The organism is Exiguobacterium sp. s7 (assembly GCF_018618195.1).
In the GTDB taxonomy this organism is placed as follows: Bacteria; Bacillota; Bacilli; order Exiguobacteriales; family Exiguobacteriaceae; genus Exiguobacterium; species Exiguobacterium mexicanum_A.
Map to the genome: position 1 here is coordinate 288,357 of NZ_JACSLO010000002.1, position 55,175 is coordinate 343,531.

Annotated in this window: 65 protein-coding genes (2 of these 65 cut by a window edge); 56 read left to right on the plus strand and 9 right to left on the minus strand. The window is 54.3% G+C overall.

Features of this window, described 5'->3' with window-relative positions:
• From KNP79_RS03990 to KNP79_RS04025, 8 genes are all read left to right on the plus strand, one after another.
• On the plus strand, positions 1–298 hold the 3' portion of the coding sequence (locus tag KNP79_RS03990; RefSeq protein ID WP_215191355.1) for a 5-formyltetrahydrofolate cyclo-ligase. Its footprint begins 257 nt before the window's first position; the window shows 298 of its 555 coding nt (coding positions 258–555); the start codon falls outside the window, past its left edge; its stop codon occupies positions 296–298.
• Positions 277–1,047 (plus strand): DUF92 domain-containing protein, encoded by a 771-nt coding sequence (locus KNP79_RS03995; protein WP_215191357.1) that lies wholly within the window; start codon positions 277–279, stop codon positions 1,045–1,047. The genes KNP79_RS03990 and KNP79_RS03995 overlap by 22 nt, the downstream gene beginning before the upstream one ends.
• Before the next feature lie 169 nt (positions 1,048–1,216).
• Positions 1,217–2,173: an L-lactate dehydrogenase gene (locus tag KNP79_RS04000; protein ID WP_034778040.1), complete on the plus strand. Its 957-nt coding sequence runs from the start codon at positions 1,217–1,219 to the stop codon at positions 2,171–2,173.
• 151 nt (positions 2,174–2,324) lie between these two features.
• Positions 2,325–3,377 carry a rhomboid family intramembrane serine protease gene (locus tag KNP79_RS04005; RefSeq protein ID WP_214706171.1) on the plus strand — a complete coding sequence of 351 codons (1,053 nt, stop codon included), beginning with the start codon at positions 2,325–2,327 and terminating at the stop codon, positions 3,375–3,377.
• 15 nt (positions 3,378–3,392) lie between these two features.
• On the plus strand, positions 3,393–4,415 hold the full coding sequence (locus tag KNP79_RS04010; protein WP_214706170.1) for a M42 family metallopeptidase: 1,023 nt from the start codon (positions 3,393–3,395) through the stop codon (positions 4,413–4,415).
• Complete coding sequence (locus tag KNP79_RS04015) at positions 4,412–4,606, plus strand: YqgQ family protein (RefSeq protein ID WP_034778034.1); 195 nt, start codon at positions 4,412–4,414, stop codon at positions 4,604–4,606. The genes KNP79_RS04010 and KNP79_RS04015 overlap by 4 nt, the downstream gene beginning before the upstream one ends.
• Before the next feature lie 93 nt (positions 4,607–4,699).
• Positions 4,700–5,662 carry an ROK family glucokinase gene (locus KNP79_RS04020; protein WP_215191359.1) on the plus strand — a complete coding sequence of 321 codons (963 nt, stop codon included), beginning with the start codon at positions 4,700–4,702 and terminating at the stop codon, positions 5,660–5,662.
• Positions 5,663–5,904: 242 nt separating this feature from the next.
• On the plus strand, positions 5,905–7,821 hold the full coding sequence (locus tag KNP79_RS04025; RefSeq protein ID WP_214797256.1) for an LTA synthase family protein: 1,917 nt from the start codon (positions 5,905–5,907) through the stop codon (positions 7,819–7,821).
• A gap of 80 nt (positions 7,822–7,901) precedes the next feature.
• Here KNP79_RS04025 and KNP79_RS04030 read toward each other — a convergent pair whose 3' ends face one another.
• The gene (locus KNP79_RS04030) at positions 7,902–8,081 is read right to left on the minus strand and encodes a DUF2759 domain-containing protein (protein WP_029595254.1); all 180 of its coding nucleotides are present in this window, start codon (positions 8,079–8,081) and stop codon (positions 7,902–7,904) included.
• Between the two features lie 158 nt (positions 8,082–8,239).
• On the opposite strand from KNP79_RS04030, the gene KNP79_RS04035 reads away from it, so the two are divergent.
• Positions 8,240–8,860: an MBL fold metallo-hydrolase gene (locus KNP79_RS04035; protein ID WP_215191362.1), complete on the plus strand. Its 621-nt coding sequence runs from the start codon at positions 8,240–8,242 to the stop codon at positions 8,858–8,860.
• A gap of 38 nt (positions 8,861–8,898) precedes the next feature.
• Here the strand turns inward: KNP79_RS04035 and KNP79_RS04040 are convergent, their stop codons facing one another.
• The gene (locus KNP79_RS04040; RefSeq protein WP_021067727.1) at positions 8,899–9,162 is read right to left on the minus strand and encodes a DUF2626 domain-containing protein; all 264 of its coding nucleotides are present in this window, start codon (positions 9,160–9,162) and stop codon (positions 8,899–8,901) included.
• Positions 9,163–9,411: 249 nt separating this feature from the next.
• Here KNP79_RS04040 and KNP79_RS04045 point away from each other — a divergent pair, with 249 nt between their 5' ends.
• From KNP79_RS04045 to gcvPB, 13 genes are all read left to right on the plus strand, one after another.
• Positions 9,412–9,798 (plus strand): Spx/MgsR family RNA polymerase-binding regulatory protein, encoded by a 387-nt coding sequence (locus KNP79_RS04045; protein ID WP_052090134.1) that lies wholly within the window; start codon positions 9,412–9,414, stop codon positions 9,796–9,798.
• 58 nt (positions 9,799–9,856) lie between these two features.
• Positions 9,857–10,663, plus strand: coding sequence for an ATPase, T2SS/T4P/T4SS family (locus tag KNP79_RS04050; protein WP_215191363.1), 807 nt, complete (start codon positions 9,857–9,859; stop codon positions 10,661–10,663).
• Positions 10,645–11,622, plus strand: coding sequence for a type II secretion system F family protein (locus KNP79_RS04055; protein WP_215191365.1), 978 nt, complete (start codon positions 10,645–10,647; stop codon positions 11,620–11,622). Before KNP79_RS04050 ends, KNP79_RS04055 begins: the two co-directional genes overlap by 19 nt.
• Positions 11,623–11,639: 17 nt before the next feature.
• Positions 11,640–11,951 (plus strand): prepilin-type N-terminal cleavage/methylation domain-containing protein, encoded by a 312-nt coding sequence (locus tag KNP79_RS04060; RefSeq protein ID WP_034778021.1) that lies wholly within the window; start codon positions 11,640–11,642, stop codon positions 11,949–11,951.
• Positions 11,948–12,385 carry a prepilin-type N-terminal cleavage/methylation domain-containing protein gene (locus tag KNP79_RS04065; RefSeq protein ID WP_138859259.1) on the plus strand — a complete coding sequence of 146 codons (438 nt, stop codon included), beginning with the start codon at positions 11,948–11,950 and terminating at the stop codon, positions 12,383–12,385. Before KNP79_RS04060 ends, KNP79_RS04065 begins: the two co-directional genes overlap by 4 nt.
• On the plus strand, positions 12,351–12,608 hold the full coding sequence (locus KNP79_RS04070) for a hypothetical protein (RefSeq protein WP_251132866.1): 258 nt from the start codon (positions 12,351–12,353) through the stop codon (positions 12,606–12,608). Before KNP79_RS04065 ends, KNP79_RS04070 begins: the two co-directional genes overlap by 35 nt.
• Complete coding sequence (locus KNP79_RS04075; protein ID WP_215191367.1) at positions 12,544–13,026, plus strand: prepilin-type N-terminal cleavage/methylation domain-containing protein; 483 nt, start codon at positions 12,544–12,546, stop codon at positions 13,024–13,026. The genes KNP79_RS04070 and KNP79_RS04075 overlap by 65 nt, the downstream gene beginning before the upstream one ends.
• Positions 13,023–13,304, plus strand: coding sequence for a hypothetical protein (locus tag KNP79_RS04080; protein WP_152567741.1), 282 nt, complete (start codon positions 13,023–13,025; stop codon positions 13,302–13,304). Before KNP79_RS04075 ends, KNP79_RS04080 begins: the two co-directional genes overlap by 4 nt.
• Positions 13,297–13,782, plus strand: coding sequence for a shikimate kinase (locus KNP79_RS04085; protein WP_251132867.1), 486 nt, complete (start codon positions 13,297–13,299; stop codon positions 13,780–13,782). The genes KNP79_RS04080 and KNP79_RS04085 overlap by 8 nt, the downstream gene beginning before the upstream one ends.
• Positions 13,779–14,117 carry a hypothetical protein gene (locus KNP79_RS04090; protein ID WP_034778008.1) on the plus strand — a complete coding sequence of 113 codons (339 nt, stop codon included), beginning with the start codon at positions 13,779–13,781 and terminating at the stop codon, positions 14,115–14,117. The genes KNP79_RS04085 and KNP79_RS04090 overlap by 4 nt, the downstream gene beginning before the upstream one ends.
• A 147-nt stretch (positions 14,118–14,264) precedes the next feature.
• Positions 14,265–15,338: a glycine cleavage system aminomethyltransferase GcvT gene (gene gcvT / locus KNP79_RS04095; protein ID WP_215191369.1), complete on the plus strand. Its 1,074-nt coding sequence runs from the start codon at positions 14,265–14,267 to the stop codon at positions 15,336–15,338.
• A 25-nt stretch (positions 15,339–15,363) separates the two neighbouring features.
• Complete coding sequence (gene gcvPA / locus KNP79_RS04100) at positions 15,364–16,701, plus strand: aminomethyl-transferring glycine dehydrogenase subunit GcvPA (protein WP_215191437.1); 1,338 nt, start codon at positions 15,364–15,366, stop codon at positions 16,699–16,701.
• A complete protein-coding gene (gcvPB, locus tag KNP79_RS04105; RefSeq protein ID WP_214753118.1) occupies positions 16,701–18,176 on the plus strand; it encodes an aminomethyl-transferring glycine dehydrogenase subunit GcvPB in 1,476 nt (491 codons plus the stop codon). The genes gcvPA and gcvPB overlap by 1 nt, the downstream gene beginning before the upstream one ends.
• A gap of 90 nt (positions 18,177–18,266) precedes the next feature.
• Here gcvPB and KNP79_RS04110 read toward each other — a convergent pair whose 3' ends face one another.
• The gene (locus tag KNP79_RS04110; protein ID WP_034778003.1) at positions 18,267–18,647 is read right to left on the minus strand and encodes a rhodanese-like domain-containing protein; all 381 of its coding nucleotides are present in this window, start codon (positions 18,645–18,647) and stop codon (positions 18,267–18,269) included.
• A gap of 164 nt (positions 18,648–18,811) precedes the next feature.
• Here KNP79_RS04110 and mntR point away from each other — a divergent pair, with 164 nt between their 5' ends.
• Together mntR and hpt are read left to right on the plus strand one after the other, a co-directional pair.
• Entirely contained in the window at positions 18,812–19,240 is a 429-nt protein-coding gene (mntR, locus tag KNP79_RS04115; RefSeq protein ID WP_034778001.1) for a transcriptional regulator MntR, read from the plus strand.
• 179 nt (positions 19,241–19,419) lie between these two features.
• Positions 19,420–19,947: a hypoxanthine phosphoribosyltransferase gene (gene hpt / locus KNP79_RS04120; protein WP_034777998.1), complete on the plus strand. Its 528-nt coding sequence runs from the start codon at positions 19,420–19,422 to the stop codon at positions 19,945–19,947.
• Between the two features lie 55 nt (positions 19,948–20,002).
• Here hpt and KNP79_RS04125 read toward each other — a convergent pair whose 3' ends face one another.
• Both KNP79_RS04125 and KNP79_RS04130 read right to left on the minus strand, forming a co-directional pair.
• Positions 20,003–20,416 (minus strand): SA1362 family protein, encoded by a 414-nt coding sequence (locus tag KNP79_RS04125; protein ID WP_034777995.1) that lies wholly within the window; start codon positions 20,414–20,416, stop codon positions 20,003–20,005.
• Positions 20,417–20,432: 16 nt separating this feature from the next.
• Positions 20,433–21,377 carry a DUF1385 domain-containing protein gene (locus KNP79_RS04130; protein ID WP_214711441.1) on the minus strand — a complete coding sequence of 315 codons (945 nt, stop codon included), beginning with the start codon at positions 21,375–21,377 and terminating at the stop codon, positions 20,433–20,435.
• Positions 21,378–21,519: 142 nt separating this feature from the next.
• On the opposite strand from KNP79_RS04130, the gene aroQ reads away from it, so the two are divergent.
• From aroQ to spo0A, 15 genes are all read left to right on the plus strand, one after another.
• Positions 21,520–21,957: a type II 3-dehydroquinate dehydratase gene (aroQ, locus tag KNP79_RS04135; RefSeq protein ID WP_215191371.1), complete on the plus strand. Its 438-nt coding sequence runs from the start codon at positions 21,520–21,522 to the stop codon at positions 21,955–21,957.
• Entirely contained in the window at positions 21,953–23,020 is a 1,068-nt protein-coding gene (locus KNP79_RS04140) for a M24 family metallopeptidase (protein ID WP_371743416.1), read from the plus strand. The genes aroQ and KNP79_RS04140 overlap by 5 nt, the downstream gene beginning before the upstream one ends.
• 29 nt (positions 23,021–23,049) lie before the next feature.
• On the plus strand, positions 23,050–23,616 hold the full coding sequence (efp, locus tag KNP79_RS04145) for an elongation factor P (RefSeq protein ID WP_021067706.1): 567 nt from the start codon (positions 23,050–23,052) through the stop codon (positions 23,614–23,616).
• Between the two features lie 113 nt (positions 23,617–23,729).
• Positions 23,730–24,185: an acetyl-CoA carboxylase biotin carboxyl carrier protein gene (gene accB, locus KNP79_RS04150; RefSeq protein ID WP_214706139.1), complete on the plus strand. Its 456-nt coding sequence runs from the start codon at positions 23,730–23,732 to the stop codon at positions 24,183–24,185.
• Between the two features lie 7 nt (positions 24,186–24,192).
• Entirely contained in the window at positions 24,193–25,536 is a 1,344-nt protein-coding gene (gene accC / locus KNP79_RS04155) for an acetyl-CoA carboxylase biotin carboxylase subunit (RefSeq protein WP_034777987.1), read from the plus strand.
• A 112-nt stretch (positions 25,537–25,648) separates the two neighbouring features.
• Positions 25,649–26,032 carry a transcription antitermination factor NusB gene (gene nusB / locus KNP79_RS04160; RefSeq protein ID WP_034777985.1) on the plus strand — a complete coding sequence of 128 codons (384 nt, stop codon included), beginning with the start codon at positions 25,649–25,651 and terminating at the stop codon, positions 26,030–26,032.
• An 82-nt stretch (positions 26,033–26,114) separates the two neighbouring features.
• On the plus strand, positions 26,115–26,951 hold the full coding sequence (gene folD, locus KNP79_RS04165) for a bifunctional methylenetetrahydrofolate dehydrogenase/methenyltetrahydrofolate cyclohydrolase FolD (RefSeq protein ID WP_215191375.1): 837 nt from the start codon (positions 26,115–26,117) through the stop codon (positions 26,949–26,951).
• The gene (gene xseA / locus KNP79_RS04170; protein ID WP_215191376.1) at positions 26,944–28,293 is read left to right on the plus strand and encodes an exodeoxyribonuclease VII large subunit; all 1,350 of its coding nucleotides are present in this window, start codon (positions 26,944–26,946) and stop codon (positions 28,291–28,293) included. The genes folD and xseA overlap by 8 nt, the downstream gene beginning before the upstream one ends.
• Complete coding sequence (gene xseB / locus KNP79_RS04175; protein WP_034777980.1) at positions 28,262–28,492, plus strand: exodeoxyribonuclease VII small subunit; 231 nt, start codon at positions 28,262–28,264, stop codon at positions 28,490–28,492. Before xseA ends, xseB begins: the two co-directional genes overlap by 32 nt.
• Positions 28,489–29,367, plus strand: coding sequence for a polyprenyl synthetase family protein (locus KNP79_RS04180; RefSeq protein WP_214797251.1), 879 nt, complete (start codon positions 28,489–28,491; stop codon positions 29,365–29,367). Before xseB ends, KNP79_RS04180 begins: the two co-directional genes overlap by 4 nt.
• A gap of 123 nt (positions 29,368–29,490) precedes the next feature.
• Positions 29,491–31,383, plus strand: coding sequence for a 1-deoxy-D-xylulose-5-phosphate synthase (dxs, locus tag KNP79_RS04185; RefSeq protein ID WP_215191379.1), 1,893 nt, complete (start codon positions 29,491–29,493; stop codon positions 31,381–31,383).
• A gap of 6 nt (positions 31,384–31,389) precedes the next feature.
• Positions 31,390–32,211, plus strand: coding sequence for a TlyA family RNA methyltransferase (locus KNP79_RS04190; protein ID WP_034777976.1), 822 nt, complete (start codon positions 31,390–31,392; stop codon positions 32,209–32,211).
• Positions 32,212–32,350: 139 nt separating this feature from the next.
• Complete coding sequence (ahrC, locus tag KNP79_RS04195) at positions 32,351–32,800, plus strand: transcriptional regulator AhrC/ArgR (protein ID WP_021067696.1); 450 nt, start codon at positions 32,351–32,353, stop codon at positions 32,798–32,800.
• Positions 32,801–32,813: 13 nt separating this feature from the next.
• Positions 32,814–34,511: a DNA repair protein RecN gene (recN, locus tag KNP79_RS04200; RefSeq protein ID WP_214797248.1), complete on the plus strand. Its 1,698-nt coding sequence runs from the start codon at positions 32,814–32,816 to the stop codon at positions 34,509–34,511.
• Positions 34,512–35,243, plus strand: a complete 732-nt coding sequence (gene spo0A / locus KNP79_RS04205) for a sporulation transcription factor Spo0A (RefSeq protein WP_034777972.1) — start codon at positions 34,512–34,514, stop codon at positions 35,241–35,243.
• Between the two features lie 613 nt (positions 35,244–35,856).
• On the opposite strand, the gene KNP79_RS04210 is transcribed toward spo0A, so the two are convergent.
• Complete coding sequence (locus tag KNP79_RS04210) at positions 35,857–36,105, minus strand: DUF2627 family protein (protein WP_034777970.1); 249 nt, start codon at positions 36,103–36,105, stop codon at positions 35,857–35,859.
• Between the two features lie 130 nt (positions 36,106–36,235).
• Between KNP79_RS04210 and KNP79_RS04215 the strand changes: the two genes are divergently transcribed.
• The 8 genes from KNP79_RS04215 (at position 36,236) to KNP79_RS04250 (ending at position 45,855) form a co-directional block, all read left to right on the plus strand.
• The gene (locus tag KNP79_RS04215) at positions 36,236–37,873 is read left to right on the plus strand and encodes a sigma 54-interacting transcriptional regulator (RefSeq protein ID WP_215191381.1); all 1,638 of its coding nucleotides are present in this window, start codon (positions 36,236–36,238) and stop codon (positions 37,871–37,873) included.
• 122 nt (positions 37,874–37,995) lie between these two features.
• Positions 37,996–38,892 carry a phosphate butyryltransferase gene (gene yqiS / locus KNP79_RS04220; protein WP_138859278.1) on the plus strand — a complete coding sequence of 299 codons (897 nt, stop codon included), beginning with the start codon at positions 37,996–37,998 and terminating at the stop codon, positions 38,890–38,892.
• Between the two features lie 24 nt (positions 38,893–38,916).
• The gene (locus KNP79_RS04225; protein WP_215191383.1) at positions 38,917–40,038 is read left to right on the plus strand and encodes a Glu/Leu/Phe/Val family dehydrogenase; all 1,122 of its coding nucleotides are present in this window, start codon (positions 38,917–38,919) and stop codon (positions 40,036–40,038) included.
• A 1-nt stretch (position 40,039) separates the two neighbouring features.
• On the plus strand, positions 40,040–41,131 hold the full coding sequence (gene buk, locus KNP79_RS04230) for a butyrate kinase (RefSeq protein ID WP_215191385.1): 1,092 nt from the start codon (positions 40,040–40,042) through the stop codon (positions 41,129–41,131).
• Positions 41,115–42,524, plus strand: coding sequence for a dihydrolipoyl dehydrogenase (lpdA, locus tag KNP79_RS04235; RefSeq protein WP_214706114.1), 1,410 nt, complete (start codon positions 41,115–41,117; stop codon positions 42,522–42,524). Before buk ends, lpdA begins: the two co-directional genes overlap by 17 nt.
• Positions 42,525–42,545: 21 nt before the next feature.
• Positions 42,546–43,544, plus strand: a complete 999-nt coding sequence (locus tag KNP79_RS04240; RefSeq protein WP_034779950.1) for a thiamine pyrophosphate-dependent dehydrogenase E1 component subunit alpha — start codon at positions 42,546–42,548, stop codon at positions 43,542–43,544.
• A complete protein-coding gene (locus tag KNP79_RS04245) occupies positions 43,544–44,521 on the plus strand; it encodes an alpha-ketoacid dehydrogenase subunit beta (protein WP_034777955.1) in 978 nt (325 codons plus the stop codon). The genes KNP79_RS04240 and KNP79_RS04245 overlap by 1 nt, the downstream gene beginning before the upstream one ends.
• An 11-nt stretch (positions 44,522–44,532) precedes the next feature.
• Positions 44,533–45,855, plus strand: a complete 1,323-nt coding sequence (locus KNP79_RS04250) for a dihydrolipoamide acetyltransferase family protein (protein WP_215191387.1) — start codon at positions 44,533–44,535, stop codon at positions 45,853–45,855.
• Positions 45,856–45,938: 83 nt separating this feature from the next.
• On the opposite strand, the gene KNP79_RS04255 is transcribed toward KNP79_RS04250, so the two are convergent.
• A complete protein-coding gene (locus KNP79_RS04255) occupies positions 45,939–46,715 on the minus strand; it encodes a sporulation protein (RefSeq protein ID WP_214753139.1) in 777 nt (258 codons plus the stop codon).
• Positions 46,716–46,814: 99 nt separating this feature from the next.
• Between KNP79_RS04255 and KNP79_RS04260 the strand changes: the two genes are divergently transcribed.
• The 8 genes from KNP79_RS04260 (at position 46,815) to KNP79_RS04295 (ending at position 52,569) form a co-directional block, all read left to right on the plus strand.
• On the plus strand, positions 46,815–47,999 hold the full coding sequence (locus KNP79_RS04260) for a class I SAM-dependent methyltransferase (RefSeq protein WP_214753141.1): 1,185 nt from the start codon (positions 46,815–46,817) through the stop codon (positions 47,997–47,999).
• Positions 48,000–48,033: 34 nt separating this feature from the next.
• Positions 48,034–48,462, plus strand: coding sequence for a BrxA/BrxB family bacilliredoxin (locus KNP79_RS04265; protein ID WP_034777946.1), 429 nt, complete (start codon positions 48,034–48,036; stop codon positions 48,460–48,462).
• Positions 48,463–48,517: 55 nt separating this feature from the next.
• Positions 48,518–48,859, plus strand: a complete 342-nt coding sequence (locus tag KNP79_RS04270; RefSeq protein WP_021067681.1) for a DUF952 domain-containing protein — start codon at positions 48,518–48,520, stop codon at positions 48,857–48,859.
• Positions 48,860–49,043: 184 nt separating this feature from the next.
• Positions 49,044–49,832 carry a transporter substrate-binding domain-containing protein gene (locus KNP79_RS04275; RefSeq protein ID WP_034777944.1) on the plus strand — a complete coding sequence of 263 codons (789 nt, stop codon included), beginning with the start codon at positions 49,044–49,046 and terminating at the stop codon, positions 49,830–49,832.
• Positions 49,833–49,889: 57 nt separating this feature from the next.
• Entirely contained in the window at positions 49,890–50,549 is a 660-nt protein-coding gene (locus KNP79_RS04280) for an amino acid ABC transporter permease (RefSeq protein WP_034777942.1), read from the plus strand.
• Positions 50,546–51,268: an amino acid ABC transporter ATP-binding protein gene (locus tag KNP79_RS04285; protein ID WP_214797244.1), complete on the plus strand. Its 723-nt coding sequence runs from the start codon at positions 50,546–50,548 to the stop codon at positions 51,266–51,268. The genes KNP79_RS04280 and KNP79_RS04285 overlap by 4 nt, the downstream gene beginning before the upstream one ends.
• Positions 51,269–51,307: 39 nt before the next feature.
• On the plus strand, positions 51,308–51,982 hold the full coding sequence (locus KNP79_RS04290; RefSeq protein ID WP_215189997.1) for a metal-dependent hydrolase: 675 nt from the start codon (positions 51,308–51,310) through the stop codon (positions 51,980–51,982).
• On the plus strand, positions 51,982–52,569 hold the full coding sequence (locus KNP79_RS04295; RefSeq protein ID WP_215191389.1) for an HD domain-containing protein: 588 nt from the start codon (positions 51,982–51,984) through the stop codon (positions 52,567–52,569). The genes KNP79_RS04290 and KNP79_RS04295 overlap by 1 nt, the downstream gene beginning before the upstream one ends.
• Before the next feature lie 32 nt (positions 52,570–52,601).
• Here KNP79_RS04295 and fadH read toward each other — a convergent pair whose 3' ends face one another.
• Entirely contained in the window at positions 52,602–53,366 is a 765-nt protein-coding gene (fadH, locus tag KNP79_RS04300) for a 2,4-dienoyl-CoA reductase (protein ID WP_034777934.1), read from the minus strand.
• 93 nt (positions 53,367–53,459) lie between these two features.
• On the minus strand, positions 53,460–54,539 hold the full coding sequence (locus tag KNP79_RS04305) for an N-acetylglucosaminidase (RefSeq protein ID WP_353049032.1): 1,080 nt from the start codon (positions 54,537–54,539) through the stop codon (positions 53,460–53,462).
• 67 nt (positions 54,540–54,606) lie between these two features.
• On the opposite strand from KNP79_RS04305, the gene KNP79_RS04310 reads away from it, so the two are divergent.
• On the plus strand, positions 54,607–55,175 hold the 5' portion of the coding sequence (locus KNP79_RS04310; RefSeq protein ID WP_034777929.1) for an aromatic acid exporter family protein. Its footprint extends 421 nt past the window's final position; only the first 569 of its 990 coding nucleotides appear in the window; its start codon is at positions 54,607–54,609; its stop codon lies off the right edge, out of view.

A 55,175-nucleotide genomic window follows, 5' to 3' on the forward strand; every position in this document is an offset into this window, starting at 1 on the left:
TTCGTTCGAAGACCTTGAGCCGGGCGTCATGGGTATTTTAGAGCCGACGACGGCCGCGACGACGCGGACGATTGACGTCTGTATCGTCCCGGGACGTGTCTTTGACCGGTCCGGGTATCGGATTGGCTGGGGTGGGGGGTATTACGACCGTTTTATAGCGACGTATGAAGGTGTCACCATCTCGTTGGCCTATGACGTCCAACTGCTCGATGACATCCCGGTCGAGCCACACGACATTCCTGTCGAATTTATCGTGACGGAAAGGGAAACGGTTCTATGCTCGCCATCTTTCTCGTAACTTGTCTGGTAGCCTTCGCCGGCTATCGTCTGCGCTCACTGACCCGTTCTGGGGCTGTCTTGACGGTCGTGACGGGTACGGTCATTGGGTACGGATTTGGTTGGTTCGGGCTCTATTTGCTCGGTGTCTTCTTTTCGACGTCATCGCTCGCCTCGAAATACCGTTCCCGCGACAAAGAGCCTGTCGATGAAATCGTTGAAAAATCGGGACCTCGTGACTTCGCTCAAGTGCTCGCCAACGGTGGTATCGGGATGGCGACGGCGCTCGGCATGTTGCTTACACCGAACGATGCCTGGTTATTCGCGTACATCGCTTCGATTGCGGCGGCGACGAGCGACACATGGGGCTCCGAGTTCGGGGTGCTCGCCAAACAAAAACCGCGCTCCATTTTGACGTTCCGCGAAGTGGAACCGGGAACGAGTGGCGGGGTGTCTCCGTTCGGGACGTTCATGTCGGTCGCGGGGGCAACGGTCATTATCGTCGCTTCGTTGCCATTTATCGATATCAGCTTACGGTTCGCCGGCTTGTTGATTGTTCTCGGGTTGACCGGAAGCGTTGTCGACACTCTCCTTGGGGCGACGGTTCAACGCAAGTTTCGTTGTCGTGTATGCGGTAAGCTGACCGAGAAGAAAGTCCATCATCACGAGCCGACGACTTACGTTTCAGGCTGGCGCTTTCTCGGCAATGACGCCGTCAACTTTTTGGCGATCGCCTCGGCGGCGGCGATTAGTTTCCTCTTGCTGCGATGAGGGTAGTACAGGCAGTGAAGATGTTTCAAATGAATGTGAATATTGTCACAATATTGCCAAACTGAAAACGGTTTCCCTTGTAGTGAGTATTTGTGAATGATGTTACAATCTTTATGTAACAGACAAAACAAAAACATGAAACAGATTGTTCGAAGGGTGGAGAATCAATATGGAAACATTAAATCATGCTAAAGTAACACGCGTCGCGCTCGTCGGGGCCGGAGCGGTCGGTGCCAGCTTTGCTTACCAATTGACGACAGCTAGTCTCTGTGAGGAACTTGTGATCATCGATATCAACAAATCGAAAGCTGAAGGGGAAGCAATGGACTTGAATCACGGTGTCTCGTTCGCCTCTTCACCGATGCGCGTCTGGGCAGGAGACTACACAGACTGTGGTGCAGCAGATATCGTCGTCATCACTGCCGGCGCACCGCAAAAACCAGGTGAAACACGTCTCGACCTCGTCGAAAAGAACGCCAAAATCATGAAGTCGATGATTGGGGACATCATGGCATCTGGTTTTGATGGCATCATCATCATCGCCTCAAACCCGGTCGACATCATGACCCACTTGGCTTGGAAATATTCAGGATTACCGAAGCATCGGGTGTTCGGTTCAGGAACGGTACTCGATACGTCACGTCTTCGCTACATGCTCGGTGATTACTTCAACGTCGATCCACGTAACTGCCACGCTTACATTATGGGCGAGCATGGTGACACAGAGTTCGCGGCATGGAGCAACGCCCGTATTTACGGAAAATCGGTCGAACAGTTGCTTGAAGAGAATGACGAGTACACATGGGAAGACCTCGAAGATATCTACGTCAACGTTCGTGACGCAGCCTACCATATCATCGAACGTAAAGGGGCGACGTACTACGCCATCGGTCTTGGTCTCCTTCGTCTTGTCAAAGCCGTGCTTCGCAACGAGAACACGTTATTGACGGTCGGCGCGCACTTGGACGGTGAGTACGGTTTGAACGACATCCACATCGGGGTACCAGCGATCATCAACCGTCAAGGTGTCCGTCAAGTCGTGGAAATCGAGTTATCAGAAGAAGAAAAACAAAAGATGCATCATTCGGCAGAAGTGCTCTTGAAAACGATGCAACCTGTCTTATAAAACCGAGCAATCCTTCGCTCATCACCGTAGCCGGCTAACGCCGCTACGGTTTTTTTGTCATCCGCTCTTCTCGACACGTTGCATAGAGGCTCTCTTTTGTCGCCAGCTATAATTTCCTTTAAAATAAAAGTATAGAAGGAGGTGACCATCGATGTCAGAGCCAGCTTGTTTTTGGGAAGACGTATATCGTGCCGTCGAAGCAGGAGGACGCATCGAGGGCGTCTTAGAGCCGTCGCGGGCACTTTTATTGTTCGACACGAAAGCGGGGGACGTCTATCACCTCTACATACGGACGGACAAAGCCTGGGCGAACCATGTCGGCATGGACGTCGAGGCGGTCATGAACTCGTTTCGATTGGCCCGCATCGGTCGTGAGAAGTTACACGTCCACATTTACGGCGATCCGCTTGTCGATGAGGAGCGCCTATCGTCCCTCACGTTCCCGATTGCGGCGAAAGTGAAGCTCGGCATGAGACCGTGTGGGCAAACAGAAGAGTCGTACCGACCACGGGCTGTCGCGCTCGATCAACAACGGAAGAACGAACTAAAGCAACGGTTCTCCTTCGGGAAACCACAATTCGTCTATGGACTCATGTTCGTGACGTTTCTTGTCATGTGGTTCGCCGAATCGATCGGGTCGACGCTCGACCCGAATACGCTCATCCGCTTCGGGGCGAAAGTGAATCCACTCATCGACGAAGGGGAATGGTGGCGCCTGGTCACACCGATGTTTCTCCATATCGGCTGGTTCCATTTCGCAATCAATATGTTCGCGCTTTGGTCGCTCGGTCCGCTCGTTGAACGGATGTACGGTTCGTCACGCTTCGTCACCATTTATTTGTTAGCCGGCGTCATCGCCACAGTCGCCTCTTACGCGTTCAGTGAAGCCATATCGGCCGGGGCCTCGGGGGCGCTGTTCGGGCTCGTCGGGGCACTCCTCTATTTTGGCCTCCGAGACCGTTCCTTATTTATGAAGACGCTCGGTCCGCCGCTGTTTATTATGTTAGGATTAAACGTAGGACTCGCTTTCGTCCTTGGCGCTAGTTTGGACCATTCCGCACATGCGGGGGGGCTGGTCGGGGGCTTTCTGATGGCGGGAGTGGTCGGCTTGCCGGATGAGCATACGAAGAAGCGCCGCCTGTTGTTTGCGGTGATCGTACTCGTGGCATCTGGAGCGTTATTCTGGTTCGGCTATAATCGATGACAAAGGAGTAAGGATATGATTAATACGTTGAAGCAACTGGTTGAAATTCCGAGTCCGTCCGGCATGACGGATGAGGCGATCGGCTTCGTGGAGCAAGAACTCACGAATCTCGGCGTCGCCACGAAACGCTTGAATAAAGGAGCGCTCCTGGCGACGTTTGACGGGAAATCGAATCGGGCGCGCCTGTTGACGGCTCACGTCGACACGCTCGGGGCGATGGTGAAAGAGATTTTGCCGAGTGGCCGTCTACGGTTGACACAAGTCGGCGGCTACGCCTGGACCGCCATTGAAGGGGAGAACTGTTTGGTCCATGCGGAGGCGGGTGAACCTGTCGAAGGAACGATTCTTATCCATCAATCAAGCGTCCATGTGTATAAAGACACGAACAGTGCCGAACGGACGGCATCAAATATCGAGGTACGACTGGACGCTGACGTTCATTCGGCTGAAGACGTGCGTGCCCTAGGCATCGAGGTCGGGGACTTTGTCTCGTTCGATCCACGCTTTCGCCAGACGAACGCGGGCTATATCAAATCTCGACACCTCGACGATAAGGCGTCCGTCGCCATTTTGCTCGACTTGGCAAAAGACCTCGTCGGCGCCGACTTGCCACATCCGGTCCATTACTTGATCTCCAACTATGAGGAGGTCGGGTTCGGGGGCAACGCCGGGATCCCGGAAGCGGTGACCGAATATATCGCCGTCGATATGGGAGCGCTCGGGGACGGCCAGCACTCGGACGAATATACGGTTTCAATCTGCGCAAAAGATTCATCAGGTCCGTACGATCTTGGATTACGCCGTCAGTTCACCGCGTTGTGCCGGGAACACGGTATCGCCCATAAAGTCGATATTTATCCGTATTATGGATCCGATGCCTCGGCAGCAATCAGTGCCGGCTACGATGTACGCCATGCACTCCTCGGACCAGGCATTGAGTCGAGCCATAGCTATGAGCGGACGCATACAAAATCGCTCGAAGCGACACGGGAACTGCTCTATCGTTATGTGCTCACGACGATGGGAGACGGACGATGAGAAATTTTTATGATGTCCAACAATTCTTGAAATCATTCGGGACGATCATTTATATCGGCGAACGCGATGCCGAGATTGGCCTCATGATGATGGAACTCGACGAGTTGCATGCCGGCGGGATGATTGAACAACGAGAGTATGACACGGCTAAGATCATTTTGACGCATGAATTGAAAAATTCAATAGATTGACAGAAAAACCCCTAGTGCAAAGGTTTGCACTAGGGGTTTAATAGTGTAAACTATGGGATGAAAGCGATTTAATCGAGATGAGGAGTGGAACAGATGAAGTGGTTATTAGGAATCGACATTGGTGGGACGACGGTGAAAATGGCCGTCTTAGATATGAACGGGATCATTTCTGACAAATGGGAGATCACGACGGACATTCGAGAAAACGGGGTACATATTCCGACTGATATCGCTGCTTCATTCGAGGCTTATCTAGAAAAATCGGGCAAAGCGAAAGAGGAGTTCGCCGGTGCGGGAATCGGGGCACCTGGATTCATCAACTTCTCCGAGGGTGTCGTCGAATACTCGCCGAACATCGGTTGGAAAAACTTTGCGCTCGTCAGCGAGTTTGAGAAAGCCGTGGGATTGCCGGCCGTCCTAGAGAACGACGCGAACGCCGCCGCACTCGGTGAGATGTGGAAAGGTGCCGGTGAAGGCGCGTCAGAACTCCTTGCCATTACACTCGGCACGGGCGTCGGTGGCGGTGTCATCACGAATGGGAACATCGTCCACGGGGCTGCAGGGATGGCTGGGGAGATTGGTCACATCACTGTTGAACGTGACGAGTCGAAAGGCGTGATGTGCGGTTGCGGACGCAAAGGTTGCATCGAGACGATCGCTTCGGCGACAGGTGTCGCCCGCTTGGCACTCCAAAAACGAAAAAATCGGACGACGTCGTTGAACGAGTTGAAAGAAGTGACGGCACGTGACGTGTTTGAAGCGTTCAAGGCGAACGATCCCGTCGCCACAGAAGTCGTCGAAGAGATGACCGAATATCTCGGCCTAACGATTTCAAATATCGCCAACACGTTGAATCCAAAGATGATCGTCATCGGTGGAGGGGTCTCGAAAGCGCGTGAAGCGCTCCTTGAACCGCTCGATGAGCAGTTCAAACGGTTCGCGCTTGAACGCGTCTACGCCTCGACCACGTTCAAAATTGCAGAACTCGAGAACGACGCCGGTGTCATCGGGTGTGCTTGGCTCGCCCGCAAACATTTCTTGCCAACCCGTGTCTAATAATTGTCCATGCACGCCTGCGTCTTGACGCAGGCGTGTTTTTCATATGGAACGGGTATGGGATAATGTAAAATTTGCAATGACAGAGTTGATTTTTTGTTAAAAAAGGGGTAAGATTTGGACTTGATACAGGACTGTTATCGTACGTGAAATGGATAACAAGCCAATTGAACTTATAAAAAAATAGGGGGAGCGAGTTCGTTTGATCTCGTCGCCCGTTGAACAGAGGAGGAGGCCGTCAGATGAAGTCATCTCAGAGCTTTTCGAAGCTTACTATGCGACTGAATGATACGGTCCGCGCTTCGTTTCAAGAATATCGGTTATTTTGGATTTTCACGCTATTACTTTGGACGAAGACGTACGTAGTTTACCAATTTTTCTTCAACATCCCGATTGAAAACACCGCCCAGGCATTCATCTTGCTGATCAGCCCGATCAGCTCCACACTATTCTTATTCGCCTTTAGTTTCTTCTTTAAAGGAAATAAGCAGAAGTGGGTATTGTACATGCTCTATGCCGCGGCGTCATTCATCTTGTTCGCTGACGCCGTCTATTACCGCGAGTTCACCGACTACTTGACGATGCCGGTCATCTTGCAACCTTCGAACATGGAGACGTTGTCGACCTCGTTCACCTCATTGTTGGAATGGAAGGACTTGATCATCCTTGGGGATGTGCTCGCCTTACCGTTCATCTTACGGCGCATCAATGCGAAGGCGACGGCGGCCTCTCATCGGAGAGCGCTCGTGACGTTCGCAACAGCGGTCGTCGTTTTCTTGTTCAACTTATCGCTCGCCGAAACGGAACGCCCTGAACTATTGACACGTTCGTTCGACCGGGAGCTGTTGGTCAAAAATATTGGGACGTTCAACTTCCACGTCTATGACGCGATGCTTCAAACGAAGACATCGGCCCAGAAAGCGATGGCCGATGGATCGGAACTGGCGAAAGTTGAGCAATATACCCGTCAACATTACGCGGCACCGAACCCGGACTACTTCGGGAAATATAAAGGCAAAAATGTGATCGTCGTCTCGTTCGAGTCGGCCCAAAACTTCACACACAACATGAAGGCCTCGAACGGCGAATACATCACGCCGAACTTGAACAAATTGATCGAAGAGTCACACTACTGGCCGAACTATTACCATACGGTCGGACAAGGGAAGACGTCAGACGCCGAGTTCGCACTCGATAACTCGCTCTACGGCCTCCCGCGCGGTGCCGTCTACTTCACGAACGCCGACAACGAGTATCAGGCGCTTCCTGAATTGATCAAGGAAGACAACTACTACTCGGCCGTGTTCCACGCCAACAACAAGTCGTTCTGGAACCGGGACTTGATGTATAAAAATATCGGCGTCGATCAATTCTTCGACGAGAAAAGTTATGACCTCGGGAACCCCGAGGATATGACGGAGTGGGGACTTCTCGACGACAGTTTCTTCGAACAGTCGATCCCGATGCTCGAAGAGTTGCCGGAGCCGTTCTACGCGAAGTTCATCACGCTCACGAACCACTTCCCGTACACGATGCCGAGCGAAGACTATGAGCTCGTCCCGAAATTCGAGACGAACTCGACGACGCTCAACAACTTCCCGCAGGCGCTCGCGTATCAGGATTACGCACTCGGGTTGTTCATCGATGAGTTGAAGGCGAACGGTATGTGGGATGACACGATCTTCGTCGTCTACGGTGACCATTACGGCATCTCGACGAACCATAACGACGCGATGGCCGACCTGCTCGGGAAAGACGAGTTGACGCCATACGACGTCGCCAAGCTTCAAGCGGTCCCGTTCGCGGTCCACTTACCGGGACAAGCCAAGGGCGAAGTACATGACACGATCGGCAGTCATGTCGACATGAAACCGACGATCCTTCACTTGCTCGGAATCGACACGTCGGACACGGTCGGATTCGGTAGCGACTTGTTATCGGAAGACCGGACGAGCCGCGCCATCTTCCGTGACGGCACCGTTATCACTGAGGAGTATGTCTGGACGCAATCGACATGCTATGACGCCTCGAGTGGTGAAGTCGTTGAGGACGTTTCACTTTGTGGACCGGATAGTGAAGAAGCAGAGAAGATTCTCCAAATGAATGATGACTTGATTTATTCGGATCTGCTTCGTTTCAAAGAACAGACCGAACAGTAACAAACAGCGCCGTCCCGGCTAAGCCGGGATGGCGCTGTTTGTTATACAAAAAAAGACGACCGAGGTCGTCTTCATGCTCATTAGCCTGGAATTCCACCGTAAATCAATGTCGCGACGCCGAAGAATCCAAATACGAGTACAGTGACTGCGGCGAAAGCCAGTGGAAAGAATTGGCGTTTCTTAAACGAACGGGCCATTCCCCAGATTGCAACGAGTGCAACGATGAGCGAGATCCATCCAAATGGTTCATACAAATGCATGACGAGTTCCCCCTTTATTATACGTCATGAAATTCATAAAAATTTCACTGAAATATCATTATTATTTTATCCGATAATGTACACGCTGTCGAGCAAAGAAAGCCTCCGCTACAATTTTGCCACAATATCGATTAGAATGGGATGTGGAGGTGTTCTGAATGAATATTGTAAAAATCACATCGGGCTTGGCCCAAGAGAACGGATACGTGCTCGAGAAAGACGGGACGGTCCTCATCGTCGACCCAGGTACGGACGATCCGAAATTCTTTGAGGTGGTCGAACGCTTCGGTGGCTTGAACGCCATCTTGTTGACACACGCCCATTTTGATCATATTGGTGGCATCGATGCCCTGCGTGATCGTTACGCCGTACCGGTGTACGTCCATGAAGCGGAACGGACGTGGTTGATGGACGACGAGAAGAACGGGGCGGCGAAGTTCCATCTGCCGAGCGCATCGATGCGTCCGGCCGAACGGGTCTATCAAGGTAAAACGCTCGAAATCGGTGCCTTCACGATTGAGTTGCACCACACGCCTGGTCATTCGCCGGGAAGCGTCACGCTCCACATCCCGACTGAACGCATCGCCTTCTGTGGGGATTTGATTTTCAAACAGTCGGTCGGACGGACTGATTTATACGGTGGCGACCAGGACACTTTGCTCGGATCGATCGATCGGATGCGACAGCTGTTACCAGGCGAGACCGTGCTCTATTCTGGACATGGGCCGAAGACGACGCTCGAGGCCGAAATTCGGACGAATCCATTTTTCGAGCGATGAATCAAAAAAAGATTGTCTCACGAGGAGACAATCTTTTTTTACATTTGGAAGTTACTCCAATACGTGAAGACGACGAAGAAGACAGTCAAATACGCGCCGAACACGTATACATACGTTTTTTCAGTGAGTTTCAAGTAGCCTAGTGCGACGAAGAAAATAGTTTGAGCTAAAAAGACAAGACCCATTACGACGAAGTCACCACTATGTTCGCTACTGCTTTGATCTCCACCGAGTGCGCCTACGAAAGCAAGCGCCGCGATCAACCCAGTCCAAAAGCCTAGGACACGGAACATTCTCGCCATGTTAATCCCCCCATACGTGCATTATTCCATTCTCATTCACTATTTTACCAACACATTCAGAAAAATGCTATGGAAACGTGTGAATTGAGCAAAATAATCGTGAAAAATATGTGAAATAATTAGGTTGTACAAACTTGTACAAAAAAATAAAAAAACTTGTACAAAATATGTACAAAACGGGTATAAGGTTGTATAATCGATTTACACACATCGAACGAATTGGTTCTCAACTTCAAAGGAGGTATTAAAATGGCAAATGAATTGATGTTCTATACGTATCCGAGCTGTACCTCATGCCGTAAGACGAAAGCGTTTTTACAAGAGCAACACCTCGAGGTGAGCGAGCGCCATATCTTCCGGAACGCCCCGACGGTAGATGAGTTGATGACGCTGTTAGCACTCAGTGAAAACGGTGTCGACTCGCTTCTCGCGACGAGAAGTCAGGCGTTCAAACAACTCGACATCGACGTCGAAGATTTGAAGCTAAGTGAATTGCTCAAATTGATGAGCGACAACCCGAAACTATTGAAACGTCCAATCTTGACGGATGGCAACGAAGTAATTGTCGGCTATGACAAAGCGACAATCGAGGCGTATGCCCGCCGTTTCGAATCAACAACTGCAAACGTATCCTGACACAAGTCCACTTTCCAAGGAGTGGGCTTTTTTTTATGCTCTTATTGAGGTGGTGGAGATGAAACGAGTGATCGAGCGTGTCGTGGGAGCGGCGCGAAATTTGAATGCGAGCGATGTCCATTTTATGCCATACGGAGACGAGGTGATGATTCAAGTTCGCCACGGGACGCTCTTGCATCGACTGGAGTCGATGACACGGTTTGACTACGAACGGTTGACGTTACATATGAAATATTGGTGCTCGCTAACGGAAACGGATCATCGCGTGCCTCAGTCTGGTATGTACGTCGGGACGGAGGACGCGATCCGGGTCACGTTTTTACCTTCGTTCGACCATACGCTTATGTCGTGGCGACTCCCGAACGCCTCGTTTCAGTTGTCCGAGTTGCTAGACGATGAGGATGTGAACCGCTTTTTGAAGTTGGCTATGCTCCGGCAAGGATTGTTATTGATTGGCGGCGCGACGGGGGCAGGTAAGACGACGGTCCTCTACGCATTTTTGCAAAGTTTGGGCGGCCGCCGAGTCGTGACGATCGAGAACCCTCCGGAGAGGCAGGTGCCGGGAGTGATTCAACTCGAGGTCAACCCGAAAGCGGGACTTGACCATCGCAGTCTATTGAAAGAGACACTTCGGGCCGACCCAGACGTCATCGTCATCGGAGAGATCCGGACGAGCGAGGAGTTGCGGGTGGCACACGACGCGGCGCTCAGTGGACATTTGACGATCGCGACGTTCCACACGGCGAGTGTCGAGGACGGCGAACATCGGCTCGAACAGCTCGTCGGCAAGATGGAGGTCGCCCGTCATTGGTGCATCCTGCACCGCGAAGAGGAGGTGAGCTGTTCATGGTCCGAGACCAGATGAGTAAAGACTTGTTCACGATCCGTCGCTTTCTCAGGCTGCAGGCCCGTGGTGTCGGATTGAAAAAGACGTTCGAAACACTTGAGCTTCATGAACGAGGGAGAGCAAAACAAGTGATTCGGGACATGCGGCTTCAACTCGAGCAAGGTCGGCCGCTCGCCGAAGTGTTCTCGGGACTCGTCACCGACCCAAGAATGCGTGAGATGCTCGTCACGGCGGAGCGCGGCCATCACTTTTTAGAAGGGCTCGAGCAAGTGCTCGTCTTGTCGACGATGCGCCGAAACCTGCAACAAGAGCTCAAGCAGCTAGCGCGGTATCCGCTCGTGATTTTGACGATGCTGCTCGGACTCGGGGCGATTTATGCGCTCTATATTTTCCCGAAATTGCTGTCGATGGTGGACGTCGAGGCGCTAGATGGGGTAAACGCAATTCTGTTGTCCCGTTGGTTTTTCCCGGGTCTATTCATCGGCTTGCTCGTGACCGGGGCGGCCCTCTACTGGAACGGGAGACGCGGTCGGCTCTTGCCGCTACGTGTCGTCGAACGGGGCAGGCGGCTGTACGTCACGTATTTGTTCGTCAGTGAGCTCTCGCTCTTAAGTGAAGGGCAAGGTTCGGTCCGTCATATCATCGAGCGTTTGTCTCGGGGTGACGGGGAAGTCGCGGCCATCGCGAGACGGATCCATGAGCGTATGTCGGACGGTCTTGAACTCGAAGAGGCGGCCCGGCAAGAACGGTTGCTCGAGCATGAGGTCGTCAGTCTCTTCGGCGTCGGTACGGTGAGTGGTGAGCTGGGATCGATCATGACGTTGCATCGTGATCTCGTGTTTGAAGAGATGGAATTGTATTGGAAACAACTGATCACCAAGGCCGAGCCGGTATTATACGGATTTTTGACGATGATGGTGACAATGATTTTTTACACGATTTATTTGCCGGTCAAATTGATCATGGCCCAACTATAACAAGGAGGAACAACAACATGACACGATTCAAATCAGAACAAGGGTTCACGCTCGTCGAAATGGCTGCCGTCTTACTCATCATCTCGGTCTTACTGTTACTGCTCGTTCCCTCGATGTCAGACGGGAAATCCCGGGCAGATAGTGTCAGTTGTGAGGGGAGTGTGCGCATTGTCGAGTCGGAAATCAACTTGTATTATGCGGAACACAAATCCTATCCGGAGACGTTGGCGGTCATCGAACGGGCCTCGACGGAGAGTCCGCTCGAGTATAGTTGTCAATCGATGGTCTACACGTACGCCCCGACGACCGGTACGTTGACAAAACAATGAGGCAAGACGGATATACGTTCGTCGAGATGGCATCCGTCCTCGTCATCTTGTCGCTCTTGCTGTTGATGACGACCCCGGTCGTCCGTTCGATGGATCGATTGGCCTTGTTTGATTTCACCGAGGCGCTTGTGAGCGATATCAACGAGGTTGGCCAATATCCATACGTTGCCGCCGATGAATCATGTGTGCCGCGTCTACGGTGGTACATAAAAGAACGGCGCTATCAAATCGCCTGTGGGATGACGCCGATCGCATCGCGTGTTGTACCCGATGGGGTCGAGATGAGCCTCCCGGCCACAAGTGAGATCGTCTTCTCACGTACAGCGGCGACGTATGCAGGGCAGTGGAAATTTTATACGGGACCGACGATGGTGACGTTGAAGTTTAGAATGGGGACGTATGAGCCGGAGGTGCTTCGCGTTGAAGGGCGATGAGCAAGGTATCACGTTTTGGGAAATCTGCCTTAGCCTGGCGCTCCTCCTGGCGTGGATCGGGGTCGTGGCACCTTTTGTCGAGGGCGCGACGGAACGGGTCGACCGTCTCGAAACGACCGTTCGGCGTTATGAGCGGCTTCAAGGGGAGGTGTTGCACGATGCGGTCGAACCGAGCGGACGCACAGAAATCTGTGATGGTGACCTATGTCTCCCGACGCTTTGAGCGGGGGTTCACGTTACTTGAAGTGAGCTTCACGTTGCTCTTGATTCCGCTGTTCATTGGACTCACGGTTCACTTGTTGGCACTCGGCCAGGCGTTTTATGAGCAACCACGTGACATGGTGCCGACGACGCCCCAACTGATCGTGCGAAAACTTTTCGATAGCCGGGATTGCGTTGTCGAATCGGGACGTCTTGTCGGCACATACGTGCGCCCGGACGACACAACGTGGTCGTGGACGCTCAAACAGATCAATCGTAATTTGGTCATGGTCGGAGACGAGGGAGGGAATTTACTATTTTTAAGAGGAATCGAGACGTATCAGGTCGAACCGGTAGGAGAGGGTTTTCGCATCCGGTGGACCGACGCGACCGGCCCCCGCGAGAAGAGCGTGATGTGCATGCGCGCGGATACTTTGTGATGTCGACGTTAATCGTGTTGACGTGGTTACTCGGCGGAGCGATGTTTTGGTATACTGATATGGAACGAACGACCGACCGACTGGCGCTCGATATTTTGGCGATCCGCTTCGAATCACACGTCATGGTCGCCAAACGGTCCTGTGGTCCGTCCGCCGTCACGGTGACAAAACCGACCGGGACGATTAACTGTCGACCGCTCGGCAGCGGGACGGTCGAGGTCGAGATTCGCCTTGAGACCGGAGAACGACATAAAGAGGTGATTTATTTCGATGACTAAACCGTTTTACATCATCGGGTTTATGGGTACAGGTAAATCAAGCTTAAAACGATATCTTGAAAAATCGAATCACGTCGTCGATTTGGATGAACTGTTCGAAATGGACGTCCGAATGGACCTCCCCGCATATTTTGACTGTTACGGGGAGGAAGCGTTTCGCCTGCAAGAAAGTGAGATTTTGCGACAGGCGAGTGCTGCCTATATCGTGACAGGCGGCGGAATCGTCGAACGAGACGAAAATCTCGATTGGATGCGCGAAAACGGTGTCGTCATCGCACTTGATCTACCGTATGAGATGTGTTGGGACCGAATCAAAGACTCGGACCGGCCTCTCGTGCGCCACGGCAAGGCGGCAGTCGAAGCGTTGTACGAACGTCGGCGGCCGCTCTACGCGCGTGCCGATCACGTGCTTGACGCCTCGCTCAGCACAGAAGCAATCGCGCATACCTTATATCGGTTGAAGGAGGAAGATACATGATTTGGATCAATCTCGGCATCATTGTGCTCGCACTAGTCGGGCTCGGTTTGTATGGGTTCTTATTGTACCGTAACAAGATGAAGACGGACGTGCGGCGGGTCACCCGTTTGACGGAACGTTTCCAGATTCGCGCAAACGTCATCCAAGGTCTCGTCAATGAAATCAAGCAACACGTCGATACGGTCAACGCCTCTGTGAAGCAGATGAAGGCCTATTCCGTTAACGTGAAAGACGAGACGATGGAGCTTAAGCAAGCGACGATCGGACTGACAAAAGAAATTAAACGGACAGCTGGAATCGAACGCCCAGACGTTTCCACTGAGACCAAAATATGAAATAATGAGGATGAAAACGTTTTCGTTTTCCATCCTCTTTATTTTTGCCCATTTTAGCTAGGCATAGCCATGAAAAATTGATAAAGTGGAATAGAAAACGAAATATTTCACGCATTACATTATTTACGTTCGGGATTGGGGGATAATATGGAGAAAGTATCGTTAAAACGTACGCCTTTGTATGATTTGATTTCCGTAAAGGCGAAGATGGTGGATTTTGCGGGGTTTGAGATGCCGATCATGTTCTCGTCGATTAAAGAAGAACATCAGGCGGTGCGTAACGAGGTCGGCATGTTCGATGTGTCGCATATGGGGGAGATTCGGGTCGAAGGTCCGGATGCGCTCGAGAGCGTGCAACGTCTCGTCACGAATGACGTCTCGAAATTACAGATTGGTCAGGCCCAATACAACTTGTTCTGTTTGCCTGACGGCGGTGTCGTCGATGATTTGCTCGTCTATCGACTCGATGAAGATGCGTTTTGGCTCGTCGTCAACGCCTCGAATATCGAAAAAGACGTGGCCCACGTTCGTCAGTATGTGACGGGTGACGTCACGGTGACCGATGAGTCTGACGCCTATGGTCAAATCGCGATTCAAGGACCGATGGCCGAACACGTGTTGGCTCGCTTGACGGACTTGCCGCTAGCAGACATCAAATTTTTCCGGTTCATGACCGGCGACGTGGCCGGCGTGTCGACCATCGTCTCACGCAGTGGCTATACGGGAGAGGACGGGTTTGAACTCTACGCTCGGGCCGAGGACGTGGCCGCAATCTGGTCGGCGTTAGAAGCAGAAAACGTCACTCCATGCGGGCTCGGGGCCCGCGATACGCTCCGTTTTGAGGCATGCTTGCCATTATACGGACACGAGCTCGATGAGACGGTCACGCCGTTCGAGGCGAACTTGAACTTTGCCGTCAAACTCGATACCGATTTCATCGGCAAGGATGCCCTCGTGAAGCAAAAAGAAGACATCCCGCGCCGCTTGATCGGCTTACGCTTGCTCGGGCGCGGCATCGCCCGTCAAGGGGCGACGGTCGAAGTTGACGGGGAGACGATCGGTGTCGTCACGACCGGCACGATGCCGCCGACGGTGAACGAATCGATCGCCTGGGCGCGTGTCGACCGCCGTTTCGCGGAGGCGACACACTTTATCGTTGAAGTTCGGGGGAAAAAAATAGAAGCCGAACGAGTGCCGACACCGTTCTATAAACGTAAATGATACAGGGGGATTCAGAATGAACAGAATGGAGTTTCGTTATTTACCGATGACAGAGCAAGATGAGCGTGACATGTTGCAGACGATCGGCGTCGAGTCGATTGAAAACCTACTCGAAGATATTCCAGCATCGCTCCGGGAGACGGCTTCTTTAGCGGCCATCGGTGCGCCGCTTCCGGAAGTTGATCTCGTTCGTCATATGACGAAGCTCGCCGAGAAGAACGTGCACACGAAATCAACTCCGAGTTTCCTCGGGGCCGGAATGTACGATCACCTCTCTCCGAGCGTCATGAACCACATGCTTCTCCGTTCCGAGTTCTATACAGCCTATACGCCGTATCAGCCGGAAATCTCGCAAGGTGAACTCCAAGCGATGTTCGAGTTCCAGACGATGATTTGCGAATTGACGGGCATGGACGTGGCCAACTCGTCGATGTACGACGGCATCACAGCCCTCGCTGAAGCAACGTATCTCGCGAGTGCCCATACGAAGAAAAAACGTGTCGTCGTCTCGGGAGCGGTCCATCCGGAAGCGAAAGACGTCATCCGGACGTATGCCGGTGGGCCAGGGCTCACGGTCGAATATACGGACGTTAACGCCGGATTGACCGACGTGACAGACATCGATTTGACGGACGCCTCGTGCCTCGTCGTCCAATATCCGAACTTTTATGGACGCGTCGAGGACTTGTCAGCCCTCGCGAAAGCAGCGCACGACGCCGGCGCCTTGTTCGTCGTCTCGAGCAATCCGCTCGCGCTCGGGATTTTGGAGTCGCCGGGTGCGCTCGGGGCCGACATTACGGTCGGTGACGCCCAACCGTTCGGGATTCCGCAAAGCTTCGGCGGCCCGTCATGTGGATACTTCGCCGTCAAAAAAGCGCTCATGCGCAAACTTCCGGGTCGTCTCGTCGGACAGACGGTCGATGAGGATGGCAAGCGCGGCTTCGTCTTGACGCTTCAGGCCCGAGAGCAGCACATCCGTCGTGACAAGGCGACGTCGAATATTTGCTCGAACCAAGCGCTCAATGCGCTCGCAGCATCGATCACGATGTCCGCACTTGGGAAGTACGGGATTCGTGACATGGCCGTCCGTAACATTCAAACGGCCCATTACATGAAAGAAACGCTCAAAGCGGCCGGCTATACGGTTATCGATGAGGGACCGATGTTCAACGAGTTCGTCGTCGACTTCGGAATCGATGCGGAGCAAGTATCGCGTCATCTGCTCGACAATGGTATCATCGGCGGTTTGCCGCTCGGGACGTATGAAACGGACCGTCAGACCCAGATGTTGCTCTGCGCGACGGAGCTTCGGACGAAAGAAGAAATCGATTTATTTGTTGAAGTGGTTGGGGGGATGAACTGATGCAACACGAACAAACGCTTATCTTTGAGGTGTCACGTGAGGGGCGGACTGGCTACAATTTGCCGACGCCGACGGTACCGGAAGTCGATTTGGAGACGCTCTTGCCGGCTTCGATGGTTCGACAAGAGGCGGCCGAACTGCCAGAAGTGTCTGAACTTGATGTCGTACGCCATTACACGTCGCTCTCGACACGTAACCACGGAGTCGACTCCGGTTTCTATCCGCTCGGTTCGTGCACGATGAAATATAACCCGAAAGTGAATGAAGACATGGCCCGACTTCCTGGCTTCGCCCATATTCACCCGCTACAGCCGGTCGAGTCGATTCAAGGGGCGCTCGAGCTCATGGTCGATCTGCAAGAACAACTTGCTGAGATCACAGGCATGGATGAAGTGACCCTACAACCGGCAGCCGGGGCCCATGGGGAATGGACCGGTCTCATGCTCATCAAGGCGTTCCACCATCACAACGGTGATATGGAACGGACGAAAGTACTCGTGCCTGATTCGGCACACGGAACGAACCCGGCCTCGGCCGTCGTCGCCGGTTTCGAGACGGTGACGGTCAAGTCGGATGAGCGCGGGCTCGTCGATTTGGAGGATTTGAAAGCGAAAGTCGGGACGGATACGGCAGCGCTCATGCTGACGAACCCGAACACGCTCGGTTTGTTCGAGGCTGATATTTTAGAGATCGCCAAAGTCGTGCATGAGGCCGGCGGCAAACTGTATTACGACGGAGCTAACTCGAACGCGATTCTAGGCATCGCCCGTCCTGGGGATATGGGCTTCGACGTCGTCCACTTGAACTTGCACAAAACGTTCACAGGGCCGCACGGCGGTGGCGGTCCGGGTTCTGGTCCGGTCGGGGTGAAACGCGATTTGATTCCGTACTTGCCGACGCCGATCGCGCGCCGCTCTGAGTCTGGCTTCACGCTCGATTATGATCGTCCGCAATCGATCGGTCGCATCAAACCGTTCTATGGCAACTTCGGGATCAACGTCCGGGCTTATAGCTACATCAAGACGATGGGTGCGGAAGGGTTGACGCGCGTCTCACGCGAAGCGGTATTGAACGCCAACTATATGTTCGCCCGCTTGAAAGATGCGTTCGATGTGCCGTATGACACGTTCTGCAAGCATGAGTTCGTCTTGTCTGGAAAACGTCAGAAAGCACTCGGCGTTCGGACGCTCGATATCGCCAAACGCTTGCTCGATTTCGGTTACCACCCACCGACGATTTACTTCCCGCTCAACGTCGAGGAGTGCATCATGGTCGAACCGACGGAGACGGAGTCGAAAGAGACGCTCGATGCCTTCTGCGATGCGATGCTCCAAATCGTCAAAGAGGCGGAAGAGAATCCGGAAATCGTTCAGACGGCCCCGCATACGACGGTCGTCAAACGCTTGGACGAAACGCTTGCGGCTCGGAAACCGGTGCTCAAATACGAACGACGCCAACCGTCGTCAATCAATTGAATCCGAACCCGCTCACTATTCGTGAGCGGTTTTTTTCTGGAAATAAAAAAACGTCCCTCCTCGGAGTGAGGAGTGGACGTGGTGGGCAGGTCAGTCTTTCTTGACTTTCCCTTTCCAGTTTTTGAAACCGCCATCGAGCATGTAAATGTCGGTATAACCATTTTTCATAAGCAATTTGGCCGCCTGGTTCGAACGCGACTTGCCTTGGCAATACATGAGGATCGGCTGATCTTTGCGAAGTTCTTTCATGCGTAGTTTCAATTGGCCGACCGGGATGTTACGGGCGCCGACGATGTGGCCTCCCTTATACTCGTTCGGTTCACGGACGTCGATCAATTGTCCTTTACGGAGCGACGCACGAAACTCTTCTTGTTTCATTTTCTTCAAACCGCGTGCCGGCAAGAAACGCCAGACGATGTATGCGATGAGCGCAGCCCATAGGATGATGACGAGGATAGTTTCGATTCCCATTGATGTTCTCCCTTTCTCTATTAAGTTTCACCAACATCCATTATAAAGAATTTAAGGTCATGAGACAATGATTGACTGATGGATTTACCCGTTCTGCTTTCGGTTTCTAGGTGGTTGCGTTAAAATAGAGGTTGCAGAACGGAACATAAGGGGAGGCTACGCCCATGCCGACACCGAGTATGGAAGATTACTTAGAACGAATTTATTTGCTAATGGTCGAGAAAGGATACGCCCGCGTGTCCGATATCGCCGAACATTTAGGGGTGCATCCCTCCTCTGTCACGAAAATGGTGCAAAAGCTCGACCGGGAAGACTATTTGATTTATGAGAAATATAGAGGACTCATGTTGACGAAAAAAGGTCAAAAAATCGGGAAACGACTCGTCGAGCGTCATGCGATGCTCGAATCATTTTTACGTTTGATCGGTGTCGACGAGGCCCATGTCTACGAAGACGTCGAAGGAATCGAGCACCATTTGAGCTCGAACACGCTTGATTGCATGACCCAGTTCGTCGAATTTTTTGAAGATAAGCCCGAACTGATGGCCCAGTTTCGCGCGTTTCAAGAACTGAATACGAACGACGATGAGTGAGTCTAGATGACCGCGACCGATGAATCGATTCGGGAGCGGTCTTTTTTTTATCAAAACGCCTCTAGAACCGAACGATAAAACGTTTTAATTGAATTTTAGTCTGTTTTTGAGTTGTTTTTGTGATAGAATGGGTGCTGGTAAGAATGATAAGGGGGTGACGGCGAACAATCGCCGACATGATGGATATTCAAATCAAAGGGAAACTGTTTGACGAAGCACAAATCAAACAGCGCGTGGCGGAACTCGCTGAACAAATCGAACGGGATGCGGCCGGGACACCAATCGTCCTCGTGGCCGTCTTGAAAGGGTCGCTCGTCTTTGCGGCTGATTTGATGAGACAGATGACGGGCAGTGTCCAACTTGATACGGTGGCGACGTCTTCTTATGGGAAGAAATCGACTTCGAGCGGGAACGTCCAACTCCGGAAAGATTTAGACCTCGATGTCGAAGGGAAGTACGTCGTCATCATCGAAGACATCATCGACACGGGACAGACGCTTAAATTCTTGTGTCAGCATATGACGTTACATCAACCGGGGCAATTGAAGATTTGTACACTTCTCGACAAGCCGGCCCGCCGACTCGTCACGCTCGACGCCGATTACGTCGGCTTCGAGATCCCGGATGAGTTCGTCATCGGGTACGGTATCGACTACGCCGAACAGTATCGCAATCTACCGTATATCGGTTTCGTCGAAACGGACTGACTTCCGAATCACGACAAAAAACGAACCAGGTCGCCCGTGGCGATCTGGTTCGTTTTCACATGTTCGCTTTCTTTTTCTTCTTGCCTTTCTTCCCCTCGATGACGGTGAGGTGAGGGGCGTCGCTACGATGCGTCGAACGAGCCGGGCGCTTCGAGAGTTTCGTCACGTTTGAACCAGGTTTCGCTTTCTTTTTCGTCGTCGCGGACGGTTTCACTTTAGGGTTCGCACCGGGACGTTGCATCCGTTTTTTGGAAGCCTGAGCGGTCTTCCGGTACCGCATATCCTCGGCTGAGATTTTAGGAGCCATGAACACACGGTAAATCACATAGAAGATTAACCCGAAAATACCGATGAAGAGCAACTGTCTGAACAAGCGACCGGGGTCGGTCGCGAGCATATGTCCGACTCCGATGAAGCCTAAGATGAACACGATCGTGGCAGCGGTCGTACCGATTCTTTGTCTGATCATGGTGCTTTCCTCCTCTTTATCCCTCTCTTTGCGCGGCCGGTTGACCTAGTTCTGAACGTTCCCATGTTTCGAAAGCCTCGATGGCGACGCGGATTTGCTCATCGTTTGGTTCACGCGTCGTCAACAGCTGTAGCGATAGTCCCGGCTTGCCGAGGACGGATAGGAAGCGATGTTCACGAAAACGGTTTGTGAATTGGAGCACCTCGAACGAGATGCCGATGACCACCGGTAACAAGGCGATGCGGCTGACGAGTCGGACCCAGAGCGGATCGATCGGGACGACCATATAGACGCCGATGCCAACGAAAACGGTGAACAGGATGAAGCTTGACCCACAGCGATAGTGGAGGCGTGAGCTCGAGCGGACGTTGTCGACGGTGATCGGTCGTCCGGACTCATAACAGTTGATGACCTTGTGTTCAGCGCCGTGATATTGAAACACGCGTCGAATGAGCGGTGTCAAGGAAATCAAATAGAGGTAACTGAGCAGCAATACTAATTTTATTCCCCCTTCGAGGAGGTTTTGAATCACGTGACCGGACAATGCGGGCACGCTTTGGAACATGGCGGCGAGCAGGGCCGGTGTGACGTTAAAAATCAGCTTGCCGAACACGTACGAAATAATCCCGACGACCGCGATCATGATGACCATCAAGATGTTCTGTTTCTTCTCATCCGGTTTCGTCGCCTCGTCCTCGCTCGGGTCGACGTCATAGCGATCACTGGCGAAGTTCATGTGGGCGGAACCGTTTTTGAGCGATTCGTATAAGGCGACCACGCCGCGCAGGAACGGGACTTTCTTTAACGATTGGACCCAGGGGACGAGGATGCGAGGTTGCTCGAACGTCTCGATGGATCCGTCCTTCCGGCGGATTGCCGAGGCACTCTCGGCGCGTCCTTGAAACATGACGCCTTCCACAAGCGCTTGGCCTCCAACGGGGATCAGTGGTTTAGTTTTCATGACATTTCCTCGATTCCTACAGTTATATAGTTGAATTATACCGTGATTCACCTAAAAAACGAAACCACATGAACGTCAATTGTCGCTACAACCGTTAAATTTGTTACAATAGAGGCGACTTGACGAACAGGGGGGAAGACTTGTGCACATACTCGTCTTGAATGGGCCGAATTTGAATCTACTCGGGAGACGTGAACCGGACGTATATGGTGACGTGTCGTTGAAGGGACTGACGGCGGAGCTGTTGCTCGCCGCACCAGATGACGTCCAGTTGACGTTCGTCCAATCCAACCATGAAGGCGAACTGATCGACGCGCTACACGAAGCGTACGATTATGCGGGGGTCATCTTCAACGCCGGGGCGTATACACATACGTCAATCGCGCTCCGAGATGCCATCGCCGCCATCAAGGCCCCGGTCGTCGAAGTACATATCTCGAACGTGCATGCACGAGAGTCGTTTCGTCATGAATCCAAGCTCGCCGGCGTCTGTCTCGGCGTCATCAACGGCTTCGGGTTGACGAGTTACACGCTCGCGTTGCAGGCGCTGATCGAACATTGGAGGAATCGACATGATTGAACGGGTCAACAAACTGCAAGCTCAGCTAGAAGCGAACGGAATTGACGGATTGCTCGTGACGAAACGGGAGAACATCCGCTACTTGTCGGGGTTCACCGGGTCGAGTGGCGTCCTTGTGATCACGCCAAAGTCGGCGAGCTTCATCACCGACTTCCGCTACACGGAACAGGCCGCGAGCCAAGTGAAAGGGTTCGACATCATTGAACACAAGACATCGCTCATCAAGTCGGTCGCAGAAGTCGTGGACCGGGAAGCGGTCGCACGCCTCGGTATCGAGCAAGATGACATGATGGTCGGGCAATTCCGGACGTATGAAAAAGACGTCAACGCCGAACTCGTCGAGACATCAGGCATCGTCGAAAAGCTACGCTTGATTAAGGATGAGTCAGAGATTAAGATAATGAAGGAAGCTGCGGCGATTGCGGATGCGGCGTTCACCCATATCCAGTCGTTTATCCGCCCGGGCCGGACAGAGAAAGAGGTCGCGAATGAACTCGAGATGTTCATGCGTGCTCAAGGAGCCGACTCGTCGTCGTTTGATATGATCGTTGCATCGGGCCATCGCTCGGCATTGCCGCACGGTGTGGCCAGTGATAAGGTCATCGAGGCAGGCGAACTCGTGACACTCGACTTCGGGGCTTACTATCAGGGGTACTGCTCGGACATCACGCGCACGCTCGCCGTCGGAGAGATCTCAGACGAGTTGCGCAACATCTATGATACGGTACTCCGCGCACAACTCGCGGGTGTCGAAGGCACGAAAGCCGGGATCACGGGAATCGAGGCGGACGCGTTGACGCGTGATGTGATCAAAGAAGCCGGTTATGGTGAGTACTTTGGGCATTCGACGGGACACGGTCTCGGCATGGAAGTCCATGAGGCGCCAGGGTTGTCATTCCGTTCGGAGACGGTGCTCGAACCGGGGATGGTCGTCACGGTCGAACCAGGCATCTACATCGCCGGAATCGGCGGATGTCGCATCGAGGACGATATCGTCATCACTGAGACTGGCAATTTCCGTCTCACGCAGTCGCCAAAAGAGTTAATTACGATTGAGGCTTGAGTCTCAGCTCATCTTAGGAGGAAATCAACATGGTATCAGTTAACGATTTAAAAACAGGCTTAACGGTCAAAACGTCGGACGGATCGATTTGGCAAGTCATCGAATTCCAACACGTCAAGCCGGGTAAAGGCGCGGCTTTCGTTCGTACGAAGATGCGTAACTTGCGCACGGGGGCGATTCAAGAGACGACGTTCCGTGGCGGCGAGCGCATCGAGCGTGCCCACATCGAACGTAAGCGTATGCAGTACCTCTACCCGATGGGCGACACGTACGTGTTCATGGACACAGAGTCGTATGAGCAGCTCGAACTCACGGGCGAGCAAGTGAAAGCGGCGCTCCCGTACATGCTTGAAAACATGGAAGTGAGCATCGCTGACTACGATGGCGAGATTCTCGGCATCGAGCTCCCGACGACGGTCGTCTTGACGATTGTCGAGGCCGATCCAGGCGTCAAAGGTGACACGGCATCGAACGTGAAGAAAAACGCGACGGTCGAAACGGGCCACATCATTCAAGTGCCGCTCTTCATCGAGCCAGGCGAAAAAGTAACGGTCGACACGCGCACAGGCGAGTTCACGGGCCGCTATAACGGGTAAGGCAAAGGGTGTCCATTCTTCGGAATGGGCCCTTTTTTTGTCGTTGCATTCACTGGTCTGACCAGTTATAGTAGAGTAGAGATTAGTACCAGGTATAAACAGGGGGTTATTTCATGCAAATCGAACATATTAAAGAGCTGATCACAATGCTCGATCAGACGTCCGTCCACGAGCTGGAGCTCGAGACGTCTGAATTTAAACTATCATTGAAAAAAGAAGCGGCCCCGCAACTCGCCGCCCATCATACACCAGTCGCCCAAGCGGCGCCGGTCGCTGCACCTACACCGGCCGCTCAGACGGAGCAAGCAGTCACACCGGAAGCGGCCCCGAGCAACCTACGGACGATCACGTCGCCGATGGTCGGGACGTTCTATTCGCGCCCGGCACCGGACAAGGATGCCTACGTCCAAGTCGGCGATCGCGTCGAAGCTGGACAAGTGGTCTGTATTTTAGAAGCGATGAAGCTGTTCAATGACGTCGAGGCGGAAATCAGCGGAGAAATCGTCGAGATGCTCGTCGCTGACGGCGATTTAGTCGAATACGGTCAAGCGCTCTTCAGCGTGAAGTGAGGTGTCTATGAAACTACTCATTGCAAACCGTGGAGAAATTGCGGTCCGGATCATCCGGGCCGCGAAAGAGTTGAACATTCCGACGGTCGCCGTCTTCTCCGAGGCCGACCGTGAAGCGTTGCACGTCCGTCTCGCCGACGAGGCGTACTGCATCGGACCGAACCCGTCCAAAGACTCATACTTGAATATCCCGAACATCCTATCGGTCGCTTGTGCGGTCGATGCGACGATGATTCATCCGGGTTACGGTTTTTTGGCCGAAAACGCCGAATTCGCCGAGATGAGCGAGGCGTGCGGCATCCAATTCGTCGGACCGAGCAGTTATGCGATTCGGAAGATGGGCATTAAAGACGAAGCGAAGCGAACGATGATCGAGTCGGGCGTTCCGGTCGTCCCGGGATCGAGTGGGGTCGTGACCGACGAGGAAGCGGTCGAACTCGCCCGTGAAATCGGTTATCCGGTCATCATCAAAGCGACGGCCGGAGGCGGCGGACGCGGAATCCGTGTCGCCTATGATGAGACAGAGCTTGTCAAAGGGCTCACGGACACTCGTAAAGAAGCGAAGCAGGCGTTCGGCAACGGCGACGTCTATCTCGAGAAGTACATTGAGTCGTTCCGCCACGTCGAGGTGCAAGTGCTCGCCGACCAGTACGGCAACGTCATCCATCTCGGAGAACGTGATTGCACGATTCAGCGCCGGATGCAGAAGCTGATCGAGGAGGCACCGTCGCCGGCGATCGATGAGGCGACGCGCCAAGCGATGGGAGATGCGGCCGTGAAAGCGGCCAAAGCGATTCGTTATTCTGGTGCCGGTACGATCGAGTTCATCTACGTCCCGGAGTCGAACGAGTTCTATTTCATGGAAATGAACACGCGAATCCAAGTCGAACATCCGGTCACCGAGATGATCACCGGCTTCGACCTCGTCCAAGCACAACTCGAGGTCGCGCTCGGTCATCCGCTCGCGATCAGTCAAGCCGACATCACGTTCAGCGGACACTCGATCGAGTGCCGCATCAACGCCGAGGACCCGTTTGCCGACTTCCGTCCGATGGCTGGGAAAATTGATCAGTACATCGTGCCGGGCGGTATGGGTGTCCGGGTCGACAGCGGTCTGTTCGCAGGTGCGGTCATCCCGCCGTTCTATGATTCGATGGTGGCGAAGTTGATCGTCCATGCCCCGACGCGAGAAGAGGCGATCGCGAAGATGCTTCGCGCGCTCGATGAGTTCACGGTATCGGGCATTCATACGACGATTCCATTCCATCAACAAGTCATGGCGCACGAACGTTTCCGAGCGGGCGCGTTCGACACGAAATTTGTCGAAAAAGAAATGACGCTCACAAAATGAACCGTACCAGGAAGCCCGAACATTATTTGGGCTTCCTGGTTTTTTGTACTGAATTTATGGAGGCTTTATGCTAAACTATCACAATGAAAGCATGCAAAAGGAGAGTATCTGAATGAAACGTCATGAAGCACGAGAAAAAGCGATTCAAACGCTTTTTCAAATCGAAGTATCAAAACTTGAGGTGGACGAGGCCATCGAATTCGCCCTCGACGGTATGGATTCGGATCCATTCTACGAACAACTCGTCGTTGAGACGTTAGAAAAGAAAGACGAAATTGACGAACTGCTCGTCGAAAACTTGAAAAACTGGAGACTCGATCGTCTCGGCAACGTCGAGCGGACGATTCTCCGCATGGCGACGTACGAGTTGCTCTATGTCGAGACGATTCCGGACAAAGTGACGATCAACGAGGCAGTCGAACTCGCCAAGTCGTTCGCCGACGAAGAAGCGGCCAAGCTCGTCAACGGCGTCCTCGGCAACATTATCAAAGCGTAAAAAAAGAGAGAAACGCATCATACAAATAGAGAAGACACCACACCAACTACAGAGAAACCTAAAACAACGGGGGATGAGAGAGATGGCAGTAGTGATCGACGGGAAACAAATCGCAGCATCATATCGGGAAACGTTGAAAGAACGGGTCAGTGCGCTTCGTACGCGCGGCATCGTTCCGAAACTGAAAGTCATTTTAATCGGGGATGATCCGGCGAGCCACAGCTACGTCCGGGGTAAAGAACGGGCAGCGGCTGAGATCGGGATCGATTCACAAGTGATTCGTTTCGATGAGACGATCTCGGAACGTGAAGTGCTCGAACTGATTGATTCGATGAACGAGGACGACGAGCTCCATGGCATCCTCGTTCAATTGCCGCTACCGAAGCATATCGATGAGAACCGTGTCATCATGCGCATCTCGCCAGACAAGGATGTGGATGGGTTCCATCCGACCAACGTCGGGAAGATGTTGCTCGGTCTCGAGACACTGTTGCCGTGCACGCCGCACGGAATTCTCCATCTCGTCAAGACACAGACTGACCTCGTCGGTAAACACGTCGTCGTCGTCGGTCGCAGCCAAATCGTCGGGAAACCTGTCGGGATGCTGTTCTTGAACGAGTCGGCCACGGTGACATACTGTCACTCGAAAACGGTCGACCTCGGTGCGATGACGCGTCAAGCCGACATTTTGATCGTCGCCGTCGGTCGGGCCGGTCTCGTCACGAACGAGATGGTCAAACCGGGAGCGATCGTCATCGATGTCGGTGTCAACCGCGTCGACGGCCGTCTCGTCGGAGATGTTGACTTTGATGGTGTCCGCGACGTCGCTGGTGCCATCACCCCGGTTCCGGGTGGTGTCGGTCCGATGACGATCACGATGCTCATGCACAATACGGTCGAGGTCGCCTCACGTGGCTAATCCGATTCAAGTCTCTGAAGTCGTCCGTTATGTGAAACGTCAACTCGATGGTGACCCGGTGTTGCAACAAGTCGCCGTCATCGGCGAAATCTCGAACTTCAAACGGTACGCCTCAGGGCACTGCTATTTCACACTGAAAGACGAATCGTCCCGCATGAAGGCGGTCATGTTCTCACGAGATGCCCGCACGCTCAACTTTGAACCTACGGACGGGATGAACGTGGTCGTCGTCGCTCGAGTGACGATGTATGAGTCGACCGGTGATGTTCAATTGTACGTCGAGCTCATGCGGCAAGACGGCATCGGCATCTTGTTCGAACGCTATGAGGCACGAAAACGTGAGCTCGAGGCGAAGGGCTGGTTCGCGGCGGAACGGAAACGTCCGCTACCGGCGTTCCCTGAGCGCATCGGGATCATCACGTCTCCGAAAGGCGCAGCCTTGCACGATATCGCGACGACGCTTAGACGGCGGGCACCGCACGTGGCCATTACGTTCGCTCCTGTCGCAGTCCAAGGTGAACAAGCCGCTCCGCAAGTGGCGAGTGCGATTCGGTGGATGAATGAACGCACCGACTGCGATGTATTGATTGTCGGACGCGGAGGTGGATCGATCGAGGAATTGTGGGCGTTCAACGAGGATGTCGTCGTCGAAGCGATTTACCACTCCGAGATTCCTGTCATTTCGGCCGTCGGTCACGAGACAGATTTTACGTTGGCTGATTTCGTCGCCGACGTACGGGCTGCCACTCCGACAGCGGCGGCGGAGCTCGCGACGGCAACGATCGAAGCGCAACGAAAAGATGTGGAGCGTTTAAGTCGCGCACTCACGCGGGTCGTGACGACGCAAATGGCCTCGCTTCGCGAACGTGTCGAGCGCATGAAAAACAGTTACGGCCTCAAGTCGCCCCGCTATACGATCAGTCAAAAGCGAGAGCGGTTCGCCCAGGCCGAGATTCGGCTCGAACAGAGTGCCACGAAACAAGTGACGCACGCGCGGCACCGTTTCGCAGCGTCGTCCCAACGCCTCGACGTCCGCAATCTGATGCAAGTGTTCCGAACGCAAGACGACCGTTTCCGGCAATATGAAGGACGGTTAGAACGCATTCGACCTCTCGAGAGACCGGCGGGTCAATTCGCACAGTTGGCAGGACGATTGCAATCTGTCAGCCCGCTCGCCGTGCTCGCGAGAGGATACACGTTCGTCGAACAGGACGGGACGTACGTGAAAGATGTCAAACAACTACATGACGGCCTGGTGACGATCCGATTTCGGGATGGCCATGCCGTCGCGGAAGTGAAGGAGAGACACGATGGCGAAGAAACAAGAAGAACTGACGTTTGAAGCGGCGCTCGCCCGGCTCGAGGAAATCGTGACACAACTCGAGACGGGAGAAGTCGCCCTTGAAGAAGCGATGACCCTTTACGAGGAAGGCGTACGATTGTCTGCCCTCTGTCAGACCAAATTGACGGCGGCAGAACAAAAAATGGATGAAATTCTTGAACTTGACGGGACGCTCCGTGAAAAAGGAGGGACCGTATGAGCGTGCAGGTCCATCTACAGGCATGGAAAGAAGAGGTCGAACAGGCGACGCGTCGCTTGCTCGATTCGTCTTTGATGCCGGAGCGCTTGTTTCAATCGATGACATACTCCCTCGAGGCGGGGGGGAAACGGATTCGTCCGGCCCTTCTTTATGCCGTCCTCGATACATATGGCCGTCCGCGGGCGCTCGGGCATGAAGCGGCCGTCGCCCTCGAGATGGTTCACACGTACTCGCTCATCCATGATGACCTTCCGGCGATGGATGACGATGACGTCCGTCGCGGGCGTCCGACGAACCATCGTCAGTTCGATGAGGCGACCGCGATTCTCGCAGGCGACGCCTTGCTGACGGATGCGTTTCATCTCATCGCACGGGCTGATTTGGAAGCGACGAAAGTCGTCGCCCTCATGACACGGTTCAGTGAAGCGGCAGGTAGCGCCGGCATGGTCGGCGGTCAGCTCGATGACATGCTCGCCGAAAAACGCGCCGGCGTGTCGCTGTCGACCTTGCAATCGATTCATGAGCGAAAGACGGGGGCACTGCTCGTATACGCCCTCGAAGCAGGCGCGATTTTGGCGGACGCCCCATTGGCGGACCGACAGGCGCTCGTTCGCTTCGGGAAACATCTCGGTGTCGCCTTCCAAATCCAAGACGATATTTTAGACGTCGAAGGAGACGAGGCGCTCATCGGGAAACGAGTCGGTTCGGACGAAGGAAACGATAAAGCGACGTATCCGAAACTGCTCGGTCTCGATGGAGCGAAAAAAGCGCTGGAACAAGAAGTCACGGAAAGTGAGGCCGCACTGGCCGAACTTTCGGTCGAGGCCCCGCTTTTACGGGAGCTTCTCGACTTCGTCGTACGACGCAATCATTAATCTCGGTGACACGATGAGCACATCGTGTCACCTTTGTTTTTGTGAATGTATAGCATCTATGGACACATTCTTGTAAAATGTAAGGTACGAATAAGTAATAAGACAGGAGAAAGGATGGTCATCATGGACTTGACATCCATTCAAGACCCGTCATTCTTAAAAAAGATGTCGGTACCCGAGTTAGAAGCGCTCGGCGCAGACATCAGACGGTTTTTGATTGAAAAATTGGCTGAAACGGGAGGGCACTTGGGACCAAACCTAGGGGTTGTCGAATTGACGCTTGCCTTGCACCGTGTATTTGACAGTCCGAAAGACCAACTCGTATGGGACGTGGGGCATCAAGCGTACGTCCACAAAATCTTGACAGGACGAACGAGTCAGTTCGATACGCTGCGTCAATACAACGGCTTATGCGGATTCCCGAAGCGTTGTGAGAGCGATCATGACGTCTGGGAGACGGGGCACAGCTCGACGTCCTTATCGGCCGCGATGGGAATCGCCATCGCGAACGAGTTGAAAGGACGCTCGAACGACCGGGCCATCGCCATCATCGGGGACGGGGCGCTCACTGGGGGAATGGCGCTCGAAGCGCTCAACCATATCGGCGCCGAGAAACAAAATGTCATCGTCATCTTGAACGATAACGAGATGTCGATCGCGCCGAACGTCGGCGCGATGCACAACATGCTCGGCCGGATGCGGTCGTCACGTAAACTGAAACACGCCCGTGAGGAAGTCGAGACGCTCATCAAACATATCCCGATCGTTGGCAACTCGCTCGAACGGAGCGGGGAACGCGTGAAGGATATGCTGAAATCAGCGCTCATCCCAGGGACGTTCTTCGAAGAGCTCGGATTCACGTACTTCGGACCGACGGACGGTCACGATTTACGCGACCTGCTCGAGACGCTCGAGTACGCCAAGAAAATCGATGGACCGGTCATCGTTCACGTCATCACGAAAAAAGGCAAGGGCTATCGTCCGGCCGAACTCGATGGTGTCGGCACGTGGCACGGTCTCGGACCGTATAAAATCGAGTCGGGAGAAGTCATCAAAGGCAAGGTCAAAGGACCGAGCTATTCGAAGGTCGTCGCTGAGACGATCACGAAAGTCGCCGAGACGGACGAGCACGTGACACTCATCACACCAGCGATGAGCGTCGGCTCGAAACTCGATTGCTTCAACAAGCAATTCCCGGAGCGGATGTTTGACGTCGGCATCGCCGAGCAACATGCGGTCACATTGGCCGGAGGACAGGCGACACAAGGCTTGAAGCCGGTCGTCTCGATTTATTCGACGTTCTTCCAACGCGCCTATGATCAGCTCGTGCACGACATTTGCCGTCAAAACTTGAACGTCGTCTTCACAATCGATCGTTCTGGTCTCGTCGGAGCGGACGGGGAGACGCACCAAGGCGTGTTCGATATCGCCTTTATGCGCCACGTGCCGAACATTCGCATCTTGATGGCGAAAGACGAAGAGGAATTGCAACATCTCGTCTATTCGGCGCTGAAGTATGATGACGGTCCAATCGCCGTCCGTTTCCCGCGCGGCGAAGGAATCGGGACACCGATGAGCGAAACGCTCCGCGAATTGCCGCTCGACGTCTGGGAGACGGTCGCGGACGGAACGGATGTCGCCATCTTGACGTTCGGTCCACAAGTGCAAGACGCGCTTGAAGTGCGTGCACTGCTTGAAGGACAAGTGAGCGTCCGTGTCATCAACGCTCGGACGATCAAACCGCTCGACGACGTCATGCTCTCCGCTTTATACGCGGAAGGCATCCCGCTCGTCACGTTAGAGGAAGCGGCGCTCGCCGGAGGTTTCGGCAGCAGTGTGCTCGAACATGCGAGCGATGCCGGGCAGTTCCCGCGTGTGCTCCGACTTGGCATTCCGGACCGCTATATCGAACACGGCGGCGTCAATCAATTGCTCGAAGAAATCGGGCTCCGTCCGACGCAAATCGCTGACTCGGTTCAGCAGTTCGTTCAAGTGACAAATCGACAGAATGTGTGAGGAACTATGGAAAAACGAAAGAAAACTAGATTAGATGTACTCCTCGTCGACCGCGGGTTAGCGGAGACGAGAGAGAAAGCGAAACGGGCCGTCATGGCCGGTCTCGTCTATAGTGGGACCGAACGGCTTGATAAGGCGGGGGACAAAGTGTTTGACGACATCCCGCTCGAAGTGAAAGGCCAAGTGTTGCCATACGTCGGACGTGGGGGACTGAAGCTTGAAAAAGCGCTCCAAGTCTTCCCGTTCGATGTGGCTGGTAACATCGGCATCGATATCGGTTCATCGACAGGCGGGTTTACTGATTGCGCGCTCCAAAACGGCGCTGCGCAGATGTATGCCGTCGACGTCGGTTATAACCAATTGGCGTGGAAACTGCGGAGCGATGACCGTGTCGTCGTCATGGAGCGGATGAACTTCCGCCATGCGACCGCGGACCAGTTTCCGGTGGCGCCGGACTTTGCGACGATTGACGTCTCATTTATCTCGCTTCGGCTCATGATTCCGCCGTTGAAGACGATTTTGAAGCCTAACGGCATCGTCATGGCGCTCGTCAAACCGCAATTTGAGGCCGGGAAGGCCGATGTCGGCAAGAAAGGCATCGTCCGGGACCGTGCCATCCATGAACGGGTCGTCGACGACATGGTCCGTTACTTCGCCTCGGAAGGGTTCGAAGTTGCGGGACTCGACTTCTCGCCGATCACCGGTGGGGATGGGAATATCGAATTCTTATTGTTCGCCCGTTTCACCGGTGTCGGCAGTGTCGACCCAGCCATCGACGTGGACGCGGTCATCGACGCCGCCCACGCGCAATTGAAGAAGAACGCTTGAACTGCAGACGTCCTGTCTGCAGTTTTTTTGTGTCCGCTCGCCGATCCAGGGAATTCATCCCGCGAAAGCTAGACCTTTTTTCGACAATACTTTAGAATGATACTGAGTATGTGAAACATAAAATGAGGTGTCAGCGAGTATGAACAAAGGACAGCGCTTGATTAAAATTCGAGAAATCGTGACCAATCGTGAAATCGAGACACAAGACGAGCTCGTCGATGAGCTCCACCGCTCCGGCTATCCGGTGACGCAAGCGACAGTTTCACGGGATATCAAAGAACTTCATCTCGTGAAAGTGCCGCTCAACGACGGTCGCTATAAGTATAGTCTCCCGGCCGATCAACGCTTCAATCCGTACGGCAAGATGAAGCGGATCCTCGGTGACAGCTTCGTCTCGGTCGACTCGGCTCAAAACTTGGTCGTCATGAAAGTGTTGCCGGGCAATGCGGATGCGATTGGTGTCTTGATCGATCATTTGTCATGGGACGAGCTGATCGGAACGGTATGTGGAGACGACACGATTTTGATGATCGCCCGTGACGAAGACCAGGCGAAACGAATCATCGAACGACTACTCGGAATGTTATGAGGTGAATTATCGTATGTTAGCAGAACTATCGATCAAACAATTTGCGATCATCGATGAACTGAATATCACGTTCAAACGTGGGATGACCGTATTGACAGGGGAGACCGGGGCCGGGAAGTCAATCTTGCTCGACGCCATCGGTTTGCTCGTCGGGGGACGCGGCTCGAGCGAGTTCGTCCGTTACGGTCAAGACAAGGCGGAGATCGAAGGGCTGTTCATCGTCGAACCGGACCACCCGATCCTCGAGGCGGCGACCCAATACGGGATCGAGATCGAAGAAGGGACCGTCATTTTACGCCGCGACTTACATAGCAGCGGAAAGAGCGTCTGCCGTGTCAACGGCAAGATGATGCCGTTGTCGACGCTACGCGAACTCGGCCGACTGCTCGTCGATATCCATGGCCAGCACGAGCATCAGCACTTGATGGATGCCGAGTACCATCTCGGTATTTTGGACAGCTTTGCCGAAGCCGAGCTCGCCCCGCTCCTCGAGCGATATCGCGAGGCTTACGTCGATTGGAAAAACGTCGCCGATGAGTTGAAACGGTTGAGTCAAAGTGAACAAGAGTTGGCCCAACGCATGGACTTGCTCGCGTTCCAGACGAATGAGATCGAGGCGGCCGAGCTGAAAGTCGGTGAAGAACAGGCGCTCACGGAGGAACGGAACGAGCTCGCCAACTTCGAGCGGATTCATCAGCACGTCCGGTTATCGTATGAGGCGGTCGCGGATGAGGCGAAAGGGCTCGACCAGATCGGCATCGCCATGCGCGAGATGGAGGAAGCCTCCGCGTTGTCGACATCGCTCGCGCCGATGGCCGAGACGATCTCGAACGCTTACTTCTTGCTCGAAGACGCGAAATTTCAGTTGCGTGACCAGCTCGACTCGCTCGAATTCGACCCGATCCGGCTCGATGAGATCGAGACGCGGCTCGCTTTGTTCCAACAGCTAAAGCGGAAATACGGGGCCACGATCGACGAGGTCATCACGTACGGGGAAAAAATTGCCGATGAGTTAAAATCGATGACGAATCGGGAAGAACACTTGCAAGAACTATCGGACCGGCTCGCCCAGCTCGAACAAAAAGTACGTACGTCCGGGCTGGCGCTATCGGCGGCCCGTAAACAAGCAGCTACCGAGCTCGAGAAGGCGATTCAGCGTGAATTGAAAGAATTGTATATGGAGAAGACCCAGTTCGAAGTTCGGTTCAAAGAAGGGCCGTTCAAGGCGGACGGGCTCGATCAAGTCGAATTTTATATGATGACGAACGTCGGGGAGCCTTTCAAGCCGCTCGCCAAAGTGGCCTCCGGCGGAGAATTGTCCCGCGTCATGCTCGCCTTGAAGTCGATTTTCTCGCGAACGGTCGGCGTCGCGTCGATCATTTTCGATGAAGTGGACACGGGTGTCTCAGGTCGGGTCGCCCAAGCGATGGGTGAGAAGATCTTCCGTCTGTCGGTCGGCTCACAAGTGCTCTGTATCACCCATTTGGCTCAAGTGGCCGCCATGGCGGATCAGCACTTGTACATCACGAAGACGGAGACGGATGATCGCACGAAGACGAACGTCTCCACGCTCGGTCATGCCGAACGAGTCGATGAGCTCGGGCGCATGATCGCCGGGGCGCAGATGACGGATTTGACGAAACAACATGTGGAGGAACTGCTCACTATGTCTCTCCAATTAAAACGGAAGTTTATCGAAGGGGTGTCTTAATTGATCACATTATGCATCGCGGACGACAATCGAGAAATCGTCGACTTGTTGACCCGCCAACTCGAGTCCGAGGACGACTTAAAAGTCGTCGGGACCGCCTACGACGGCGAGGCATGCTTAGACGTCGTCAAGACACACCAGCCGGACGTGCTGCTGCTCGACATCATCATGCCGCACCTGGACGGCATCGGCGTCCTCGAACGGTTACAGACGGAATTGGCTCACGCCAAACCGGAAGTGATCATGCTCAGTGCGTTCGGGAAAGATGAAGTGACGAAACAGGCCGTTCAACTCGGCGCTTCTTACTTTTTGGTCAAGCCGTTCAACATTCAACAATTGATCACGAAAATCCGCGAACTCGCCGCTGGTTCGAGCCGAGAATTCGAGGCGATGTCGCCGGAAGAACTCGATATCTCGCTGTTGTTGCAACAACTCGGGATTTCACCGCGCATCAAAGGGTTCAAATATATTCGTCAAGCCGTCGTCTACGTCCGGGAGCGTCAAGAGCTGCTCGGATTGATCACGAAGGAACTGTATCCGATGATCGCGAAAGAGCATGAGACGACGTCGTCCCGTGTCGAGCGAGCGATGCGCCATGCCATCAAGACGGCATGGGAGAACGGGATGCGCGACCATGAGATGTTCGATGGCCGGCCTGAGCGCGAGCGCAGTCCGAAAAACTCTGAATTCATTTCATATTTCGTCACGTATCAATCGTTTAAACAGCAATGACCGATCAGGGGGTTCTCCTCCTGATTTTCTTTAATATTGCGAAAGAAAGCGCTTGCAAAATTGACGGAACTTGTTATAATAAAGGTGTACCAAGTTACTTGGACGAGCGTCAGATGAACGCTTTCTAACGTGTTCCGGAACAGGTTAGAGCAAGAAATCATCTCGGACCGCTATCCGTCAATAGCTCAGAGGTGGGAACGACATCTCAAATCGTCATCGTCCCGACGAGAGGTCGCGACGTACGCTCATTCGCGAGGCGATTCCGGCATCGGTTCGAAGCTAGGGACCGTGTTCGGGGAAAACGAATCGTTCAGTTGACCAAAAGGAGTGTTGTCAACCGTTGAACAGTTTATGGCAAGCGTTCGACTTCACGATGGATGGTTCGACATGACCCGATGACTATTTGTTAGTAACTCGAATGGGTACGTTTCCGTTCACGCAAGACGGCAGTTACTAATTTCTTTCAAACTTCTTCATTAAGAAGACCATTGGACCTCATGTCACAAGATTGTAGCAAGTAGGAGAGGAGATCATCCGTAGTGATCACAATTCAATACGAATAAAAAGGTTCCGCACTTGAAATGAAGTCAAGTTAGGGAACCTTTTTTTGTGTTCAAGAATCTATTCGCGGGACTTTGCCTGTTTTCTTGTCACGATTGAAGATATAACCTGCCACAAAACCGATCCCGCCCATCGCGATCAACAGCCCGAACGTTCCTTGGAGCATGGAGGCGGCTGCCACCGACTCGATCCAAGAGAATGGGACGCTCGTCTTGAGGAAGAAACTGTCGCGAAGCAACTTGATGCCATAGACACCAAGTAGGCCAGGGATGATCAAGATCAGCAGTGCGATGATGCGCATAGGATCTCCTCCTTAACACTCATTATTTTAACAGAAAATACATAGCTCGACACGGCCTTTTTTGCGAGGTTGCGAAATCAGTTCAGGTTCAGTAGCATGGATGCAGAACGGTAAAATGGGGGATATTAGAATGAATAAACGATTGATGATTGTCGGTGCGGGGAAAGGCGGGACCGAGGTGTTGAAGATGTTGCTCGACTCGCCGCTCGTCACCGTCGTCGCCGTCATCGACCCGGAAGCGATGGCCGAAGGCGTGCAGCTCGCGCGCAACCACGGGATTATGACGGCGGGGGATTGGCGGGTATGTGCTGCAACACGTCTCGATTTCGTGATCGAGACGACCGGACGCTCTGAGACGTTTGATGAGTTGAAAGAACATTTTGCGGACGCGGTCGTCTTGCCCGGGGAGTTCATCCGTATCGTCGTCGAACGGCTGAAGCAAAACCAACAGATGCTCGAGGCGATCATCGACTGTACGAGCGAGGCGATCTCGGTCGCCGACCACAACGGGAATACGATTTTAATCAACCCGTCCTATACGCGACTGACGGGATTCAAGAAAGAAGACGTCGTCGATAAGCCGGCGACGGCCGATATCGGCATGCAGGAGAGCGTTCACTTGAAAGTGCTCTCGACAGGCCAAGGTGTCCGTGACATCCGGATGCAAATCGGCGCGACGCGGCGTGACATTCTCGTCAACGCCGAGCCGATTATCGTCGAAGGGAAACTGCGCGGCTCGGTCGGCGTCATTCGCGACGTCTCCCAAATTCGGGCGCTCCGGGACGAGTTGCAAGAAGCAAAGACGCGTATCCGCAACCTCGAGGCGAAATATCAGTTCGCCGACATCATCGCGTCGAGCGACGCGATGCGCTTCGTCATCGAACAGGCCCGTCTCGCCGCTGTCACGCCGGTCACCGTCCTCATTCGCGGGGAGTCGGGGACGGGCAAGGAACTGTTCGCCCACGCCATCCACGGTGAGTCCCCGCGGAAATATAAGAAATTCGTCCGCGTCAATTGCGCGGCCATCTCCCCGACGCTCCTCGAGAGTGAGTTGTTCGGTTATGAGGACGGTGCCTTCAGTGGGGCGAAACGTGGTGGGAAGGTCGGCTATTTCGAAGAGGCCGATGGCGGCTCACTCTTCTTAGACGAAATTGGCGAACTGCCGGTCGACGTCCAAGTCAAGTTGCTCCGCGTCCTGCAGGAGCATGAGATCGTCCGGGTCGGGGGCACGAATGCGATTCCGGTCGACGTCCGCATCATCGCGGCGACGAATGCCGACCTCGAACAAAAAGTGGTCGATGGGACGTTTCGTGAAGACTTGTACTATCGGATCAATCGGATGCCGATTCATATCCCGCCGCTCCGGGACCGGCTTGAAGAAGTCGAGCCGCTCTGTGAGCGCATCGTCCGTAAATTGAATCAAGAGTACGGCCGCAGTGTGCGCGGTGTGAACCGTGAGGCGACCGAACTGCTGAAGAGTCAATACTGGAAAGGCAACGTCCGTGAACTCGAGAACGTGCTCGGCCGGGCGATGATCTATATGGCGAGCAGCGAACAGTGGATCGCCCCGCACCATCTTCAACTCTCGGCCCGTGTCCCGTCGACACGACCGACCGACGCGCTTTCCTTGCAAGACGCCGTCGCACGTTACGAACGAGATTTGATTGAACGGGCGATCGAGGAAGCGGACGGCAACAAGTCGGAAGCGGCTCGTCGATTACACATCTCGATCCGAACGCTGTATAATAAACTTGAACGTCTGCAATAAATTACCTGCACTTTTTTTCATACCATGCAATAATGTGCGTAATGCGCAACTGATTAAAGCGCTTTCAAAAATGGAAACAATCTTGCATGATAGTAAGTGAAGACAGGCAAGGGGGGACACGCATGAATTTTGAACGGATGCTCGAACAAGCGAAACAACTGAACGGGCGCACCGTCTCGATCGCCGGGGCGGCCGACGTAGAAGTCATCCGCGCCGTCAAGCTCGCGACCGATCACGGATTGTCTCGGTTCAAACTGATCGGGGAGGCCCGAGAGATTAAACGATTGTGTGATGATCACGGCATCGACGAGGACGCGGTCGACATCATCCACGTCAAAGGCGACAAAGAGATTGCCAAACGGGCCACACTCGCCGTCAAAACGGGGGAAGCCGATGTGCTCATGAAAGGAATGGTCGCGACGTCGACGTTCATGAAAGCCGTGCTCAGCCGGGAGACGGGGCTGAGGACGAACCGGACGCTCAGCCATATCGCCCTGTTCCAAATCCCGAATCGGGACCGGCTGATCGGGGTGACCGACGCGGCGATCCATATCGCGCCGACACTCGATGAAAAAGTCGACATCATTCATAACGCCGTGGCGGCGATGCATGACATCGGTTACGCGTCGCCGAAAGTGGCCGCCATCGCGGCGGTCGAAGTCGTCAATCCGCAGATGACGGCGACACTGGACGCCGCACTGCTCAGTCAGATGAACCGGCGCGGACAAATCAAAGGTTGTATCGTCGACGGGCCGCTCGCGCTCGATAACGCCGTCGACATGGTCGCGGCCAAACAGAAAGGCATCGCCAGCGACGTCGCCGGACAAGCCGACCTATTGCTCGTCCCATACATAGAGGTCGGCAACGTCCTTTATAAGTCGATGATGTACTTTGCCGGAGCAAGTGTGGCGGCCATCGTCGTCGGCGCGGCCGCCCCGGTCGTCTTGACGAGTCGGGCCGATACGGCCGAGGCCAAGCTGTACTCACTCGCGTTCGCATTACTGCACGCCAAAAAATAAACTACGCATATGGAGGAATCATCAATGATGGAAACTAACATGGAACCACGCTTTCGTATTTTCGACGTCTTACAGGCTGAAGACTATGAGCAGATCGTCTTCTGTCAAGATCAGGCGTCGGGATTGAAGGCGATTATCGCGATTCATGATACGACGCTCGGACCGGCTCTCGGGGGGCTGCGGATGTGGAACTACGCTTCAGAAGAAGAGGCGCTCACGGACGTTCTCCGTCTCGCCAAAGGGATGACGTATAAGAACGCGGCAGCGGGACTTAACCTTGGTGGCGGCAAGGCCGTCATCATCGGCAATGCGAAGACGGACAAGTCCGAGGCGCTGTTCCGGGCGTTCGGCCGTTACGTCCAATCGCTCAGCGGCCGTTATATCACGGCCGAGGACGTCAATACGACGGTCGCCGATATGGACTTCATCCACATGGAGACTGATTACGTGACCGGTGTCAGCCCGGCGTTCGGATCGAGCGGCAACCCGTCACCGGTGACGGCGTATGGCGTATACCGCGGCATGAAGGCGGCAGCCAAATGGAAATTCAGCTCGGACTCACTTGCTGGCAAGACGGTCGCCGTCCAAGGGGTCGGGAACGTCGCCTATAACTTGTGCCGCCACTTGCACGAGGAAGGGGCACACTTGGTCGTCACCGACATCAACGAAGAGGCGCTCAAACGGGCCGAGACGGACTTCGGCGCGACGGTCGTCAAGCCGGACGAGATTTATGCGGTCGATTGTGACATCTTCGCCCCGTGTGCGCTCGGTGCGGTCATCAATGACAAGACGATTCCGATGCTCAAAGCCCAAATCGTCGCCGGAGCGGCCAACAACCAGCTCGCTGAGGATCGTCACGGGGACGTGCTCGAGGAGCGCGGTATCCTTTACGCCCCAGACTTCGTCATCAACGCGGGCGGTGTCATCAACGTGGCCGACGAGCTCGAAGGCTATAACCGCGAGCGGGCGATGAAGAAAGTCGAGCTCATTTACGACAACATGCAGCGCGTCTTCGAGATTGCCGAACGGGACGGTGTACCGACCCACGTCGCGGCCGAGAAGATGGCTGAAGAGCGCATTCAGATGATGGCACGTTCACGCAGCCAGTTCTTGAAAGTCGAAAAGAGTCTGTTAGGTGGTCGCTAAAATGACAAGACAGCTCATTCTTGCCATCAACCCTGGTTCGACTTCGACGAAGGTCGGCTTGTTTGACGGAGCGGTCGAGATCATGTCTCGGACCGTCCGTCATGGGGCCGACGTCACAGGATTGTCAATTCCGGAGCAACTTTCGCATCGGGAACGGGAAGTACGGGCCTTGTTGGCCGAGACGGGCATCGCGGGCGAGGACTTGTCCGCGATCGTCGGTCGCGGTGGCTTGCTTGCCCCGATGACGTCGGGGACGTACGCCGTCAATCCGCTCATGCGGGAAGACTTGGCGAGCGGACGTTTCGGCATGCACGCCTCGAACTTGGGCGGTTTGCTCGCCCACAAGCTCGGCGAGTTATTTCAAGTACCGAATTTTATCGTTGATCCAGTAGTCGTCGACGAGCTCGGACCGCTCGCGCGACCAACGGGAATGCCTGAAATCAACCGACGCAGCATCTTCCACGCCTTGAACCAAAAGGCGGTCGCGAAGCGTTTTGCCGCCGAAAATGGAAGCGATTACAAAGAGCTCAACCTGATCATCGCTCACCTCGGAGGCGGCATCACGGTCGGCGCCCATGTCAAAGGGACGGTCATTGATGTGAACAACGGACTCGATGGCGACGGACCGCTCGCGCCGGAACGAGCCGGTTCAATTCCTGTTGGACAGGTAGTAGAACTATGTTATAGTACCAGGTATAAACATTCGGAAATGAAACAAAAAATCGTCGGACGCGGAGGTCTGTTTGCCCACCTCGGGACGTTCGACGCGATCGAGATCGAACAGCGGATGGCAGACGGTGATAAGCAAGCCGCACTCCTTTACGAGACGATGGCGTACCGGGTCGCTCAAGAGATCGCCAAACATGGCGCCACCTTATTTGGTGACGTCGACGCGATTCTATTGACGGGCGGCATCGCCTATTCGACTTGGCTGACCGAGCAAATTAGTGCGCGCGTCGGCTATTTGGCGCCGGTCCACATCTATCCTGGTGAAGATGAGTTGAAGGCACTCGCCGAAGGCGCACTCCGGGCCATCCGACAAGAAGAAGCAGTTCGAGAATATGAGGGGGATACACATGGCACGAGAATTTGAGATCGTCGTCATCGGCGGCGGTCCTGGCGGATATGTCGCGGCCATCAAGGCGGCCCAAGCCGGTAAAACTGTCGCAATCGTGGAGGCCGAGAAACTCGGCGGGACATGTCTACATAAAGGATGCATCCCGACGAAGGCGTTGTTGAAAGCGGCCCACGTCTATCAGACGGCGAAACATGGGAGCGCCTACGGCGTCGAGACGGGAACGGTCACGTTCAACATGGAACGCGCCCAGTCGTTCAAACGCGATTTGGTCGCAGGGCTTGAGAAAGGCATCGAGCACTTGATGAAACAAGGCAAGATTGAGGTATTCCGCGGCAAGGCCTCGATTTTAGGGCCGAGCATCTTCTCGCCGCAGCCGGGAACGGTCGCGGTCGAGGACAGCTCGGGCGAGTCTGAGCTCATCTTGCCGAACCAGCTCATCATCGCGACGGGGTCGATTCCGCGCGAACTGCCTGGTCTGCCGTTTGACCATACACGGATTTTAAACTCGGACGACCTGCTCCAATTCGAACGGTTGCCGGCATCGATCGCCATCGTTGGCGGTGGGGTCATCGGTGTCGAATGGGCCTCGATGCTCATCGACCTCGACGTTGACGTCACCTTGATCGAAGTCGGAGAGCGACTGTTGCCGCTCGAAGACAAGGCGGTGTCACGGGAAGTCGAACGGCTGCTCAAAAAGCGCGGCGTCAAAGTGAAAAAGAACGTCACGGTCGACCCCGAGCGGACTGAAGTAACCCCGGACGCCGTCGCACTCGCGGTCGGCGAAGAGACGCTCTCGGTCGAGTGTGTGCTCGTCTCGGTCGGACGGGTCGCCAATACGGAACATCTCGGGTTACAGAACACATCGATTGTCGTCGAGAACGGTGTCATCCAAGTCGATGAGCAGTATCGGACGAAAGAACGTCACATCTTCGCCATCGGGGACTGCATCGGCAAGCTCCAGCTCGCCCATGTCGCCTCAGCGGAAGGTGTCAAGGCGGTCGAGACGATTCTCGGTCACGAGCCGACTCCGCTCGATTATGCGTTGATCCCGCGTTGCGTGTACGGGGTGCCGGAAGTCGCATCGGTCGGCATGACCGAGGAAGCGGCCAAAGCGGCCGGTCATGATGTGAAGACGGGCACGTATCGCTTCAACGGTCTCGGCAAGGCCCGCATCGAAGGACAGGCGGACGGATTCGTCAAGCTCGTGTCCGACAAGTCGACCGACGACCTGCTCGGTGTGCATATCGTCGGGCCAAAAGCGACAGAACTGATCACAGAAGGCGGACTCGCTCTCGTCTTGAACGCCACGGCATGGGAAATGGGCCAACTCGTCCATCCTCACCCGGCGCTGAGCGAAGCGTTCCAAGAAGCGGCACTGGCCGTTGACGGATTACCGATTCACGCCTAAGGAGGAAACAGAATGGAACAGATGACTGTGAATTCATATGAGGAACTAGGATTGACAAAACAAGACCTCGGTGCGATGTACGAGACGATGGTCCGCGCCCGTAAAATCGATGAGCGCATGTGGAAATTGAACCGTGCCGGAAAAATCCCGTTCGTCGTCTCGTGTCAAGGACAAGAGGCGGCCCAAGTCGGGGCAGCGTTCGCGCTTGAGAAAGGGACGGACTATATTCTCCCGTATTACCGCGATGTCGCCGTTGTCCTCCACTTCGGACAGACGGCTCGCGACTTGATGTTGTCGGCGTTCGCCAAGGCGGAAGACCCGAACTCGGGCGGTCGTCAGATGCCAGGGCATTTCGGTTCAAAACAGCACCGCATCGTGACGGGTTCGTCTCCGGTGACGACGCAAGTACCGCATGCGGTCGGTGTGGCGCTCGCCGCCAAACTGAAAAAAGAAGAACTCGTCACGTTTGTCTCGTTCGGAGAAGGCTCATCGAACCAAGGTGACTTCCACGAAGGTGCAAACTTCGCCGGTGTCCACAAGCTGCCGGTCATCTTGTTCTGTGAGAACAACAAATACGCCATCTCGGTACCGCTCTCGAAGCAACTCGCTTGTGAGCGCGTATCGGACCGCGCCAAAGGTTACGGGATGCCGGGCGTCACGGTCGATGGGACAGATCCGATTGCCGTCTATGTCGCCGTGAAAGAAGCACGCGCCCGCGCTCTTCGCGGCGAAGGCCCGACGCTCATCGAAGCCGAAGTCGAACGTCTCGTACCGCACTCGTCAGATGACGATGACAAAGCGTACCGCTCGGTCGAAGAGTTGGCTGACCTTAAAAATCGCGACGGGAATCAATTGTTCCGGAAGCGTTTGATTGAGGATGGCGTCATGACCGAGGAAGAACTCGCAGAGATCGAGGCAAACGTCGATCGTGAAGTCAATGAGGCGACTGCGTACGCCGACAAGGCACCATATGCGTCTCCAGAATCGACGATGGACCATGTGTACGAGGAGGAAATGTGATGAAAACGTTTATTGAAGCGATCAATGAAGCGATCCATGAAGAGATGGAACGCGATGAGAACGTCTTCGTGCTCGGGGAAGATGTCGGTGTCCGAGGCGGTGTGTTCCGTGCGACCCAAGGCTTGATTGAGAAGTACGGCGAGGACCGCGTCATCGATGCGCCGCTCGCCGAGAGCGCGATCGCAGGTGTCGGAATCGGGGCGGCCATGTATGGCATGCGTCCGATCGCCGAAATGCAATTCGCCGACTTCATCATGCCGGCGGTCAACCAAATCGTCTCGGAAGCGGCGAAAATCCGCTATCGTTCAAATAACGATTGGACGTGCCCGATGGTCATCCGTGCACCGTTCGGCGGTGGAATCCATGGTGCGCTCTATCACTCTCAATCGGTCGAGGCGATGTTCAACTCGACGCCTGGACTCAAGGTCGTCATCCCGTCCGATCCGGTCGATGCGAAAGGATTGCTCAAGGCAGCCATTCGTTCGAACGACCCGGTCCTCTTCTTTGAGCACAAACGGGCATATCGTCTATTGAAGTCGGAACTCCCGACCGAAGAGTACACGGTCGAGATCGGCAAGGCCGCCGTCAAGCGGGAAGGTGACGATATCACGATCATCACGTACGGTCTGTGCGTCCACATGGCCCAGGAAGCGGCGAAGACGCTTGAAGCCGAAGGGGTCAGCACGCACATCCTCGATTTGCGCACAATTTATCCGCTCGACCAAGACGCCATCGTTGAAGCCGTCAAGAAAACCGGGAAAGTGCTCCTCGTCACCGAGGACAATAAAGAAGGCAGCATCATCGGGGAAGTCGCGGCCATCATCGCTGAGAAAGCACTATTTGAACTCGATGCGCCGATTGAACGTCTGGCGGGACCGGACGTTCCGTCGATGCCGTACGCACCACCGATGGAGAAGTTCTTCATCGTCTCCCCTGAAAAAATCGCGGAGCGGGCACGTCAGCTCGCCGCCTTTTAAGGAGGGATCATATGGAACAGACAATTAAAATGCCACAGCTCGGGGAAAGTGTCACCGAGGGGACGATCACGACGTTTCTCGTCAAACCAGGTGACCGCGTCGAGGAGTATGAGCCGCTCGCCGAGGTCATGACCGATAAAGTGACGGCTGAGATCCCGGCGACGAGTGCCGGCGTCGTGAAAGAAATGTTAATCAGTGAAGGGGACACGGTCGCCGTCGGCACGCCAGTCCTCATCATGGAAGTCGAAGGTGCCGAGTCTACACCGGCAAAAGCAGAACCGAAAGCAGAACCGGCACAAGTCGAATCGGCCCCGGTCGAGACGAAGCAAGCGGTCACTGCCGCGTCGGCCGCCCCGCGAAAACAGAATAATGGACGTTTCTCGCCGGCGGTCATCCGACTCGCCAATGAGAATGCGATCGACTTGAACGAGCTCGACGGCAGCGGCCTCGGTGGTCGCATCACGCGCAAAGATGTCCTCCGCTACTTGTCAGAAGGTCGTCCGGTCAAACCGGAAGCGGCGACGCAGACGCCAGTCCAAGAGACGATGACCCAAGTGAAGCTCGAAGTGCCTGAAACAGTTGCTGCCCCGGCTGTAACGCCAGCTGCTACGACTTCTGCTGACGTCTCAACGGACCGCGTCGAATTGATTCCGACAGCCGGTGTCCGTCAAGCGATCGCCAACAACATGGTCCGCTCGAAACATGAGGCCCCGCATGCGTGGCTCATGATCGAGGTCGATGTGACGAACCTCGTCTCAGCCCGGGCCAAGTTGAAAGACGAGTTCTTCAAGCGCGAAGGTGTCAAACTGACATTCATGCCGTTCTTCATGAAGGCGGCGATCGAGGCGTTGAAAAAACATCCGATGATGAACTCGGAATGGGCGGGCGATCACATCAAAGTCCATCAAGATATCCATCTGTCGGTCGCCGTCGCAGCGAACGACGCCCTCTACGTCCCGGTCATCAAACATGCGGACGAGAAGAACATCAAAGGGCTCGCCGTCGCCCTTCAAGACGTGGCGGCCCGTGCCCGCGGCAACCGTTTGAAAGCGGACGAGATGCGCGGCGGCACGTTCACGATCAACAACACGGGTGCGTTCGGTTCGATTCAATCGGCACCGATCTTGAACTATCCGCAAGCGGCCATCCTGTCGGTCGAGTCGATCGTGAAACGTCCGGTTTGGGTGAATGGGATGTTCGCGGCGCGTGACATGGTCAACTTGTGTATGTCGGTCGACCACCGCGTCCTCGACGGTCTCGTCGCCGGTCAATTCTTGCAGGCGATCAAGCAGTCGCTCGAATCAATCGATCCAGACACGTATACGCTCTATTGATTCACGTCCTGCCTTCAGTCGAAGGCAGGACTTTTTATATGAAAAATAAAAAAAGCCACGGGAATTGTCCGTGGCAACATGGTTCAGATGGAACGTTCAATCAATGCCTCGAGATCGCGGCGAATCCGTTCGGGCGAGGCGAGCTCGGTGTTCGTATAGCTGAGTCGGTGCGTCGACTCGTCGGTCCCCGTCAAGTCGGCGAACAGGCTGCCTAGATTATGGACGCTCTTGTCGACTTGAATCAATAAGTCTAGAGACGACTCCGTTTGAAGCATGACGACTTCAAGCTCATCGAGTTTGCGTCCATAGCTCGTCCCGTTCGGCGAGTATTCGAGCTCTTGGGCGATCGGGAGACGGCCCGAACGATGGCGGGCCGGGAGCATCTCCGTATCAGCTTTTTTCAAGCGGAAACCGATGTCATCGAGCACGTCGAGGACGACCTGTTGAGCGTGGTTCGGTTTGACGAGAATCGAGTCCTCGTCTTTCGGGTCGACGGCCTGGGCGATATCGAGACCGGTCTCAATCCACGATTTCGATTGGCTGACCGAAATCGGCGTGTTGAACGGCACGTCGATCGTGAACGGGATTTCCTTCACTTCTTCGGGACCAATCATGAACGGCGCCTCGTTCAACAAGATCTTCTCAATCGTGAACGTCGAGTACGTCGTCTTGTCATTCACCTCATGTTTATAGAGCGTGTTGAAGAAGATGTAAATCCGGTCGACCGATTGCTCGGTACTGCCGCCCTTGATATGGACGACACCATCGAGCGTCCCGCCTGGCACACAGGCGTTCTCCGCGAGCCGTGTATCGACCGTCGCGGCGCCGATTCCAATCGATGATAATAACTTTTTGAACATACAATAATCCTCCTTTGACGTTTGCACGTGTTCGTGTAATAGTATGTACGAATACACGTGACTAAAAGTTTCGAAACTATTGAAAAAAGGATGAACGCAGTGGAATATACAGAGTTAAAACAGCGACTCGCTGATGTGATTCGCCAGAACGAGCTCGTGACGGCGACAGTCAGCCAACCACGTCAAAAGTCGAACGATTTGCGCCGGGTCAAATTGAAGCCGGTCCTGTTGAAAGGCGAGTACCATATACAGTTCGAATACCAATTTGAACGGGTGATGAAACATAAAAATCTCACACCGGACGAGGCGGTCATCGAGCTCGATGAATTGCTCGAGACGTTCCGCCAAGGTCAGTTCCAGTTGACGGCGTCCGAGGTCCACTTTCAACTGTCTAAAAAGTTCAAAGTGACGTTCAAAGAACGTGAGACGGCCGTCAAACAAGTGAAGCTGAGCCATAACCGCGAGAAGCAGTATTTGTTACCGCTCGATGAACCGGTACCGTTCCTCATCCGCCTCGGCGTCCAGTCCGAGGACGGAAAAGTGAAGCGTCAAAAATACGACAAGTTCAAACAAATCAACCGCTTCCTCGAGTTTATCGAAGACTCAATCAAACATTTACCGACCGACCGGACCGTCCGGATTCTCGATTTCGGCTCAGGGAAGTCATATTTGACGTTCGCCCTCTATCACTTCTTGCATGAAATGAAAGGCTATGACGTCCATATCACAGGGCTCGATTTGAAGAAAGAAGTCATCGAAGAATGTGCCGGGATTGCCCGTGACCTCGGCTATGAGCGCCTCGAGTTTCTCGTCGGGGACATCAACGAGTTCGAAGGCGAGACGGCGGTCGATATGGTCGTCACGCTTCATGCCTGTGACGTCGCGACGGACATGGCGCTCGCCCGGGCCGTTCGCTGGGGAGCTAAAGTCATCTTGAGCGTCCCTTGTTGTCAAAAAGAATTGAATCGTCAACTCGAGGCGCCGAGCCTCGACGTCATGTTGCAGCATGGGCTCATCAAAGAACGGTTCGCGGCGCTCGCCACCGATTCGATTCGGGCCGAATTACTTGGACTCGTCGGCTATGAGGCGCAACTGCTCGAGTTCATCGACATGGAGCACACGCCGAAGAACATCCTCATCCGGGCCTATTTGACGAACCGGGAAGCGACCGCTGAAGCGCGGGCCCGCTATGTGGCCTTCAAGACGCTGTTGAACGCGACACCGTTCCTCGAAGGACAATTGAGCGATAGACTTGTCCTAACCGATCCACTAGACGTAAAATAAGAAAGAACAGACGTAAGTCGAAAGGGGAAACAATATGGATTTTCAATTATACTTTCAAGATGTAGTCGAACAAGCTCGCAATGAGGTACGCGCTGCAGGGTACACAGAACTCACGACACCGGAAGAAGTCGACGCGGCGTTAACAAAAGAAGGCAAAACGCTCGTGCTCGTCAACTCGGTATGTGGCTGTGCTGGTGGCATCGCTCGTCCGGCAGCAGCGTACGTGAACAAGATGGAAGGCGTCAAACCGGACCAGTTCGTGACTGTGTTCGCGGGTCAAGACCGTGAAGCGACGGACCGGGCCCGTGAATACTTCGAAGGTTACGCCCCGTCGTCACCATCGATCGCGCTGTTAGAAGACGGCAATATCGTCACGATGGTCGAACGGAGCACGATCGAGTCATCGACGGCCGAAGAGCTCGTCGAGCAGTTACAGACGTTGTTCGATATTTACTACGCCTAAGAAGTGAGCGCAGAGGCATTGCCTTTGCGCTTTTCCTTAAGAAGGGATCGATGAGATGGAACCAGTCGTCAAAATCATGAGCGAGGCCGAATATACGATTGCTTTGTCGCGCGGCGAGATCAACGAGCCGACCCTCCAGACGGAAGGTTATATTCGTTGTTGCACCCCGCAACAGATCGGCAAATTCGTGCGTCGACATTATCATGGGGAGCGAGTCGTGCTCGTCTCGTTCCATGTCGGACGTCTCGGCAGCCTGCTCCACTACGAGTTTGACGAGGACGGGGAACGCTATCCCCACGTGTATAGCGCCATCCCGATCGCGTCGGTCAAACGGGTGCAGCCCTACGGCTCTCGCGACAACGGTACGGTCACTTATTTTGCTTACGAGCGAATGTGACCGTATTTTTTTTATATTTTATGCATGAATATACTTTACAAGTAATAATTATGTGTATATAGTGGTTGAAGAACAAGTCGGACATATGATGAGTTGAAGAACAGTTGAGCACTATTCACGTATATGTCATAATTTTGTTAAAGTTCTGATAATTTCATCCTATATGAAGAAAGGGACGATGAATATGAAAAAAGGTTTTCTAGCATTATGTATCGCAAGTCTTGCCGCTTTCACGGTAGCTTGTGGGGCAGACGTGAACGAAGGAGGTTCGACGTCGACCGATGAGGAGGATAAAGTCATCGTCATGGGGACGAGTGCGGACTACTTCCCATATGAGTTCGTCGATACGGCGAACGGCGACGAGATCGTCGGTTTCGATATCGACATCGCCAAGCAAGTGGCCGAGAACATGGGCTACGAATTGAAAATTGAAGACATGGACTTCGGGAGCCTGCTCGGAGCGCTCAACGCCGGTCGTGTCGATTTCGTCATGGCAGGGATGACGCCGACGGAAGAGCGGAAAGAGAACGCTGATTTCTCAGACATCTACTTCACGGCGAAGAACTTGATTTTGTCAAAAGGGGATGCCATCCAATCGCTTGAAGACTTGGACGGAAAACAAGTCGGGGTCCAGCTCGGTTCGATTCAAGAAGGGATTGCCAAAGAGCAAATCCCGGGCGCTGAAATCGTCGCCTTGAACAAGATTCCGGAGATCATCCAGGAAATCAAGACAGGCCGCATCGATGCGATGGTCATCGAGGACACGGTCGCGAAGAAATATCTCGACCAAGACAGCGAACTTTCAACGTTTGAAATCGTCGATGAAGAAGAGGCCGGTTCTGCCGCCGCCTTCCGTAAGGACGATGAGCTCCGCGATCAATTCAATGAAGAATTGAACAAGATGATCGATTCAGGAGACATCGAGAAGTTGGCACAAAAATGGTTCGAACAAGAAGCAGCACCAGCTGAATAAAGATTGAAGAAGGCTGACTGAAAATATCAGTCAGCCTTTTTTTAGGAGGAACTCACAATGGATTTTAGTCGGATTTATGATTCTATCCCGTATATTCTCGAAGGAATCCCGGTCATGTTTCAAGTCGTGCTCGTCTCGGCCTTGCTCGGGATCACGCTCGGGGTCGTCGTCGCCACATTCAAGATCGTCCCAAACCGTCTCGTCAACTTCATCGGGCACGCCTACACGGCCGTGTTCCGCGGGACACCGCTCATCTTGCAACTCGCGATCATCCACTTCGGGTTACCGCAATTGACCGGTTATATCACGACGCCGTATCAGTCGGCCGTCATCGCCTTCTCACTCAACTCGGCGGCGTATATCTCGGAAATCATTCGGGCCGGGATTCAAGCGGTCGATAAAGGACAGTGGGAAGCGTCGGATGCCCTCGGCGTCCCGTACGTCAAACAACTGCGGTCAATCATCTTGCCGCAGGCGTTCAAAAATATCTTGCCGGCCCTCGTCAATGAGATGATCACGCTCACGAAAGAATCGGCGCTCGTCTCGACGGTCGGTGTGCTCGACATCATGCGTCGGGCGCAAATTGTCGGTGGGCAAAAGGCGATCTACTTTGAACCGCTCCTGTTTGCCGGTGTGATATACTTTACAATAGTGATGGTGTTGACGTATCTTGGTCAACGTCTAGAAAAACGGCTTAGAAAGAGTGATGGCAGATGATACAAGTAAAGGATTTATACAAACAATTTGGTGACCTCGAGGTCCTCAAAGGAATTACGACATCGATTGAGAAAGGGGAAGTCGTCGCCGTCATCGGTCCGTCCGGTTCCGGGAAATCGACGTTCCTCCGTTGCTTGAACATGCTTGAAGTGCCGACGTCCGGCACGGTCAGCGTCGCCGGCTATGAGCTCACGAAAAAAGGGGCGAACGTCTCGAAGGCTCGTCAAAACATCGGCATGGTGTTCCAACAGTTCAACTTGTTCCCGCATATGAGCGTGCTCGACAATTTGACGTACGCGCCGATCAACGTCTTGAAAGTGAGCAAGGCCGAAGCGATCGAACGGGCGAAAAAGCTCCTCGAACGGGTCGGATTGTCGGAGAAGATTGACGCTTACCCGAGTCAACTGTCAGGTGGACAGAAGCAACGGGTCGCGATCGCCCGGGCGCTCGCCATGGAGCCGAACGTCATGTTGTTCGATGAGCCGACGTCAGCGCTCGACCCAGAGATGGTCAACGAAGTGCTCGACGTCATGAAAGGGCTCGCCGAGTCTGGGATGACGATGGTCGTCGTCACGCACGAGATGGGCTTTGCCCGTGAAGTGGCGGACCGTGTCCTCTTTCTCGACGAAGGCATCTTGATGGAGGAAGGCAAACCGGCCGACCTGCTCCTCAACCCGCAGACCGACCGCGCAAAACGCTTCTTAGAAAAAGTATTATAAGTGAAAGATTCCATCTGATAACAGAAAGGGAGGATTTCTATGAAGATCACCTACTATGGCCATGCGACCGTACAACTCGATATCGACGGGACATCCGTCTTGATCGACCCGTTCCTGACGAGCAACCCGCATACGGACGTCGATCCGGCGAGCGTCAAAGCAGACTATATCCTGCTCACCCACGCTCATTTCGACCATATCGAAGACGTGGAACTGATCGCGAAACAGACGGGCGCGACAATCGTCGCGACGCACGAACTGGCGACATATTATGAGAAAAAAGGCTATTCGGTCCACGGGATGAACATCGGGGGCGGCCATTCGTTTTCGTTCGGTCGCGTCACGATGACGCAGGCTTTCCATAGCTCGAGTCTTGATATGGGGGACGCCCCGATCTACATGGGTATGCCGGGCGGGTTCATCATCGAGACAGAGGCGCTCACGGTGTATCACGCCGGGGACACGGCCCTGTTCTCGGACATGAAACTGTACGGGGAGCGGTTCGATATCGACGTCGCGTTCCTCCCGATCGGTGACAACTTCACGATGGGACCGGTCGACGCACTCGATGCGGCGCACTGGCTCCAAGCGAAACGGGTCGTACCGATTCACTTCGACACGTTCCCACCCATCAAACAAGACGCACAGGCTTTCTGCGATCAACTGCACCAACGCGGGCTCTTGATCGAGCCGAACACGACGATCGAGATTTGATGACGCAACCAGCAGTACTCGAGACCGAACAGTACGTGGCGGCGCTGCATTCCGGGGACTGTACCGGTCATGACATGGCCCACCTCGAGCGGGTGCGCCGCTTAGCCATGCATCTCGCCGAAGGGGGAGACGTCGATCGGCTTGTCTTGACGCTTGCGGCGCTCTTGCACGACGTCGAGGATGAGAAGCTCGGTCGCGAGGCGGGGCTCGTCGCGCGTCACTTGGACACGTTAGCGCTCGATCCGAATCGACGGGCGCACGTCCTGACGATCATCGGCGAGACATCGTTCTCGAAACATAGAAGTCCATCGACGTTGGAAAGTGCCATCCTGCAAGATGCGGATCGACTCGACGCGATTGGGGCGATCGGCATCGCCCGCACGTTCCAATTCGCGGGGTCACGCGGAACGGCTTTATATGACCCGAACGATGCGACAAGTGCGGTCGCCCACTTCGATGATAAGTTGCTCCGGCTCGCGGATGGGATGCATACGGAACGGGCACGACAGATTGCCCGGGAACGCCACGCATTCATGGTCTCATTTTTGGACAGGTTCGAAGCGGAATGGACGGGACAAGACATATGAAACGGCCGAGGAATCTCCTCGGCCGTTTTCGGTTAGAACGGATGTTTATTGAGCCAATGGCCGCCGTCGAGCGAGATACATTCTCCGTTCAAATAGCGCATCTCGTCCGACGCCATCCAATAGGCGAGGTCGGCAATCTCTTCGGGTGTGCCGAACCGTCCGAGCGGCACGTTACGACGGATGCGCTCGACTTCTTTGACGTGGACGGCGAGTTTGTCGGCACCACCGGTCCGCTCGATTGGGCCCGGGCTGATCGCGTTCACGCGTGCCCCGAACTGATACCCCCATTCGACGGCGAGCGTCCGCGTCAAATTGAGCACCCCGGCCTTGGCGGCGGCGCTCGGGGCGACACCGGCGCCCGCTTGCCAGGCGTAGGAGGCGACCATGTTGATGATGGAGCCGTCCCGCAGTTGCTCCCGTTCCCAATGTTTGCCGAGGACGTGGGTACAATTGAACGTCCCGTTCAAGACGATGTCGATGACGCTCGTCCAGCCGTTCGGCGTCAAGTCGAGCGTCGGACAGACGAAGTTGCCGGCTGCGTTATTGACGAGCGCATGCACCGGTCCGAACCGTTCGCTGATTTGATCGAGTGCTTGTGAACACGCCTCGTAGTCACGCACATCGTGTTGCACGGCCATCGCTGCTCCGGCCCCGATGGCCTCCAGTTCGCCCATCGCTTCTTGTAGCCGCTCTTCGTTGCGGCCGCTGATGGCGACGTTCCAACCCTCGGTTTTGAATTTTAGCGCCATCGCCTTGCCCATCCCCGATGAGCCACCTGTGATCCAAATCGTTTTCATACAAATCCCCCTTTGGAATGAATGGTCGTTCATTTAGGTATTCGCTCAGCGAAGGGGGGATTCCTGCAAAAAAAATGACGGCCGCCGTGGCCGTCATTTTAGCTGTTTGAAATAGGTCAATCCGAGTTCACGATCGATGCGATACATCGTCCCGGCGACTTTCTCGCCCCAATATGGGTCCGAGGCGTAAAAGACGTTGACGCCTTCTTGTTTATTGCCCGGAAACGGACCGCGGTCGTAATCTCCGGTCACGTACTTCTCGGCGAATAAACGAGCCGCCGCATCGATGCTCGCCTCGACGGATGGATAAGAGGCCGCATTTCCGCTCGGATCGTTGTCGGTCGCTTGGAAGCCGAACAAGTTATTTTTTTCACGGGCGATGGCAGACGTACCGAAACCGGACTCGTGTCCGGCTACAGCCATGAGGAACAAGGCGTTGATGCCGAATTCGGCCTCGGCGTCCTTAAAGGCGTCGCCTTTCCCAGCGAGCGGGCTATCGTCGAGTGATTCGAGGAATGCGTCGAGCTCGCGAGCCGAATACGGTGCCTTCGACGCGATTGAAGCGAATTGGTAGGGCGAATCGAACACGTCGCGTACGTCCTCCGTGTAATAGCGGTCGGACGACTGTTGCGGCGCCGGTCCGACGAGAAACGTCCCGGCCAAATTGCCGTTCGCCTCGACGGTATGGAACACTTGTCCGTCCCGCATCTGATAGAAGCCGCGCCGCTCGACGACGGCGTCCGGGTAAAGCGTCATGTCGGCCGGCTTCACGTAGACATCGGCCCCAGAGATATTTACCAACAAATGCTTGTCGCCCGTTTGCATGAGACGGAGACGTGTTCCACCGGCGACATAGGACTGCCGTTTCTTAAACTCGGCGTCCTGATATAGGTTTGTGATTCGGTCGGTCGGGGTGACCGCGATTCCAGTACCTGTGAAATCGATGACGTCTCCCGACGCATCGAGTAGGGCGCGATTGCCCCCGCGTTCCATGTAGGCGCGCGCCTCATCGAGCGACTCGAACGCCCGGGTCGAGACGTCCCCGTTGTCATAGGTCTGAACGGTATACGACCCGCTCGGACGATCTTGGAGCCAAAGGAAACCGGATATGGCGAGAGCGAGCGTGAGAATCGTCGGGATCACGCCGCGTTTCTTTCTTTTCAATACGATCACTTCCAAACATATGGATTGCCAAACGGAAGAAACTAGTGAACAATTTTGTGAGAGAGGAGGAGATATTATGAAAATCGGATCACGTACGCTCAAGACGGCGGCAGCCGCCGGGATTGCCATGCTTATCTCGGAGACGATCCATCTCGACTATTACGTCTTCGCGGCCATCATCGCCATCCTCAGTATTCAGGAGACGCGGAAAAAGTCGTTTCGGGCCTCCTATGAACGGGTCATGGCCAGCTTGATTGCCATCGGCATGGGTGCGTTGATGTTCACCTTGCTCGGCTATTCGCCAGCGACGCTCACACTTTATTTTGTCATGTTCATCCCGCTCGTACAACAGCTCAAACTGCAAGATGGCATGATCACAAGTGTCGTCATCCTGACACATCTGTATACGGAAGGACAGTTCTCACTCGATTTGTTCGTGAACGAGTTGTTGTTGATCGCCATCGGGGTCGGGGTCGGGCTCGTCGTCAACATGTATATGCCGACGCTCGATAAAGAGATCGAACGCATCAAGGACAATATCGACCGGGCGCTCGCCGTACATTTTTATGATGTGGCCGCATGTGTCGAGACCGGTGTCTATAACGACCATTCGATGATGCTGTTGAAGACACGCGATTATTTGAA

Bases quoted from the DNA above. Each gene is read 5' to 3' on its own strand.
- KNP79_RS04250 (WP_215191387.1), top strand. From the start codon at position 44,533: ATGGAACAGACAATTAAAATGCCACAGCTCGGGGAAAGTGTCACCGAG.
- KNP79_RS04210 (WP_034777970.1), bottom strand. From the start codon at position 36,105: ATGCGCATCATCGCACTGCTGATCTTGATCATCCCTGGCCTACTTGGT.
- KNP79_RS04295 (WP_215191389.1), top strand. From the start codon at position 51,982: ATGACGCAACCAGCAGTACTCGAGACCGAACAGTACGTGGCGGCGCTG.
- gcvPA (WP_215191437.1), top strand. From the start codon at position 15,364: ATGGAGTTTCGTTATTTACCGATGACAGAGCAAGATGAGCGTGACATG.
- KNP79_RS04225 (WP_215191383.1), top strand. From the start codon at position 38,917: ATGATGGAAACTAACATGGAACCACGCTTTCGTATTTTCGACGTCTTA.
- KNP79_RS04180 (WP_214797251.1), top strand. From the start codon at position 28,489: ATGAGCGTGCAGGTCCATCTACAGGCATGGAAAGAAGAGGTCGAACAG.
- KNP79_RS04280 (WP_034777942.1), top strand. From the start codon at position 49,890: ATGGATTTTAGTCGGATTTATGATTCTATCCCGTATATTCTCGAAGGA.
- KNP79_RS04010 (WP_214706170.1), top strand. From the start codon at position 3,393: ATGATTAATACGTTGAAGCAACTGGTTGAAATTCCGAGTCCGTCCGGC.
- KNP79_RS04085 (WP_251132867.1), top strand. From the start codon at position 13,297: ATGACTAAACCGTTTTACATCATCGGGTTTATGGGTACAGGTAAATCA.
- KNP79_RS04110 (WP_034778003.1), bottom strand. From the start codon at position 18,647: ATGGGAATCGAAACTATCCTCGTCATCATCCTATGGGCTGCGCTCATC.
- KNP79_RS04040 (WP_021067727.1), bottom strand. From the start codon at position 9,162: ATGGCGAGAATGTTCCGTGTCCTAGGCTTTTGGACTGGGTTGATCGCG.
- KNP79_RS04070 (WP_251132866.1), top strand. From the start codon at position 12,351: ATGAGCCGGAGGTGCTTCGCGTTGAAGGGCGATGAGCAAGGTATCACG.
- KNP79_RS04240 (WP_034779950.1), top strand. From the start codon at position 42,546: ATGACTGTGAATTCATATGAGGAACTAGGATTGACAAAACAAGACCTC.
- KNP79_RS04060 (WP_034778021.1), top strand. From the start codon at position 11,640: ATGACACGATTCAAATCAGAACAAGGGTTCACGCTCGTCGAAATGGCT.
- efp (WP_021067706.1), top strand. From the start codon at position 23,050: ATGGTATCAGTTAACGATTTAAAAACAGGCTTAACGGTCAAAACGTCG.
- KNP79_RS04265 (WP_034777946.1), top strand. From the start codon at position 48,034: ATGGATTTTCAATTATACTTTCAAGATGTAGTCGAACAAGCTCGCAAT.
- KNP79_RS04005 (WP_214706171.1), top strand. From the start codon at position 2,325: ATGTCAGAGCCAGCTTGTTTTTGGGAAGACGTATATCGTGCCGTCGAA.
- KNP79_RS04125 (WP_034777995.1), bottom strand. From the start codon at position 20,416: ATGATCAGACAAAGAATCGGTACGACCGCTGCCACGATCGTGTTCATC.
- KNP79_RS04215 (WP_215191381.1), top strand. From the start codon at position 36,236: ATGAATAAACGATTGATGATTGTCGGTGCGGGGAAAGGCGGGACCGAG.
- folD (WP_215191375.1), top strand. From the start codon at position 26,115: ATGGCAGTAGTGATCGACGGGAAACAAATCGCAGCATCATATCGGGAA.
- lpdA (WP_214706114.1), top strand. From the start codon at position 41,115: ATGGCACGAGAATTTGAGATCGTCGTCATCGGCGGCGGTCCTGGCGGA.
- KNP79_RS04015 (WP_034778034.1), top strand. From the start codon at position 4,412: ATGAGAAATTTTTATGATGTCCAACAATTCTTGAAATCATTCGGGACG.
- KNP79_RS04285 (WP_214797244.1), top strand. From the start codon at position 50,546: ATGATACAAGTAAAGGATTTATACAAACAATTTGGTGACCTCGAGGTC.
- recN (WP_214797248.1), top strand. From the start codon at position 32,814: ATGTTAGCAGAACTATCGATCAAACAATTTGCGATCATCGATGAACTG.
- KNP79_RS04090 (WP_034778008.1), top strand. From the start codon at position 13,779: ATGATTTGGATCAATCTCGGCATCATTGTGCTCGCACTAGTCGGGCTC.
- KNP79_RS04050 (WP_215191363.1), top strand. From the start codon at position 9,857: ATGAAACGAGTGATCGAGCGTGTCGTGGGAGCGGCGCGAAATTTGAAT.
- dxs (WP_215191379.1), top strand. From the start codon at position 29,491: ATGGACTTGACATCCATTCAAGACCCGTCATTCTTAAAAAAGATGTCG.
- KNP79_RS04020 (WP_215191359.1), top strand. From the start codon at position 4,700: ATGAAGTGGTTATTAGGAATCGACATTGGTGGGACGACGGTGAAAATG.
- KNP79_RS04190 (WP_034777976.1), top strand. From the start codon at position 31,390: ATGGAAAAACGAAAGAAAACTAGATTAGATGTACTCCTCGTCGACCGC.
- KNP79_RS04055 (WP_215191365.1), top strand. From the start codon at position 10,645: ATGGTCCGAGACCAGATGAGTAAAGACTTGTTCACGATCCGTCGCTTT.
- KNP79_RS04035 (WP_215191362.1), top strand. From the start codon at position 8,240: ATGAATATTGTAAAAATCACATCGGGCTTGGCCCAAGAGAACGGATAC.
- KNP79_RS03995 (WP_215191357.1), top strand. From the start codon at position 277: ATGCTCGCCATCTTTCTCGTAACTTGTCTGGTAGCCTTCGCCGGCTAT.
- accB (WP_214706139.1), top strand. From the start codon at position 23,730: ATGCAAATCGAACATATTAAAGAGCTGATCACAATGCTCGATCAGACG.
- KNP79_RS04255 (WP_214753139.1), bottom strand. From the start codon at position 46,715: ATGTTCAAAAAGTTATTATCATCGATTGGAATCGGCGCCGCGACGGTC.
- KNP79_RS04025 (WP_214797256.1), top strand. From the start codon at position 5,905: ATGAAGTCATCTCAGAGCTTTTCGAAGCTTACTATGCGACTGAATGAT.
- accC (WP_034777987.1), top strand. From the start codon at position 24,193: ATGAAACTACTCATTGCAAACCGTGGAGAAATTGCGGTCCGGATCATC.
- KNP79_RS04030 (WP_029595254.1), bottom strand. From the start codon at position 8,081: ATGCATTTGTATGAACCATTTGGATGGATCTCGCTCATCGTTGCACTC.
- fadH (WP_034777934.1), bottom strand. From the start codon at position 53,366: ATGAAAACGATTTGGATCACAGGTGGCTCATCGGGGATGGGCAAGGCG.
- KNP79_RS04130 (WP_214711441.1), bottom strand. From the start codon at position 21,377: ATGAAAACTAAACCACTGATCCCCGTTGGAGGCCAAGCGCTTGTGGAA.
- hpt (WP_034777998.1), top strand. From the start codon at position 19,420: ATGGATATTCAAATCAAAGGGAAACTGTTTGACGAAGCACAAATCAAA.
- KNP79_RS04270 (WP_021067681.1), top strand. From the start codon at position 48,518: ATGGAACCAGTCGTCAAAATCATGAGCGAGGCCGAATATACGATTGCT.
- gcvPB (WP_214753118.1), top strand. From the start codon at position 16,701: ATGCAACACGAACAAACGCTTATCTTTGAGGTGTCACGTGAGGGGCGG.
- KNP79_RS04275 (WP_034777944.1), top strand. From the start codon at position 49,044: ATGAAAAAAGGTTTTCTAGCATTATGTATCGCAAGTCTTGCCGCTTTC.
- KNP79_RS04075 (WP_215191367.1), top strand. From the start codon at position 12,544: ATGCGGTCGAACCGAGCGGACGCACAGAAATCTGTGATGGTGACCTAT.
- KNP79_RS04000 (WP_034778040.1), top strand. From the start codon at position 1,217: ATGGAAACATTAAATCATGCTAAAGTAACACGCGTCGCGCTCGTCGGG.
- KNP79_RS04065 (WP_138859259.1), top strand. From the start codon at position 11,948: ATGAGGCAAGACGGATATACGTTCGTCGAGATGGCATCCGTCCTCGTC.
- gcvT (WP_215191369.1), top strand. From the start codon at position 14,265: ATGGAGAAAGTATCGTTAAAACGTACGCCTTTGTATGATTTGATTTCC.
- ahrC (WP_021067696.1), top strand. From the start codon at position 32,351: ATGAACAAAGGACAGCGCTTGATTAAAATTCGAGAAATCGTGACCAAT.
- KNP79_RS04245 (WP_034777955.1), top strand. From the start codon at position 43,544: ATGAAAACGTTTATTGAAGCGATCAATGAAGCGATCCATGAAGAGATG.
- buk (WP_215191385.1), top strand. From the start codon at position 40,040: ATGACAAGACAGCTCATTCTTGCCATCAACCCTGGTTCGACTTCGACG.
- xseB (WP_034777980.1), top strand. From the start codon at position 28,262: ATGGCGAAGAAACAAGAAGAACTGACGTTTGAAGCGGCGCTCGCCCGG.
- nusB (WP_034777985.1), top strand. From the start codon at position 25,649: ATGAAACGTCATGAAGCACGAGAAAAAGCGATTCAAACGCTTTTTCAA.
- KNP79_RS04045 (WP_052090134.1), top strand. From the start codon at position 9,412: ATGGCAAATGAATTGATGTTCTATACGTATCCGAGCTGTACCTCATGC.
- mntR (WP_034778001.1), top strand. From the start codon at position 18,812: ATGCCGACACCGAGTATGGAAGATTACTTAGAACGAATTTATTTGCTA.
- yqiS (WP_138859278.1), top strand. From the start codon at position 37,996: ATGAATTTTGAACGGATGCTCGAACAAGCGAAACAACTGAACGGGCGC.
- KNP79_RS04290 (WP_215189997.1), top strand. From the start codon at position 51,308: ATGAAGATCACCTACTATGGCCATGCGACCGTACAACTCGATATCGAC.